Source organism: Chroococcidiopsis sp. CCALA 051 (assembly GCF_003015105.1).
GTDB lineage: Bacteria > Cyanobacteriota > Cyanobacteriia > Cyanobacteriales > Chroococcidiopsidaceae > Chroococcidiopsis > Chroococcidiopsis thermalis.
Window position 1 is genome coordinate 1 of sequence record NZ_PYCI01000017.1, and the last position, 57,671, is coordinate 57,671.

53 protein-coding genes and 1 pseudogene (1 of these 54 running past the window's edge) are annotated in these 57,671 nt (G+C 44.6%); 23 read left to right on the top strand and 31 right to left on the bottom strand.

Annotated elements, in window-relative coordinates; genetic code table 11:
* Positions 1–33: 33 nt before the first annotated feature.
* Positions 34–1,005 carry a GTP-binding protein gene (locus tag C7Y66_RS06045; RefSeq protein WP_106544874.1) on the bottom strand — a complete coding sequence of 324 codons (972 nt, stop codon included), beginning with the start codon at positions 1,003–1,005 and terminating at the stop codon, positions 34–36.
* A gap of 878 nt (positions 1,006–1,883) precedes the next feature.
* Here C7Y66_RS06045 and C7Y66_RS06050 point away from each other — a divergent pair.
* From C7Y66_RS06050 to C7Y66_RS06060, 3 genes are read left to right on the top strand one after another with little or no spacing between them, the layout of a single operon-like run.
* Entirely contained in the window at positions 1,884–3,332 is a 1,449-nt protein-coding gene (locus tag C7Y66_RS06050; RefSeq protein WP_106544875.1) for an ATPase domain-containing protein, read from the top strand.
* Positions 3,325–3,696 carry a response regulator gene (locus C7Y66_RS06055; RefSeq protein WP_106544876.1) on the top strand — a complete coding sequence of 124 codons (372 nt, stop codon included), beginning with the start codon at positions 3,325–3,327 and terminating at the stop codon, positions 3,694–3,696. The genes C7Y66_RS06050 and C7Y66_RS06055 overlap by 8 nt, the downstream gene beginning before the upstream one ends.
* Before the next feature lie 38 nt (positions 3,697–3,734).
* Entirely contained in the window at positions 3,735–5,291 is a 1,557-nt protein-coding gene (locus C7Y66_RS06060; RefSeq protein ID WP_106544877.1) for an ATP-binding protein, read from the top strand.
* Here the strand turns inward: C7Y66_RS06060 and C7Y66_RS06065 are convergent.
* On the bottom strand, positions 5,288–6,202 hold the full coding sequence (locus C7Y66_RS06065) for an alpha/beta fold hydrolase (RefSeq protein WP_106544878.1): 915 nt from the start codon (positions 6,200–6,202) through the stop codon (positions 5,288–5,290). The genes C7Y66_RS06060 and C7Y66_RS06065 overlap by 4 nt on opposite strands.
* Positions 6,203–6,218: 16 nt before the next feature.
* On the opposite strand from C7Y66_RS06065, the gene C7Y66_RS30900 reads away from it, so the two are divergent.
* Complete coding sequence (locus tag C7Y66_RS30900) at positions 6,219–6,386, top strand: hypothetical protein (RefSeq protein ID WP_158265873.1); 168 nt, start codon at positions 6,219–6,221, stop codon at positions 6,384–6,386.
* Between the two features lie 325 nt (positions 6,387–6,711).
* Here C7Y66_RS30900 and C7Y66_RS06075 read toward each other — a convergent pair whose 3' ends face one another.
* From C7Y66_RS06075 to C7Y66_RS33300, 4 genes and pseudogenes are all read right to left on the bottom strand, one after another.
* Complete coding sequence (locus C7Y66_RS06075; protein WP_106544879.1) at positions 6,712–8,124, bottom strand: cation:proton antiporter; 1,413 nt, start codon at positions 8,122–8,124, stop codon at positions 6,712–6,714.
* Positions 8,125–8,252: 128 nt separating this feature from the next.
* Complete coding sequence (locus tag C7Y66_RS06080; protein ID WP_106544880.1) at positions 8,253–8,585, bottom strand: hypothetical protein; 333 nt, start codon at positions 8,583–8,585, stop codon at positions 8,253–8,255.
* A gap of 98 nt (positions 8,586–8,683) precedes the next feature.
* Positions 8,684–9,814: a sodium-dependent bicarbonate transport family permease gene (locus C7Y66_RS06085; RefSeq protein WP_106544881.1), complete on the bottom strand. Its 1,131-nt coding sequence runs from the start codon at positions 9,812–9,814 to the stop codon at positions 8,684–8,686.
* Between the two features lie 138 nt (positions 9,815–9,952).
* Positions 9,953–10,170, bottom strand: a pseudogene (locus C7Y66_RS33300) (SulP family inorganic anion transporter); the annotation flags it as partial.
* A 465-nt stretch (positions 10,171–10,635) separates the two neighbouring features.
* Here C7Y66_RS33300 and C7Y66_RS06095 point away from each other — a divergent pair.
* Positions 10,636–11,031 (top strand): nuclear transport factor 2 family protein, encoded by a 396-nt coding sequence (locus C7Y66_RS06095; protein WP_106544882.1) that lies wholly within the window; start codon positions 10,636–10,638, stop codon positions 11,029–11,031.
* A 436-nt stretch (positions 11,032–11,467) separates the two neighbouring features.
* A complete protein-coding gene (locus C7Y66_RS06100) occupies positions 11,468–12,574 on the top strand; it encodes a hypothetical protein (protein WP_106544883.1) in 1,107 nt (368 codons plus the stop codon).
* A gap of 159 nt (positions 12,575–12,733) precedes the next feature.
* On the opposite strand, the gene C7Y66_RS06105 is transcribed toward C7Y66_RS06100, so the two are convergent.
* Positions 12,734–14,647 carry a transketolase C-terminal domain-containing protein gene (locus C7Y66_RS06105; protein WP_106544884.1) on the bottom strand — a complete coding sequence of 638 codons (1,914 nt, stop codon included), beginning with the start codon at positions 14,645–14,647 and terminating at the stop codon, positions 12,734–12,736.
* A gap of 283 nt (positions 14,648–14,930) precedes the next feature.
* On the opposite strand from C7Y66_RS06105, the gene C7Y66_RS06110 reads away from it, so the two are divergent.
* On the top strand, positions 14,931–15,698 hold the full coding sequence (locus tag C7Y66_RS06110) for a DeoR/GlpR family DNA-binding transcription regulator (RefSeq protein WP_106544885.1): 768 nt from the start codon (positions 14,931–14,933) through the stop codon (positions 15,696–15,698).
* A gap of 206 nt (positions 15,699–15,904) precedes the next feature.
* Here the strand turns inward: C7Y66_RS06110 and tkt are convergent, their stop codons facing one another.
* From tkt to acpP, 3 genes are all read right to left on the bottom strand, one after another.
* Positions 15,905–17,935 carry a transketolase gene (tkt, locus tag C7Y66_RS06115; protein ID WP_106544886.1) on the bottom strand — a complete coding sequence of 677 codons (2,031 nt, stop codon included), beginning with the start codon at positions 17,933–17,935 and terminating at the stop codon, positions 15,905–15,907.
* A 181-nt stretch (positions 17,936–18,116) separates the two neighbouring features.
* Positions 18,117–19,367 (bottom strand): beta-ketoacyl-ACP synthase II, encoded by a 1,251-nt coding sequence (gene fabF / locus C7Y66_RS06120; protein ID WP_015153805.1) that lies wholly within the window; start codon positions 19,365–19,367, stop codon positions 18,117–18,119.
* Positions 19,368–19,532: 165 nt separating this feature from the next.
* On the bottom strand, positions 19,533–19,784 hold the full coding sequence (gene acpP / locus C7Y66_RS06125) for an acyl carrier protein (RefSeq protein ID WP_015153804.1): 252 nt from the start codon (positions 19,782–19,784) through the stop codon (positions 19,533–19,535).
* Positions 19,785–20,157: 373 nt separating this feature from the next.
* Between acpP and C7Y66_RS06130 the strand changes: the two genes are divergently transcribed.
* From C7Y66_RS06130 to glsA, 5 genes are all read left to right on the top strand, one after another.
* Positions 20,158–21,063 carry a CoB--CoM heterodisulfide reductase iron-sulfur subunit B family protein gene (locus C7Y66_RS06130; RefSeq protein WP_106171577.1) on the top strand — a complete coding sequence of 302 codons (906 nt, stop codon included), beginning with the start codon at positions 20,158–20,160 and terminating at the stop codon, positions 21,061–21,063.
* Positions 21,064–21,221: 158 nt separating this feature from the next.
* Positions 21,222–22,067: a diaminopimelate epimerase gene (gene dapF, locus C7Y66_RS06135; RefSeq protein WP_106544887.1), complete on the top strand. Its 846-nt coding sequence runs from the start codon at positions 21,222–21,224 to the stop codon at positions 22,065–22,067.
* A 38-nt stretch (positions 22,068–22,105) separates the two neighbouring features.
* Positions 22,106–22,564, top strand: coding sequence for a cupin domain-containing protein (locus C7Y66_RS06140; protein ID WP_106544888.1), 459 nt, complete (start codon positions 22,106–22,108; stop codon positions 22,562–22,564).
* A gap of 20 nt (positions 22,565–22,584) precedes the next feature.
* A complete protein-coding gene (locus C7Y66_RS06145; RefSeq protein ID WP_106544889.1) occupies positions 22,585–23,139 on the top strand; it encodes an SMI1/KNR4 family protein in 555 nt (184 codons plus the stop codon).
* Positions 23,140–23,159: 20 nt separating this feature from the next.
* Positions 23,160–24,065: a glutaminase A gene (gene glsA, locus C7Y66_RS06150; RefSeq protein WP_233222548.1), complete on the top strand. Its 906-nt coding sequence runs from the start codon at positions 23,160–23,162 to the stop codon at positions 24,063–24,065.
* 76 nt (positions 24,066–24,141) lie between these two features.
* Here glsA and xseB read toward each other — a convergent pair whose 3' ends face one another.
* From xseB to xseA, 3 genes are all read right to left on the bottom strand, one after another.
* Entirely contained in the window at positions 24,142–24,390 is a 249-nt protein-coding gene (gene xseB / locus C7Y66_RS06155; RefSeq protein WP_106544890.1) for an exodeoxyribonuclease VII small subunit, read from the bottom strand.
* A 121-nt stretch (positions 24,391–24,511) separates the two neighbouring features.
* Positions 24,512–26,524 (bottom strand): glycoside hydrolase family 55 protein, encoded by a 2,013-nt coding sequence (locus tag C7Y66_RS06160; RefSeq protein WP_106544891.1) that lies wholly within the window; start codon positions 26,522–26,524, stop codon positions 24,512–24,514.
* A gap of 124 nt (positions 26,525–26,648) precedes the next feature.
* Positions 26,649–27,884, bottom strand: a complete 1,236-nt coding sequence (gene xseA, locus C7Y66_RS06165; protein WP_106544892.1) for an exodeoxyribonuclease VII large subunit — start codon at positions 27,882–27,884, stop codon at positions 26,649–26,651.
* A 220-nt stretch (positions 27,885–28,104) separates the two neighbouring features.
* Here xseA and recA point away from each other — a divergent pair, with 220 nt between their 5' ends.
* Positions 28,105–29,181, top strand: coding sequence for a recombinase RecA (gene recA / locus C7Y66_RS06170; RefSeq protein ID WP_015153795.1), 1,077 nt, complete (start codon positions 28,105–28,107; stop codon positions 29,179–29,181).
* 57 nt (positions 29,182–29,238) lie between these two features.
* On the opposite strand, the gene gshB is transcribed toward recA, so the two are convergent.
* The 8 genes from gshB to grpE all read right to left on the bottom strand — a co-directional run bounded on the left by gshB (position 29,239) and on the right by grpE (position 36,135).
* Positions 29,239–30,210, bottom strand: coding sequence for a glutathione synthase (gene gshB / locus C7Y66_RS06175; protein WP_106544893.1), 972 nt, complete (start codon positions 30,208–30,210; stop codon positions 29,239–29,241).
* 4 nt (positions 30,211–30,214) lie between these two features.
* Complete coding sequence (grxC, locus tag C7Y66_RS06180) at positions 30,215–30,487, bottom strand: glutaredoxin 3 (protein WP_015153793.1); 273 nt, start codon at positions 30,485–30,487, stop codon at positions 30,215–30,217.
* A 45-nt stretch (positions 30,488–30,532) separates the two neighbouring features.
* Positions 30,533–31,648: a small ribosomal subunit biogenesis GTPase RsgA gene (rsgA, locus tag C7Y66_RS06185; RefSeq protein ID WP_106544894.1), complete on the bottom strand. Its 1,116-nt coding sequence runs from the start codon at positions 31,646–31,648 to the stop codon at positions 30,533–30,535.
* An 83-nt stretch (positions 31,649–31,731) separates the two neighbouring features.
* Positions 31,732–31,983: a sulfurtransferase TusA family protein gene (locus C7Y66_RS06190; protein ID WP_106544895.1), complete on the bottom strand. Its 252-nt coding sequence runs from the start codon at positions 31,981–31,983 to the stop codon at positions 31,732–31,734.
* Positions 31,980–33,113, bottom strand: a complete 1,134-nt coding sequence (gene dnaJ, locus C7Y66_RS06195; protein WP_015153790.1) for a molecular chaperone DnaJ — start codon at positions 33,111–33,113, stop codon at positions 31,980–31,982. The genes C7Y66_RS06190 and dnaJ overlap by 4 nt, the downstream gene beginning before the upstream one ends.
* A gap of 216 nt (positions 33,114–33,329) precedes the next feature.
* Complete coding sequence (gene dnaK / locus C7Y66_RS06200) at positions 33,330–35,243, bottom strand: molecular chaperone DnaK (protein WP_106544896.1); 1,914 nt, start codon at positions 35,241–35,243, stop codon at positions 33,330–33,332.
* On the bottom strand, positions 35,221–35,370 hold the full coding sequence (locus C7Y66_RS30905) for a hypothetical protein (RefSeq protein ID WP_158265874.1): 150 nt from the start codon (positions 35,368–35,370) through the stop codon (positions 35,221–35,223). The genes dnaK and C7Y66_RS30905 overlap by 23 nt, the downstream gene beginning before the upstream one ends.
* Positions 35,371–36,135 carry a nucleotide exchange factor GrpE gene (gene grpE / locus C7Y66_RS06205; protein WP_106544897.1) on the bottom strand — a complete coding sequence of 255 codons (765 nt, stop codon included), beginning with the start codon at positions 36,133–36,135 and terminating at the stop codon, positions 35,371–35,373.
* 294 nt (positions 36,136–36,429) lie between these two features.
* On the opposite strand from grpE, the gene C7Y66_RS06210 reads away from it, so the two are divergent.
* The 4 genes from C7Y66_RS06210 to C7Y66_RS06225 all read left to right on the top strand — a co-directional run bounded on the left by C7Y66_RS06210 (position 36,430) and on the right by C7Y66_RS06225 (position 41,678).
* Positions 36,430–38,439, top strand: a complete 2,010-nt coding sequence (locus C7Y66_RS06210; RefSeq protein ID WP_015153787.1) for a GspE/PulE family protein — start codon at positions 36,430–36,432, stop codon at positions 38,437–38,439.
* A gap of 159 nt (positions 38,440–38,598) precedes the next feature.
* Positions 38,599–39,723: a type IV pilus twitching motility protein PilT gene (locus C7Y66_RS06215; protein WP_106544898.1), complete on the top strand. Its 1,125-nt coding sequence runs from the start codon at positions 38,599–38,601 to the stop codon at positions 39,721–39,723.
* An 85-nt stretch (positions 39,724–39,808) separates the two neighbouring features.
* Positions 39,809–41,038 carry a type II secretion system F family protein gene (locus C7Y66_RS06220; RefSeq protein ID WP_106217498.1) on the top strand — a complete coding sequence of 410 codons (1,230 nt, stop codon included), beginning with the start codon at positions 39,809–39,811 and terminating at the stop codon, positions 41,036–41,038.
* A gap of 64 nt (positions 41,039–41,102) precedes the next feature.
* Positions 41,103–41,678, top strand: coding sequence for a hypothetical protein (locus tag C7Y66_RS06225; protein ID WP_106544899.1), 576 nt, complete (start codon positions 41,103–41,105; stop codon positions 41,676–41,678).
* Between the two features lie 87 nt (positions 41,679–41,765).
* Here the strand turns inward: C7Y66_RS06225 and C7Y66_RS06230 are convergent, their stop codons facing one another.
* Entirely contained in the window at positions 41,766–42,374 is a 609-nt protein-coding gene (locus C7Y66_RS06230) for a GNAT family N-acetyltransferase (RefSeq protein ID WP_106168533.1), read from the bottom strand.
* Positions 42,375–42,787: 413 nt separating this feature from the next.
* Here C7Y66_RS06230 and C7Y66_RS06235 point away from each other — a divergent pair, with 413 nt between their 5' ends.
* Positions 42,788–43,534, top strand: a complete 747-nt coding sequence (locus C7Y66_RS06235; protein ID WP_106544921.1) for an isoprenyl transferase — start codon at positions 42,788–42,790, stop codon at positions 43,532–43,534.
* 38 nt (positions 43,535–43,572) lie between these two features.
* Here C7Y66_RS06235 and C7Y66_RS06240 read toward each other — a convergent pair whose 3' ends face one another.
* Positions 43,573–45,702, bottom strand: coding sequence for a TonB-dependent siderophore receptor (locus C7Y66_RS06240; RefSeq protein WP_106544900.1), 2,130 nt, complete (start codon positions 45,700–45,702; stop codon positions 43,573–43,575).
* Positions 45,703–46,138: 436 nt separating this feature from the next.
* Between C7Y66_RS06240 and C7Y66_RS06245 the strand changes: the two genes are divergently transcribed.
* The gene (locus C7Y66_RS06245; protein ID WP_106544901.1) at positions 46,139–46,597 is read left to right on the top strand and encodes a DUF3574 domain-containing protein; all 459 of its coding nucleotides are present in this window, start codon (positions 46,139–46,141) and stop codon (positions 46,595–46,597) included.
* A gap of 44 nt (positions 46,598–46,641) precedes the next feature.
* Here the strand turns inward: C7Y66_RS06245 and C7Y66_RS06250 are convergent, their stop codons facing one another.
* Both C7Y66_RS06250 and C7Y66_RS06255 read right to left on the bottom strand, forming a co-directional pair.
* A complete protein-coding gene (locus tag C7Y66_RS06250; RefSeq protein WP_106544902.1) occupies positions 46,642–47,043 on the bottom strand; it encodes a biopolymer transporter ExbD in 402 nt (133 codons plus the stop codon).
* On the bottom strand, positions 47,027–47,677 hold the full coding sequence (locus tag C7Y66_RS06255; RefSeq protein WP_106544903.1) for a MotA/TolQ/ExbB proton channel family protein: 651 nt from the start codon (positions 47,675–47,677) through the stop codon (positions 47,027–47,029). The genes C7Y66_RS06250 and C7Y66_RS06255 overlap by 17 nt, the downstream gene beginning before the upstream one ends.
* Before the next feature lie 423 nt (positions 47,678–48,100).
* On the opposite strand from C7Y66_RS06255, the gene C7Y66_RS06260 reads away from it, so the two are divergent.
* Positions 48,101–48,445, top strand: a complete 345-nt coding sequence (locus tag C7Y66_RS06260; protein ID WP_106544904.1) for a VOC family protein — start codon at positions 48,101–48,103, stop codon at positions 48,443–48,445.
* On the opposite strand, the gene C7Y66_RS06265 is transcribed toward C7Y66_RS06260, so the two are convergent.
* From C7Y66_RS06265 to C7Y66_RS06290, 6 genes are all read right to left on the bottom strand, one after another.
* A complete protein-coding gene (locus tag C7Y66_RS06265; protein ID WP_015153776.1) occupies positions 48,442–49,218 on the bottom strand; it encodes an ABC transporter ATP-binding protein in 777 nt (258 codons plus the stop codon). The two genes, C7Y66_RS06260 and C7Y66_RS06265, sit on opposite strands and share 4 nt — an antisense overlap.
* 166 nt (positions 49,219–49,384) lie before the next feature.
* Positions 49,385–50,224 carry an ABC transporter permease gene (locus C7Y66_RS06270; RefSeq protein ID WP_106544905.1) on the bottom strand — a complete coding sequence of 280 codons (840 nt, stop codon included), beginning with the start codon at positions 50,222–50,224 and terminating at the stop codon, positions 49,385–49,387.
* A gap of 60 nt (positions 50,225–50,284) precedes the next feature.
* Complete coding sequence (locus C7Y66_RS06275; RefSeq protein ID WP_106544906.1) at positions 50,285–51,358, bottom strand: ABC transporter substrate-binding protein; 1,074 nt, start codon at positions 51,356–51,358, stop codon at positions 50,285–50,287.
* A 253-nt stretch (positions 51,359–51,611) separates the two neighbouring features.
* Positions 51,612–52,313, bottom strand: coding sequence for a hydrogenase nickel incorporation protein HypB (gene hypB, locus C7Y66_RS06280; RefSeq protein WP_106544907.1), 702 nt, complete (start codon positions 52,311–52,313; stop codon positions 51,612–51,614).
* A 118-nt stretch (positions 52,314–52,431) separates the two neighbouring features.
* Complete coding sequence (gene hypA / locus C7Y66_RS06285) at positions 52,432–52,794, bottom strand: hydrogenase maturation nickel metallochaperone HypA (RefSeq protein WP_106544922.1); 363 nt, start codon at positions 52,792–52,794, stop codon at positions 52,432–52,434.
* Between the two features lie 94 nt (positions 52,795–52,888).
* A complete protein-coding gene (locus C7Y66_RS06290) occupies positions 52,889–54,091 on the bottom strand; it encodes an agmatinase family protein (RefSeq protein WP_106544908.1) in 1,203 nt (400 codons plus the stop codon).
* A gap of 628 nt (positions 54,092–54,719) precedes the next feature.
* Between C7Y66_RS06290 and psbP the strand changes: the two genes are divergently transcribed.
* The 3 genes from psbP to C7Y66_RS33235 all read left to right on the top strand — a co-directional run.
* Complete coding sequence (gene psbP, locus C7Y66_RS06295; protein ID WP_106544909.1) at positions 54,720–55,265, top strand: photosystem II reaction center PsbP; 546 nt, start codon at positions 54,720–54,722, stop codon at positions 55,263–55,265.
* A gap of 198 nt (positions 55,266–55,463) precedes the next feature.
* Positions 55,464–57,272 (top strand): aspartate--tRNA ligase, encoded by a 1,809-nt coding sequence (gene aspS / locus C7Y66_RS06300; RefSeq protein ID WP_106544910.1) that lies wholly within the window; start codon positions 55,464–55,466, stop codon positions 57,270–57,272.
* Positions 57,273–57,519: 247 nt separating this feature from the next.
* Positions 57,520–57,671, top strand: the 5' end (the start) of a protein-coding gene (locus C7Y66_RS33235; RefSeq protein WP_106544911.1) for a DnaJ C-terminal domain-containing protein. The gene runs 901 nt beyond the window's last position; the window shows 152 of its 1,053 coding nt (coding positions 1–152); its start codon is at positions 57,520–57,522; the stop codon falls past the right edge of the window.

Genomic DNA, 57,671 nt, shown 5'->3' on the forward strand with positions numbered 1-57,671 from the left:
CAAAAAAACCCGCCCCTACGACTCCCGACTCCCTTAAATCAAACAAGCCCGAAAATCTTCTTTCAGCTTGTCTGCATCTAAATTGCGCCCGATAAAGACTAATTCGTTTTTTCTTTCGTCGTCAGATTTCCAGGGGCGATCGCGCGTGCCGTCAAATAGCATGTGTACCCCTTGAAATACATAGCGGCGATCGTCCCCATCAATGTTGAGAATCCCTTTCATCCGAAAAATATCGGGTCCCTGAGTTTGCAACAAGTAAGATAACCAATCGTTCAACTTTTGCATGTCGAGAGTTCCTGGTTCGACAATGGCAATGGAACCTACCGTTTCATCGTGTTCGTGGGCATCTTCTCCTAAAAAGTTGGGATCGATCTCTAGGGCGCGTTTGAGATCGAAGGCTTGCACGCCTAAGAGTGCATCCATACCCAATTCAGAGTTACGGGTGTGGTAGATTTTGGCGATCGCATTCATGCCACGAATTCGCCGTTCCAATTCTGCTAACTCTGTTTCTGAGACTAAATCGATCTTATTGAGCAATATCACGTCGGCAAAAGCAATCTGTTCTTGGGCTTCATCTGCTTCCCAGTGCTGCCAAATGTGCTTGGCATCTACCACTGTTACGACTGCATCTAAAGATAGCTGGGTTTGCATATCTTCATCGACAAAGAATGTCTGAATCACGGGCGCAGGATCGGCTAACCCAGTGGTTTCAATTACCAAATGGTCAAATTTATCGCGCCGCCGCATTAAATTACCAATAATCCGAATTAAGTCACCGCGCACGGTACAGCAGATGCAACCATTATTCATCTCAAAGATTTCTTCGTCTGCATCAATCACCAATTGGTTATCGATTCCTACTTCCCCAAACTCATTGACAATTACAGCTACTTTCTTACCGTGTTCGTGGGTCAGAATGCGATTGAGTAGGGTTGTCTTACCCGATCCGAGATAGCCCGTCAGTACGGTAACGGGGACTACATTATCTGCTGCTGTAGTTACCATAGCTCAACTTGTTTACCTTACATAATTTAGAATGATAACCATTCTTATACAATTTTACAGCCTGACGCGCACTACAATTTGCGCCGTAATTACTGGAGCGAGTAGCAGCCTGCGCTACAGCGACTTAAAATTAAATTTGGGCAGGCGAGCTAAATCTCTCTAACAGATAGAGACAGGGAGACAATTTCATTGTAGGGTGGGCAATGCCCACGATTAACTCAAATTACTATAGCACTCAGGGCGATAATTGTTTTTCAAAAACAATATAACAAAGATAAGATGAAGAAAGCATTCAATACTGGAAATTAAACAACAAATTTAATTCCACTCCAAGTCGTTCAAACAATTAATTAAGCCAGTCATAAAGTTATATAGCAATCCTATTTGATTCATGAACGTGGAGTGGGCTTCTAGCCTGCCGCAGGCTAGAAGCCCACTTTACAAATCATTGAGAACTGCTATGTATTGCTTAATTTAAAAAAAAATCGAATATTCTTTGCTCAGTATAGATTTATTAGTCGCTGGGCAATGCTTACCCTACTAAAATCTGAAACCGCCTCGGTCAGTAGATGTAAATCTCAGTTGTAGCCATAAATTGAATGACAACAAACTTTAAAAAAAACATACGAGCTGTTGCAAAGTAATAGAATTTTCTACTTTTAATTCTTATTTTAATAAATTTTTCGATTAAATTTTTATTTAAACCTAACACATAACAGTTTTCAAAAAGCCGACGATCTAATATAGATATCTATGAAAAAATCTCATTTAAAAAAAATGACTTTTAAAGTCTAAAGAATTCAATTAAAATTAAAACTGAAAAAAATCGAACCAGAAAATACAGAAAATGGTGGGTACTGATTTAAAGGACTTGAGCAATGAGTGAACGCATGTCCACGGGCATTTCAGGATTAGACGAAGTGCTGCATGGTGGATTAATTCCAGTTCGAGCTTATCTGGTGCGAGGAGGAGCGGGCGCGGGCAAGACAACACTTGGACTCAGTTTTTTGGTTGAAGGCGTTGCTAGCGGTGAAAAGCCGCTGTATATAACTTTAGGGGAATCCGCAGAGCAAATTCGCACAAATGCCGAGCGTATAGGTTTTGATACCCAAGGAATTACCTTCCTCGACCTCAGCCCAACATCAGACTTTTTTAGCCAAGTCCAGACTTACGATATTTTCTCGGCGGCGGAAGTCGAACGAGAACCGATGACGCAACAAATTGTAGAGCAGGTGCGATCGCTGCAACCGCAGCGGGTGTTTTTAGATGCGATGACTCAATTTCGCTATTTATCTAGCAATACATTTCAGTTCCGCAAACAAGTGTTGTCGTTTTTGCGGTTTTTATTAGAGAAAGGCGCAACGGTACTATTTTCTTCTGAAGATGGCGGCTCCGCACCAGATGACGATCTACAGTTTATGAGCGATGGAGCAATCCATCTCCACCAAAACTTGGAGGGACGTAGCATCAGCGTTACGAAATTCCGTGGCTCTGACTTTCGATCTGGTTTACATTTTATGCGCTTGACTGACAGAGGTATGGAAGTCTTTCCTCGCCTCCAGCCCGAAGTCCATAAGCGAGAATTTAAGCTAGAGGTCATTCCTTCAGGAGTACCAGACTTAGACGAGCTAATGCATGGTGGGATAGAGCGGGGAACAGTAACGTTGTTTACGGGTCCAAGTGGAGTTGGCAAGACATCCATCGGACTCCAATTTATGAAAGAAGCCGCAGGACGGGGGGAGCGATCGGTTGTTTATATGTTTGAGGAACCGATTGATGTCATGCTGCATCGTTGCGAAGCCATCAATATTCCAGTTTATGCCATGATGCAGCGACAAACGCTTTCTGTCATCCCGATCGAACCACTCCTCCACAGTCCCGATGAGTTTACCAATATGGTGCAACAGGAAGTAGAGCAGCAAAAGGCTCGGATTGTGATGATTGACAGCGTTTCTGGTTATCGAATTTCCCTGCGCGGTCGGGACGAGGATTTAGTGACTCACTTGCACGCCCTTTGTAAGTATTTGCAAAATATGGGAGTGACGGTGATTTTAGTGAACGAAACTGAAAGCATTACGGGCAACTTTCGGGCGACAGACATAGGTATCAGCTACATGACAGATAATATTGTTTTTCTGCGTTATTTGGAGATTCAAGGCGAGATCCGCAAAGCAATTGGCGTACTAAAGAAACGGTTGTCTAGTTTTGAAAAAACGCTGCGAGAGCTAGAAATTACTCGTTATGGAATCAAGGTTGGTCAACCCTTAACTCATTTGCGCAGCATCCTTAGTGGTACTCCCGAATGGATCGATAAAAACGGTGAGTGATGAAAAGCCAATTATACTGAGTGTAGATCGCAACCGTCGTAACTCAGAGCTGCTAGTTCAGTTTTTAGCGAAACAGGGATATCAAGTTCTTAGCGCGGCAAGTCAAACAGAAATCGAGTCCGTGTTAGAAAATACCAATAAGATCGAGTTAGTGTTGTTAGATATTTCTGGGTTCGATCGCCAAATTTGGTCTTTATGCCAACGGTTACAAGAGAAAGCCATTCCCTTCGTCGCGATCGCAGCACCTCATCAAGCGGGAATGCAGCAGGCGTGTCTGGCTCGCGGTGCACTCGGCTTGCTAGTTAAACCATTGACTGCTCAAAACCTATTACAGTTAATTCGCAATCTGCTACAGCGAGCGTGATGATTTTACGATTAACTATTAATGATTAACTATTAACTATGGGTCGAATTCTACTGCTGCTCGAACATCAAGAAAATCGTCGTCTGTTATCGGAGTGGCTAGCACCTCGTTATTCGGTCATTCTACCGGAAGTGGCAGCACAGGTAACGGAGCCAGCAGATTTAGATTCGCAACCCTTTGACCTATGTATTCTCGATGCTAGAGCATTAGATCGTTTTTGGGAATGGGTGCAAGCGAAAAGAACTGCCGAAAAACCAGTCTTTTTACCCTTTTTGCTAGTAACTGCGCGTCAGGATGTAGGATACGCGACTCGGCATTTATGGCAAAGTATCGACGACTTAATTACCAAACCGATTGAAAAAATAGAGTTACAGGCACGGGTAGAAATTTTACTGCGATCGCGCCAATTTTCACTTCAACTTCAGACCACAAATCAGCAACTTCAGCAACAAATAGTCGCCCGTCACCAAGCCGAGGCGGGAGAAGAACGAGCGATCGCCGCCCAGCACCAAAGTGAAATCCAGTTTCAGCGCTTAATTAACTCTAATTTAATTGGGGCGATCGCTGCCGATATAGAGGGGAACATTACAGATGCCAATGATGCCTTTTTAAGAATGGTCGGTTATACCCGCGAAGACTTAAAGCAGGGAAAGATCCGTTGGAATGATATGACTCCACCAGAGTATCGCGATCGCGATCGCGATTCGATCGAGGAGTTAAGAAATACGGGTGTTTGTAATGCGTTTGAGAAAGAGTATATTCGAGCTGATGGCAGTCGGGTTCCGGTGCTAATTGGAGTTACTGTGGTAGAACGCTCTCCCCGTTTAAATTGTGTTGCTTTTGTCCTCGACATTACCCAACGCAAGCAAGCAGAAGCAGAAATGCGTAATGCTTTAGAAAAAGAACGCGAATTGAACGAATTGAAATCTCGGTTTGTTTCAATGGTTTCTCATGAGTTTCGCAACCCACTGAATTTGATTTCTGGTACAGCTCAACTGTTGGTTCGCAGCAATAACAAACTATCCGAGCCGAAAAAACAAGAATTGCTCCAACGTCAGCAAGCCGCAGTCAATCGGTTGATCGAACTGTTAGATGATGTACTTACGCTCGGTCGCGCCGAGGTTGGCAAATTAGAGTTTAATCCAATTGAGCTAGAATTAGAAGCATTTTGCCGTCAGTTGGTAGCAGAAATGCAGCTGACAGCTAAAGAAGCACACGCGATCGCACTTGTATCTCCAGGCAAACGTTTCACCGCCAAAGTGGATAAAAAGCTTTTACAGCAGATATTGACCAATTTACTCTCAAATGCAATTAAATATTCACCCCAAGGTGGAGACATCACGCTTGATCTTACTTGTCAAGAAAACGAGGCGATTTTCCGTGTCAAAGACGAAGGGATTGGAATTCCTCCCAAGGATCTACAAAGGCTGTTTGAATCGTTTCATCGCGCCAGTAATGTCGGTGGTATTCCTGGAACTGGATTAGGGCTAGCAGTCGTCAAGCAAGCGGTAGAATTGCATCAAGGCGCGATCGCGGTTGAGAGTGAAGAGGGAGTTGGTACTACATTTACAGTTACGCTACCGATGGATCGCTAGAGTAGAAAAGGCAAAACGATCTCTGCTAGTTCGGCGGCATACTCTTCATACAAACCCAATGAACCTGGTAGCGTCTTAGTTTGCACTCCTGGTAAAGTTGCCAAAGCTTCCATTTCTGCCCGTGACTTAGGCGGAGACTGTTCTCCAATTACAACCAACACGGGTATGGAGAGAGATTGAAACCAATTGAGAAAATCTTGACGCTGTTGCACCGGATCTAAATTCCCAGTCACGAAAGCAGCTGGAGCAAATCGCGCCCCTGGTTGCTGAGTAATTTCCCATTTTTGTTGAATGAACTCGTCTGTCAGCTTTGTCTTGTCTGCATAGACGTGACTGCCGTACATGTAGCGCAAAAAGCCAGGTGTGGTATTCATCTTATACAAAGCCTGACCGAGAACGGGCGATCGCACGGCTTGCCTCACCGTCCCAGCAACTTGTTTATTGACACCCATTACTGTTAAAGGACCCCGCCAAGTAGGTGCGACGAGGACAATTTTTGAAAAAGCTTGCGGTTGAGTGGCTGCCAGTTGCATTGCATAACCAGCAGCATGACCAGCAGCGATAACGATAATTGGAGTTTGAAACGTGCTATTAACAAAGTCTTTTAACAACTGCTGATATAACTCAGGGCGATAGTCGAGTGGAAGGCGAGACGATACGCCAAAGCCAATCCAATCGAGCGCTACAGCTTGAAAATGCGGAGATAATAACTTTGCCAGTTGCGCCATTTCTCCTCTAGTAGAAACGGTGCTAAAGGCAGGTAAGAGTAGAACGGGCGTTCCTTGTCCCAGAGTTTCGTAGACTAGCTTGAGGGATTGTCCTTGCCAAGACCAGGGAAATTCGCGCACTTCCCCACCCATAACGCTAGCTGGTTGAGTAGAGGCTAGATCGGTCGATTGGGTAACAGTCATAAGACAAATACTAAAAATGATTCTCAACACCTCTATTTTAGAAGAGAGTCGTAGGGGCGGATTTTTACAAAATATTTATGAAACAACCCAGAATTGGGCGAATAAACCCGCCCGTACAGGAGTCGGGAATGAGAGGCGATCGCATTTTTACATTTCAGCTAATTTTGAACGCCAGAACTTGTAGAAGCGGGTTCACTTAAAACACTATTTATACAGAAAAATTCCGTTTAAGATTCGCGATCGGATGTTGTTGTAGCTGGTATTAAATGTTACTAGCTGGGAACACTAAATCCATCACCAGCCACAACAACGATTGAGTATTGGTGAGGACGTAACCGACAGATAGGCTGTCGGTGTCTAGAGTCAAATGAACGCGAGGTCATCGGCATTTACCCAACTACCGTTGATTGGTGTAACTTGGTGCTAGAAACTCTGCAATTTCTCGATCGTTCACCCAACCTCGCACCACAATCATCTATTGAGTAAACAGCCGTAATCTCGTAAAACCGTTACTCACTTGCTGTTTCTACAGCCGTGGTAGATTCTGGGATGGGATTCGTGGATGAACCAAAAGCAACCCGTAAAAAAGGTGGAGCCAGAAAAGTTGTCAAAATTACCATGATAATAATCGACACCTCCAACGGCTTATCCAAAATGCCGCTAGCTGAGCCGATGCCAGCAAACACTAGACCCACCTCACCTCGAGGGATCATCCCAACCCCGATCGCGAAGCGATTGATTCCGGGTAGTCCAAACACTGCCCAGCCCGTCACCAGTTTGCCAACGATCGCCACCCCTACCAAAAAGACAGCAATCAATAGTCCTGCTCGATTCTCCGGGACTGCCGGGTTCAAAACACCGAGGTCGGCACGCGCTCCCACCGTCACAAAGAAGATTGGTACTAGTAAATCGGCGATTGGTTTGATTAATTCATCTAACTCGTTCCGGGCATCGGTTTCATCGAGCACTAAACCCGCTGCAAAGGCACCCAAAATCGCTTCGAGATGAATGGCGTTACCTAAAAATGCCATAAAGAAAGCGAAGATGAATGCCGGAATAACAATATTTCCACGGGTTTTGAGCCGATCTACGATCGCCACAAAACTTTTGTTAAAGACACCCCCCAACAAAATTGCTCCAATCAAGAATGCTGTAGCACTGACAATCAAGTAAATGACATTGGCGACATCAATCTCACCGGTTTTGGCTAAGCTGGCGACTACAGCCAAGACAATAATGCCAAGGACATCATCAATCACCGCCGCGCCAACAATGATTTGCCCTTCTTTGGATTTGAGTTGACCTAACTCTGCCAACACTTTAGAGGTAATGCCGATACTCGTTGCCGTTAACGCAGCTCCCGCAAAAATCGCTGGAATTGCGGCTACATGAAAGAGCATCATTAACCCTGCCGTACCCGCCGTAAAAGGTGCTGCGACTCCGACACAGGCGACAACCGTGGCTTGAATGCCCACTTCCTTCAGTTGCCGCAGATCGGATTCCAGTCCAATTTCAAACAGCAGAATAATCACGCCGATTTCAGCCAGAACCGAAATCACTTCACTTTGCGATTCAAAGATTCGGGTCAGCGCCTCCGGTGCCAATTGATTTAACCCTTGCAACGCCGTCATAATTACCGAGTCAGAGGCAGACAGCCCCCCTTCGGGAAAGATCACCAGGTGCAACGCCGAAACGCCGACAATCACACCAGCGACCAGTTCCCCCAGGACGGGTGGAAAATCCAATCGCCTGGCGACCTCTGCGCCAAACTTGCTGGCCAGATAAATTACTACCAGCGTCAGCAATACGCCAGACAGAATAATAGGTGAATCCTCAGCAACAACGGTCGCCAGGAATGGTAGCGGAGTCATGAGAGCGGCTATCCCCGCACTGAAAGGAGGCAGAATGTTGGACAAAATCATGAGTTTAAAGCGATGAAGGTTAAGGGTTTGAGGGAGTCATAAAACTGCGGGGGGTACTAACGTTTGGAGTAACGGCTACCAAAAAGCCGGGGTCATGACCCGGCTTTTTGTGTCTAAGTCGTCTCGATTCAACAGCCGTCTGGTCCACAGAAACTGTGCCCGTACAGGACCTCCGCGTCACAGATATAGATAATGCCCGCATAATCGAGGAAAAACTTCACTCCAACCTGATCCGCAATATTCTCGGCCATATCCCGATCTGGGGTAAGTATCTCGAACTTTATATTCGCTGTGGTGTCAGAAACGCTGGGTTGTCCCGACGATCGCACGTTGCGACTGCCTTTACCGCCAGTCTCCACCACCGTATAACCAGTCGCCCCAGCTTCATCGATAATATTGGCGATCTTTTTCAGCAGAATCTTTTCCGTAACGATGACAAGCTTTTTAGCTGGCTTAGCCATGTTAATTACCTCCTTACCTCTGTATCTCGATCTTAATATGTTGCTCTACTTGGTCTGCCGGGACAAGGGAGCGCCGACAGACCGCGACCCGTCTGGGACTAGCCGCCGCCGATTGCCTGGGCAAGCCCGAGGAAAAACGGTATACACAAGCCGATCGCAACGGGCGTACCGATGGCTGTGGAGGCACCGATGTAGGCGGAGGGATTGGCTGACGGAATACCAGCTCGCAATGTGGGCGGGCCTGAGATATCTGAACTGGAGGCGGCGATGACGGCTAGAATCACGACACCGCCAAGGCTGAATCCTGTGGCGTAGTGGGCAATCAGGCCGAGACCGAAGGCGATTAGCCCATGCACAAACGGTGCCACCAGGCTATACACGACATACCACTGGGCTACCTTGCGTAGTTCGCCAATCCTTGACCAAGCTTCCATACCCATAACCAGCATCAAGACCGAAAGCAAGCCGCGGAAGAGGGGGTCGTAAAAGCTTTCATAGACACTTTCCGGTCGGGTGAGGATGCCAAGAGCAATGCCGAGCAACATTGCCGATAGGGCAGGTCCCTGGAGGCTTTCCTGTACGATCGGCCAGATCTTGACTCGATTATCCGCAGAATCCTTCTGCTTGCGATACTCTTGTCGGTTGCCGGGATAATCTTGCCGATCGGGATAATCGCCTGCCGCAACGGGCTGCTTGCTGAAAGATTCCTGCTTGCTGAGATACTCGTCTGCTGTCCTACGCTTCTTCCGGTTGAGATAAATGTTGGCAACCACAATTGCAGCGACGAGTGCTGGGATATCCATGAAGGGATAGAGTGCGGCAGCCCATGCCTCATAAGACATTTTTTGTTCTTCCAAAAGCGTTAGGGAGGCAGCCATCGTAGAGCCACTCACGGCACCAAACAACCCCCCAGTCGCGATCGCATCCACGGTTTTGACCTTTGGCAGCTTGGCCAATGTATAGCGCGCGATGAATACAATGAGAATCCCGACTGCTACCGAAAACGCTGCGGGTAAAATCATCTCCGTCAAGTTGGAATTGCGGATCGCAATACCACCGGTCAGACCGATTTTGGTGAGCAGCATGAAGACGATGATCTTAACAATCGACTCTGGAATTTGCAGTTGGCTGCCGAGAGAGGCAATGACCATACCACCAATTAAAAAGCCGAGTGTCGGGGACTGCAACTGCTTAACGAAGTCCATTAAAAAATAGGACAAAAAATCCACGAGTACCTCCTTATACCTCCTCTGACGAGAAGTATTGCAATGAATGAACTAAATGAACTTTAGCGAGTTAAAGAGAGTAAGAGTGAGGCGCTTCACCCCTACAACACAGGTGTTGCACGAGAACCTGTAGACAGGGCTTATGGCTATTGACCCGGTCGGTTCAGACGACGTTGGGGTACCGCCAAACAGAGCGGCAAAAAAGCCGCCACAAACTGCCCCATAGAGTCCACCGCGGGGACCCACCCCAAAGGCAACGCCGAATGCACAGCCGGGGGTAATGAGACAACGGCAGCCGTGACACCGCCGAAGATATCGCCCCGGAGGTTATTAAACTGGATGAGATTGGTGATTGCCATAATTGAGGTAAACGAACGGTAGATCGAACTAACTAGAAGCGACCCATTTCATAGCAAGGATCGGCTATAGGTAAAAATCGGCTGGAGAATGGAACTTGGCATCTGCGATCGCGCTTAAAGAAGTCTCAACAGCAGACTGCCGAGAATGATTGTCGAACGACTTCAAGTTCTGAAAAACTAAATCGTAATAGTTAAATCATTTGTATATTTTTAACTTTACGCCACTCTGAGTAAGCTTACTTATTAATCAATCAAAAAAAAAGCTTTTGTTTGCATAGAAATTTATCTATGGTTTTTAGATCGCTAGCACCGCGAAGCCAGCAGTCGGGGACAGCAGCCCAACAAGTCGTTGCAGCGGCGGAATAAAGGTTATTGTCAGGAATCATAAGTCACTAGCCGCCGCTGATTTGAGCCGTTGTGTCGCTTTCTTGTTTTGACAAAGTTCGTGATGTATATTCAAGAACTATGAGTTCAAATCAACAACAATTTCTACAAAATCTTTACAATGCTTTCAACAAGCGCGAAATTGAAACAATCATTTCGTTTATGCAACCGGACGTAAAATGGGCGAACGGAATGGAAGGCGGTTTCGTTTACGGGCGCGACGCAGTGCGCGAGTATTGGACGAATCAATTCAAGATTATTCAACCGCAACTCGAACCATTAAATTACGAAACGGATGATAACAATAGAGGTGTCGTAACAGTTCATCAAATCATTAGAGATTTGCAAGGCAATTTGCTCGCGGATATGACTGTTCGGCAAATCTTCACAATCGAGAACAATTTGATAAGTCTTTATGAACTCGGCGAGAGCGAAACAATACAAGCGACAATTCAGAAGGCTGGAACATCCAATTAGCGACGAAATCTTTAGCTGTTAATTCTTCTAACAATTGCACTTCATAAGATATTTGCTTTTGAAAATAACAGTGCGGCACAACAAATCAATGGACGTGAGGGCGAAACAGCGACTTTGTTATTTACGTCTTGCATAAAATTTTGCGTTGACACTGGCGATTTCACCCCAAGTCATCTCAACCGTTAAACCGCGCCAACCACTGTGAGTGTATGAGTTTTGAGCGAACTTGAGCGATCGCTATGACAAAAAAGTGAATTCTGTATAGTAAAGCAGATCGGCCAGTTAATCGATAGTTAACGCAATCTAAACTCTCTACGATTTGGCAGGGCGATCGCTTACAATTGCTGTGTCAATCGGCACATCATCGATCGCATTTCAAACTCTGCTTAGTCTATTGATTTTGTCTCCTCAATCTAGTTCTAGAGGAACTAAAACTATGAAAAGACTACTTGCCCTGCTGCTGTCTAGTTCGGTACTCGCTTCAGTGCCGCTAGCAATCTCACCTCGTGTCCTAGCTCAATCGTCCACCTCCACTCCAACGACTCTTGAAGCCGTCCATCCTAACGGCACGAGCTTACAAATTACAGACGCAAGATTTACCAAAACCAACATCTCGCTGAATCTTACTGCGGTCAATCGTAGCTCCCGTAAAATTCAACTCAATAGCACCAAAGGGATGGTTTTAATCGATAATTTGGGCAATCGATACTTTATGGAACCCCCAGAAACAAATCGATATTTAGCGATGAATCCTGGTAAAACCTCGCAAGGTTGGCTGACCTTTCGGGGTGGACTTGCACCTCAAGCAACCTCCCTCATGTTAGTCACAAATAGTCGCAGGGGGTTAAAGACCGATCCTGAAACTCAGTATCCGCTCCTGACCCTGCAAATTCCCATCGGACAGACCGTTACTCGTGGGCAAACTGCGCCATCTCAACCGAGACGTTCTGCGAATGCCGGATGGGTGACTCCGCCGTCTTACACCATTCACGGACGCAAAATTCAGCATCCTACGGGTAATTTTGACATTCGATTACAAAATGGGGCGCGGCTGCACGTCAGGTCGCCTAACGTTAGCTCCTCTAACACCAATTCAATTCGGACGAATCGAATTAGCACTGCATCAGCGACTGCTCCGGTGAGAACAGAACGGGCGGCTCTGTCCTACTCGGAGCAGGGCTTAAAAGTTCAACATCCCAATGGAACAGTATTACAAGTGATGGGAGTTCGCTTTGCAGCCGATCGCATCATCGTGAATGTAGCTGTCGTCAATCGATCGCCTAAAACAATTAAACTTAACACGAATCCTCAAAATTTGATTCTGATTGACAATTTGGGCAATCAATACGATATTATTACCGCGATCGACAATCCTAGAGTAGAAGTGGCTTCCTACAGTACATTTAACGGTGACTTGACCTTCGCCACTCGCTTAGATTCAAACGCGACTTCACTCACCCTAATTACGAATCAACAATTTCATGGTCTACAAAGAGATACAACTTCACCTCGATTTGTCGTCGCGTTGCCACTCAATCGATGAGAAGATTCAGGCTATTATCTGCCGCCCCTCACTTTCGCAATTATGCTATTAAACGACACAATTGAAGAAATTTTGATTCATGCCACCTAATAAGTAATATTAGGTGGCATAGCCATGAATCAAGCAATACAATATGAGTTATTTCGGCAATATCAAGTATTACCCAATTAACTCTTTGACCTTATTCATAATTCCTGCTGGGTCAATTCCCTGATGTGGGTATTGTTCCCACAAACCGCCACAACCTTCATGATAAGTACCGAGGTGAGCGTATTTAGGAGTATAGCCGCGCTCTAATAACCAAGAACCGAAACGACTACCCAAGCCAGTGCGACGGTTAAAGGCTTCCGCAACCACTACAAAGGAAGTTTTGCCGATTTTTGCCATCGTCTCCTCATCGACAACATTCAGCGTGGCTTTATTAATTAAACCCACATCGATTCCTTCTTGCTTCAGACGCTCTACAGCATCGAGGGAGCGGTACAAGGCATCACCAAAGCTGACGATGTAACCCGCAGTTCCTTCCCGCACGACTTCATCTTTACCAGGGACGAATTTGTAGTTGCTGCCAAATAAGTCGTTACCGTTACCGTCGAGAATGTTTGGTACTTTGGAACGTGTAGAGAAGATGAAACGCAAACCAGGAGCGCTAAATACAGCATTCACGCAAGCTTTCATCTGATTGGCATCGGCGGGGAAATACAGCCGTGTTTCGTGACCGTCATCCAAGCCATTATCGGCAAACATATTGTTGATGCCAAAATGACAAGTATTATCTGCCATGTCATCAACACCTGCATGGGAAAAATGACAAAGGACATTGGAATAGTTCAACCGCGCCATCGTAATTTCAGAAATGCACATTTCTAGGAAGGCGCTGAATGTGGCAAAAACTCCTTGCTTGCCTTTTTCCATGCCAAATCCAGCCGCAGCCGAAAAGTTACCGCGCTCCATAATCCCAGAAGGAATGAAGATTTCGGGGTAAGCATCGTGAATCTTCTTCAGACCGCAGGAACCTTCTAGGTCGCTATCGATGACCATGACTTTTTCCTTGCGTTCCGTCTCGCTCATCCGACCGAGAACTTCTACCATTGCTTCGCCAAATACGTTGCGGTTAGCGCCTAATTTGTCGCCAGAACCGAGGAAAGTGTAACTATCTTTGGGTTTTTGGATGCTCTTGATATGTTCGACAGCCGCCGCTTGTCCGCGAGATTCGAGATATTTCAGCGCCAAGTCTACCGAAATCACGTCATGACCGTGGGTAGAGCCTTCTAAGCCTTCAATTCCGGGACACATGGGACGCTTGTTAATCACCGCGATCGCGCCTGGTGTAGTTACAGCTTCGCATAGGCGACGATACAAATCATCAATATCTTCACCATCTCCCTCAAGTACTTTCAACCCATGACCTTGCAGGGTTTTGGCAACGCTGAAACCAGGCAAATATTTAGAAGGATGTCCGGCGATCGTTACATCATTATCGTCGATAATTAGCTTCACGTTGAGGTGTTGGGCGATCGCTAACCGTGCTGCTTCCGCGTCATTGCCTTCTTGCTGCGAACCGTCCGAACCCAAGCAAAATACTGCTTTGCCAGGATTTGCCATTGCCACACCGTTAACATAGGGCCACATATGTCCCAGCCGTCCGGAACTAAACTGCACGCCAGGAGTTAATCCTAGTTCGGGGTGTCCTGGTAGTTTAGAATTTGCTTCGCGATATTTCAGCAGTTGTTCGGCTGGTAATTCACCGCGTAAAGCTGCCATTAAATATTGAGTGCCGACTCGGTGTCCCGCTTCATCAAAGAAAATTGGCACGAATTTATCCGGCGCTCCCCGAAAGAAGGCATCGAGAATCATGACTTCTGGTACGGTGTCGTAGGGTCCACCTGTATGTCCGCCAACTCCTTTCGCAGCTCCAGTTGCCGTAAATAAAACGATCGCATCGCGACAAAGTTGAATATTTGCTTTTAAAGTTTCTCGCTGTTCGTTTGTGAGGACGGGGTTGCTTGGATCGAGTTTCAGAGGTTTGTATGCACCGAGATCGATAGGGAATTTAGTAGCGGTGATAGTCATGGCTAATGTTTTAGTTACGAACTAATAGTGGACGGGTCAACTATGCGGAAAAGCTGTATTAGTCGCTTCTACCAGCAAAGCAGTCTGCGGGAATCGAGTCAATCGGTTGTTTCTACAAAAGCGCAGTCACGAGCGATACACTCAAACGTGCACAAGTATGCTTGAATTATGCTTGAATTCAGTTATAAGCACTGACTAACATGCAAAAACCTGCATGTTTATGAGTTTATACTTATAAGGGTGCAATTTCAAGATTGAAAACGCAATTTCAGGCAGAGCGACTATGCTAACCGCAGAGAGACGGCAATACATCTTAGATATTCTGCGCCGCGATAAAAAGGTGCTGTCATCGGAACTCAGTACGGCGCTGAATGTTTCTGAGGATACGATTCGTCGAGATTTGCGTGAATTGGCAGAGTCGGGTTTGTTGCAACGGGTGCATGGTGGGGCGCTTTTGGCTTCACCTGCGATCGCGAGTTACGCCGATCGCCAAAAACAAGCACCGAAAGAAAAAGAGGCGATCGCCCGTGCTGCGGCAAAATTAGTTTGTGCGGGGCAGGTGGTAATTTTGGACGGGGGTACGACGACGCTTCAGGTAGCTTGTCATTTACCGCTAGATTTACAAGCAACTGTCGTCACAAATAGCCCGCCAATCGCCGTTGCGTTGGCAGATCATCCCTATATTGAAGTCGTGATGTTGGGCGGACAGCTTTATAAAAAAGCCATAGTTAATGTTGGTGCGGCTACTGTTGAGGCGTTACGGATGATTCGTGCCGATTTGTGCATGTTGGGGGTATGTAGTTTGCATCCAGAAATTGGGATTAGCGTGACGAATTTAAATGAGGCGTACGTCAAACGAGCGATGATTGCAAGGGCGGCGGAGGTGGTAGGATTGGCGACAGCTGCGAAATTAGATACGGCTGCATCTTATGTAGTTGAATCGATTCACGCTTTGACTTATCTGGTGACTGCGTCGACTGTATCGGATCGGGTGTTGGCTGCTTATAAAGATTTGGGGTTGGCGATCGTGCGTGAGGAGGATGGGGACTGATTTGTGTCACGCAAAGACGCACCAGCCGCAGGCGAAGCGAAGCGTTAGGCGCGAAGAAGATCGCTAAAGAGATCTTTGGTTGCGATCGCCATTTCTTCTACGTGCGTTCATCTGCGTTTAATTGCAGAAAAAAGGGGTTTTCGCGAAAACCCCAGACCATAAGTAAACAGTAGGGGCGCACAGACGTGCGCCCTTCTAATAGGTATTTAGCCCAACAAAGATTTAGCTTTTGCCAATACGTTATCGACGGTGAAGCCAAACTTCTCCATGCAAACATTGCCAGGAGCGGAAGAACCGTATTGGTCGATGCCGATCGCGATTCCTTCGGAACCAACATAACGACACCAGCCAAAAGTCACGGCTGCTTCTACGGAAACCCGCTTTTTCACTGCTTTGGGTAGCACGGATTCTTTGTATTCTGGAGTCTGTTCTTCAAAAATTTCCCAGCAAGGCATGGAAACGACTCGTACTTTTTTGCCTTCACCGCGCAATTGCTCGGCTGCTTTGACGCAAAGTTGAGTTTCGCTACCCGTGCCGATTAAGATGATGTCGGGTGTACCTTCGCTGTCGGATATGATATAAGCGCCTTTGGTTACGCCTTCAATCGAGCTACCAGCTAGGTTGGGTAAGGCTTGGCGAGTTAAGGCGAGTACGGAAGGACGTACTTTGTTGCCCGAGCGCTTGCCTTTAGCTGCTTCGATCGCGACTTTGTAAGCTCCCGAAGTTTCGTTACCGTCAGCCGGGCGAAGCACGTACAGCTCGGGTATGACTCGCAAAGCTGCCATGTGTTCCACTGGTTGGTGGGTGGGACCATCTTCACCTAGCGCGATCGAGTCGTGAGTCATGACGTAGATTACGCCTGCTTCCGACAGTGCCGAAAGCCGAATCGCCGCCCGCATGTAGTCTGTGAAAACTAGAAATGTAGCGCAGTAGGGAATTAGCCCCGATCCATCTAGGGCAAGACCGTTACAAATAGAACCCATACCGTGTTCGCGCACGCCAAAGCGGATGTAGCGATTTTGGTATTGTCCTTTTTGGAAGTCGCCCGAATTCTTGAGCAGGGTATTGTTAGAAGGAGCCAGGTCAGCAGAACCACCAATCAATTCTGGCAGCACTTCCGCGATCGCATTCAAGCAATTACCGGAGTGAACGCGGGTAGCGATCGCTTTATCTTCTGGCTTGTAGGTGGGCAGAACTGAATCCCAGTTTGGGGGCAGTTCGGCTTCGTGCATCCGTTCTAGGGTGCGAGCTTCGTCAGCATATTGCTGTTTGTAGCGATCGAACATTTGGTTCCACTCTTGTTCGAGTTTTGCACCGCGATCGATCGCTTTACGCCAGTGGTTGAGTGCATCTTCTGGTACTTCAAACGGCGGGTGATTCCAACCTAAATGTTCGCGGGTGGCTTTAACTTCATCTTCGCCTAAAGCTTCGCCGTGAGCGTGGCGAGTATCGGCTTTCTTGGGCGATCCGTAACCAATGGTTGTCCGCACTTTAATCAGAGAAGGCTTGTCGGTGACGGCTTTTGCTGCTTCTATGGCTTTTTGAATGCCATCTAGATCTGTGTTACCGTCTTCTACTACCTGGACGTGCCAATTATAAGCCTCAAACCGTTTACCAACATCTTCTGTAAACGCTAGGTCGGTGGAACCGTCAATCGAAATGTGGTTGTCGTCATATAGAGCAATTAGCTTACCCAGTCCCAAGTGTCCGGCTAAAGAACAAGCTTCGCCAGAAACACCTTCCATGTTGCAACCGTCGCCTAAGATGACGTAGGTGTAGTGGTCGATGATGGGGAAATCGGGTTTGTTGAATGTGGCTGCTAGGTGAGCCTCAGCCATCGCAATTCCCACACCATTCGCGATTCCCTGTCCCAATGGACCAGTGGTAATTTCTACCCCTGGATTCATAAAGTTTTCTGGATGACCTGGGGTTTTTGATTCCCATTGACGGAACTGCTTGAGGTCATCTAAAGTTAAATCTTCATATCCAGTTAAATAGAGCAGGGCATACAGCAACATACTGCCATGTCCCGCCGACAGCAAAAAGCGATCGCGATTCAACCAAGCCGGATTTTTAGGATTAAACCGCATGAAGCGATCCCAAAGCACGAATGCCATCGGAGCAGCACCCATCGGCAGCCCAGGATGACCCGACTTTGCCTTTTCTACGGCATCAATTGCCAGAAAGCGGATTGAGTTAATACAAAGTTCTTCAAGGGATTGGGTTGCAACAGCCATAATTTCTAGTTTGTTAACGACAGTTCAGCTCGCAGTTGCGGCTCAATACATAAGATGCTAAATGCTTGGCATCGCCCTCGGCACGCATAAGCGATCGTCCCATACTTCGAGATCGCCATGCAAGCCTTTTTTTGAGGGAGCAGTGTAGAGACGTTGCATGTAACGTCTCTACACTGCTCCCTTAGACATATTTTTTAAATGCCAGGGTAACGTTGTGTCCGCCGAAGCCGAAGGAGTTGGATAGGGCAACGTTGACGGTGTGGGCGCGACTTTGATTTGGGATGTAATCTAAATCGCATTCTGGATCGGGGTTTTCCAAATTGATTGTAGGCGGAACCCGATCGTGGGCGATCGCCATGACTGTCGCAACTGCTTCAATTCCTCCCGAACCGCCGAGTAAATGACCCGTCATTGACTTGGTGGAACTGATGGCAACTTGATAAGCTGCTTCACCCAAGGCTGTTTTAATTGCCGCTGTTTCGCTCGGATCGTTGACTGGGGTACTCGTACCGTGAGCGTTGATGTAGTTTACTTGCTCTGGCTTAATTCCACCATCTTTGAGACACAGAGCGATCGCCCTGGCTGCGCCTTCTCCTTGAGGGGCAATTCCCGTCATGTGGTAAGCGTCGCAAGTCATGCCATAGCCGACAATTTCCGCATAAATTTTGGCTTTCCGACTCAGGGCGTGTCCTAATTCTTCCAGCAATAAAATTCCTGACCCTTCTCCCATCACAAAACCATCGCGATCGCGATCGAACGGACGACTGGCGTGGGTTGGATCGTCGTTGCGGAAAGATAGCGCCCGCATCGAGGCAAATCCCGCTACCGATAGGGGTGTAACAGCGGCTTCCGTACCACCACAAATCATCGCTTGGGCGTATCCGTGCTGGATCAGTCGAAATGCCTCGCCAATTGCGTTAGAACCCGCAGCACAAGCTGTTACAGGACAGGAGTTCGGTCCTTTTGCACCGACGTGAATTGCCGTTAACCCCGCCGCCATATTCGCGATCATCATCGGAACCATGAAAGGGCTACAGCGATCGGGTCCGCGATTGAGATAAATGGTTTGCTGTTCTTCTAAAACTTTAATCCCACCAATCCCCGTACCGAGCATGACACCGACTTGTTCGGCATTTAACTCGTTAATCGTAAACTGGGCATCGGCGATCGCCTGTAAACTTGCAGCAACGCCAAATTGTGCAAAACGATCCATCCGTTTCGCATCTTTGCCATCCATGTATTGCTGCGGGTCGAAACCTTTCACCTCTCCGGCAATCCGGCATCTATGCTGTGATGGATCGAATAATGTAATCGAACCAATACCATTGCGACCGCTTTGCAATCCTTCCCAGAATTCAACTGGATTATTGCCAATTGGCGTAATCGCGCCAACACCAGTCACCACAACCCGTTTTTTTTCCAAATCTGTCATAGCTCAATTCTCAGCCAGCTTCTTCACCCGTGAACTATTTGTCATATCCTTCGGGAAGGGCTATTCTTCGAGAAGCCCCCCTTCGGGTGTCTACGCCCTACGTCATTCGTCATTTGTCATTGCTGGCGAACAAAGGACAAATGACAAAGGACAAGTGACTAACACTTACGCGGATGTAGCAACTTTATTGTTGATGTAGTCCACAGCTTCTTGTACCGTGGTGATCTGTTCAGCTGCTTCATCAGGAATTTCAATATCAAATTCTTCTTCTAGAGCCATTACCAGCTCTACTGTGTCCAGAGAATCGGCATTGAGATCGTTAGCAAAATGAGCCGAGGGCGTGACCTTACTGGCTTCAACGCTTAGTTGCTCGGTGACGATTTTCTTTACTTTTTCAAAAATTTCCGTTTCGCTCATACGATGACTGTCCTTAACCAGTTGCTAGACCTTGAACTTAGGTAAAATGCTTTTGAGCATATTCATCTTATCGAAAAGCGCGATCGTATATCTCTCCACATGGTCTATTTTCTTTTTGTCACCAAATGAGAGGTGAGAGAGAAGGGTAGCCAGGATATCCTTCTCAGGCTCGATCTATCAGCGAGTTCTGGAAGAATTACGACTTCAATCTGTTTCTGTGATGACAAAGACTGTACGGGTTAACGTAGAAACCTAGTGGAAATACTAGCGATCGCCCAGGGCTATCAAACAATCACCTGCGACTATCAAAGCGTTAGCTTAGAGTTATATTCTTCTTACCCCTGACTCCTAAACCCTATTGACTATATTTACCATGTCATCTACAGCTTTAAAATACGCATATTACCCTGGTTGTGTCGCTCAAGGTGCTTGTCGGGAATTGCACCTATCAACTCAAGCGCTAACTCAAGCTTTAGGAATTGAACTAATAGAGCTAAAAAAAGCCGCTTGCTGCGGTTCTGGTACGTTTAAAGAAGATTCGCAATTGCTAGAAGATACTGTTAATGCCAGGAATATTGCTTTAGCAGAAGAATTAAACTTACCTCTTTTAACTCATTGCAGCACTTGTCAGGGTGTCATCGCTCACGTTGACGATCGCCTTAAAGAATCTCAACAAAGCGATCCAGCTTATCTAGATAAAGTTAACGGTTTTCTCCAAAAAGAAGGCTGTTCCCCCTATCGTGGCAGTACGGAAGTCAAGCATTTACTTTACGCGCTGGTGACGGATTATGGTTACAAGGCAATTCAGCAAAAAGTTACCAAGTCTTTGAGCGGTTTAAAGTGTGCGGCTTTCTATGGTTGTTACCTACTGCGCGCTCGTAAAACTATGCCCTACGACGATCCATTTAATCCTCAAGCAATGGAAAATATGTTTGAAGCAGTGGGAGCAACACCAGTCTATTATCGCGGACGCACGCAATGTTGCGGTTGGCCTCTTTCCAGTTATGCCACCGAACAATCATTTAAAATGGCAGGAATGCACATTCAAGATGCGATCGCCTCTGGTGCAGATTGTATGGTGACACCTTGTCCTTTGTGTCATTTAAATCTCGATTCTCGTCAACCAGAAGTTGAGAAAGTTATCGGGAGAAAACTTGGTTTACCAGTCTTACATTTTCCCCAATTAATTGCTTTGGCGTTAGGAGTTGCACCGAAACAATTAGGATTAGAACGACATATTGTTTCTACCCGTCCGGTGTTGGAAAAATTGGGATTGTGATTTTTGGATAAAAGAGGGCGGGTTTGTGAAGATCCTGACGTGAAAGAGGGCGGGTTTGTGAAGCTCTTCATTTTTATCAAAGCTCGTCAATAAACCCGCCCCTACAGCATTACGGACAAAATTATGTATTTTGACTTTTAAATTTTAACTTTTTACAAATGGTAACTGATTTTTATAAATATCATGCTTTAGGTAACGATTATATTGTTATCGATCCAAACATATCTAATTTAAACCTCAATGAGATAGCGATTAAACTAATTTGCGATCGTAATTTTGGTATCGGTTCCGATGGTATCTTATATGGACCTATCCTTGTAGGGGAAAAGATAGAACTGAGAATTTTTAATCCCGATGGTAGCGAAGCTGAAAAAAGTGGTAATGGGATTCGGATTTTTTCAAAATATTTAGTTGACGCTCAGTATGTCAAGACACAAAAATTTTATTTAACAACTTTAGGTGGTGAAGTTGCTGTAGAAATTTTGAACCCAGAAGCAACACTGATAAAAGTTGACATGGGAACTGTGACTTTTCAAAGCGACTTAATTCCTGTAACTGGTTTGCCCCGCCAAATGGTTGATACTGAATTGCAATTAGAGGGCTTATCTTTAAAAGTAACTTGTCTATCTATTGGTAATCCTCACTGCATCATTCCTATAGCACAAGTGTCGCGAGAACTTGCTGTTACTTTGGGTAGTAAAATTGAAAATCACCCAATTTTTCCTAACCGCATAAACGTACAGTTTTTACAAGTTCTCGATCGCCAAAATATTAAAATTGAAATTTGGGAGCGGGGGGCTGGTTATACTTTAGCTTCTGGTAGTAGTAGTTGTGCGGCTGCAAGTGCTGCTTATAAATTAGGCTTGGTGGATGATACAGTTAAAGTACATATGCCAGGAGGAGAAATTGAAGTTGAAATAGAAGGCGATCGCGTTTTTATGACTGGTAGTGTATCGGCTGTAGCTAAAGGTGAATTTGCCGAGGATTTTCTGAGATCTTTTTAGTGGACTTTTGTTTAAGTTTCTCAGATATAGATAAAGAAATGTTGATTAATCCTGAAAATATCCCGGAAAAATCGGGAACTAATTATCCTGAAGAGTTTAAATCATTTGTAGCAGGACGTTATCGAAAGCGATTGGGTAATGCAGCAGGGCTGAAAAACTTTGGCGTAAATTTAACTCGATTGATGCCTGGAAGTTATTCTGCTTTAAGGCATTGGCACACAAAACAAGATGAATTTATTTATGTCGTGTCAGGAGAATTAATTTTAGTTACTGATGAAGGCGAACAAATTTTAACCGCAGGTATGTCAGCAGGTTTTCCGGCTGGGGTTGCGAACGGACATCATTTAATCAATCGTTCAAATGCAGATGCAGTATATTTAGAGATTGGCGATCGCACTCCTAATGATGAAGCTGATTATCCTGATGTCGATCTAATTGCTAAATTGAATTCTGAAGGTTGGGTTTTCACTCGCAAAGATGGAAGTTTGTATAGTTAAGGTAATAAATAAAGTTTTTTATGAAAGAAATTTGGCAGCGCATAGACTTATGGCTTCAAGTCAATGCACCACAAATTTTTGAGACATTGCAATCTGGTGCTTCTGAGGCTCAAATTGCCGAGCTTGAAACAATACTCTCCATCAAGCTATCTGAAGATGTAAAAGCATCCTACCGCATTCACAACGGTCAGTCTATCTATAAAGAAGGATTATTTGAGGGACGAGAGTTTTTATCGCTCAACCGGATTCGAGATGAATGGGAAGTTTGGAAAGATCTTCTCGATTCTGGAAAATTTGAAGGCTATGAAAGCGACCCTGATAGAGGAATTCGCAACAATTGGTGGAATGAGAAATGGATTCCAATTACCTACGATGGAGCTGGTAATCATGACTGTTTAGATTTAGATCCAGCAGATGGCGGAACTGTAGGGCAAATCATGACAATGTATCATGATTCGAGCGATAGAAAGATTGTATCTTCAAGCTTGCGTGAGTGGCTTCAGAAATATGCTGATGAGTTGGAGTCGGGTCGGTTTATACTGCAAGAAAATTATGGAATACAACCCGTTGAATAACCTTGTATAACAGACAAACATTGAAATCTCTGAGCCAGACGCAACTAGAAACTTGGGTAATGCAAGCACGCAGGCATACTCAAGAAGGAAAACTACCTAAATACATTCCTCTATTAGCCCAAGCTAATCCAAATTGGTTAGCAGTGCAAATTCAAACTGTGACAGAACAAAGCTATAACGCAGGCGATACTCATTGTACTTTCCCGTTAATGAGTGTTGTCAAGCCCTTGGTTTTGCTATTTTTGTTACAGCAACTAGGTGCAGAAGTAGTCTTCTCTCATGTAGGAATGAAACCATCCGATCTGCCTTTTAATTCTCTGACTCAACTGATAGCAGATGAAGGTTTTCCTCGCAATACAATGATCAATAGTGGCGCGATCATACTTTGTTCTATTCTCCCAGGTATCAATGCATTTTCTCGCTGTGAGAATCTACGTTTGTGGCTGAATCAAACCGTAGGTTGTCAGCTAACTTTAGATAACCAAATGCTTGATTCTGTGCGTTCTTTACCTAACGATCGCAACCTTGCGATAACTCGACTATTAACTAAAGCTGGCAATATTCACTCGCCAGAAACTACTCTAGATGCATACAATCATGTTTGCTGTTTAGCTGGTACGGTAGCTGACTTAGCACGGATAGGAATGTTACTCGTACAAGCTCATGACGCGATCGCGCCCCAAAACCGTCGTATAGTAAATGCAACTATGACGACTTGTGGTTTATACCAAGCTTCAGCACGTTTTGCCTCAGAAGTAGGCTTACCGACAAAATCGGGGGTTAGTGGGGCAATTTTGTCAATTGTACCGACTCAAGGTGCGATCGCGTGTTACAGTCCTGGTTTAGACGAAACAGGTAATTCCAAAGCTGGTATATTCTTAATACAGCAACTCGCTCAAAATTTGAATTTAAGTATATTTGGCTAACCTTTATTTTTTGACGATAAGTTTTGCCCAAAACACTCCACCAGTTTTTGACTTCTCACTTTTGACTTTTGACTTTTTAAGATTCATTATTCAAAGTTTCAATCAGCAAATCAACTTGCTGCTGTCTTTGTTGCAAAAAAGTTTCGCACTGTTTTAACTGCTCTACAGCTTGAGTAAATTGCTCAAACACCTCTTCTAATTCTAACTCGCCTGCTTCAATTCGAGAGATAATTGACTCAACTTCTGCTACAGCTACTTCATATTTCCAAGCATCGGGTAAAGGTGAAGTGTTTGATTTAGTTTTGGAATTGGAATTACGAGACATATCAAAAGAATTTGCGAATAAGAGAGTTTGCTAAACGAACTTTTATTTTACATATTAGTAAGCTTACTTCAATAATAGTATAGGTGGTTAATGCCCACCCTACTACTTTTGAATTTTTTTGCTATTTATAGCCCACAAACAAAGGCATTCTACCAGGAAAATCCTTACTCAGTAGTTGGCGCTTCACGCCGTTCCGAGTCTCTTCTACTTGAATATCATAGTTTTTGTGTTCACCGTAAGCACTGACAGAATAAATCAATGACTGACTAGAGTTATTGCTAATAAATGCAGCTTCCTGCTTTTCTTGAGCAGTGAAGTCATGTACCGGATAAATTAAAGTCCCCAAAACTTCTGTTTTACCACCTTTAGTCGTATTAATTACAGAACCCTTCCCCTCAGTTTTTAATCCCAAAATCCAGAGCGTTCCACCTTTATTTTCAATTTTAGTACGTGCTGCATCTAAAGTTTCAACATTTAACTGCCTCGCCCAAACTTGATGGGGATAGTTAATTCGCAAACTAATTCCTACATCTTCTAAAAAGAGTTTGCCAGATTTGGGAAAGTCTTTGTATTCGTAACTGCCATGTTTAATTACAACAGTGCGTGGCGAAGCGTGTTCTACTGCTACTCCATACCCGAATTGTTCGATAATTAATGGCTTATCGCTATTTTGTTCGACTCGAAATACAATTCCACCACCATTGAGAATAGAAGAAAAGCCGACAATACGCTGCACTGAAGCCGGAACATTGAAAACTTTTTTATCGTGAGAAAAATATGTACCAAATGGAAAGTAAATAGTCGATTTACCTGAATCTAGTGCATCTTTTAAAGAATCAGTTTCTCCGTACCATTGAGGAGAAAAAGCCATCCAATTAGCTAAATTCTTATCCTCGAAAACTGGTGTTTCTTCAATTGGTAAATTGAGCGATTGCATTGGACTATCAAACAGATTATATATTTTGTCAGAGACGTATTCACTTACGCTTGTACCAGGAACTATAGTTTCTTTGTGATGAATTGCCGATTGATAACCGCTGGTATTTATATTTCTCGCATATAAATAACCGTTGTTTTCAATAGCACTGGCTTTTGCCGCACCACCTTGAAAATTGCCATCTACAACAATTATCATGCCCGCTGGTGCTTGATTTTGAATGACTGGTACAGAATTTTTACTCTGAAGTTTACGAATTGCTAATGTATTACCATCATTTAAAATACCTGCAACTTTTTGCTGTTGAAGTGTAATTTCCTCGAACGTAGGACCATATTCTAAGTTTTTAGTGACAATGCCGTAGTCAAATCCATTAATTTGTACGTTCTTAATTAAACAAGGTCCTGCCCATTGTCTCGACATATCTAAACCAACTTTTCCTTGTCCGTCACCAGAGCGAATTGAAACATTCCACAGAGAACCAAAATTATTAGAAATATAGTCAATCCCGATCGCGCCTGGATTATTTTTTCCCGTATCTACGGTTAAATCTGTAATATTTTGACGAAATGACATATTACCATCTATAGTCTGTATGACTGGTTTAGGAGCATTGCGATCGCCGAAACTTTTCGTCTTGTCTTTGAGTTTAATAATACTAATTTCCGCCCCTTGTCCCTGCCAACTCATACAGCAACCCTTCCAAGTTAAAGTATTGCTGATTAAATAAGTTCCAGCCGGAAAATACAGAGCTTTTGGCTTGCCAAAATAATCTTGTTCTTCGTCGCGTTCCTCATCTAGAGCTTTTTGAATTGCTGCCGTATCATCTGTAACGCCATCACCTTTTGCGCCATATTGAGTTTTAACATTAGCTGAGATAAAATCGCTTGGAAAAGCTTTTTGTATTGGATTGCGTTCGATTGTTTTATTAGTAAACGTAGTTGGCGTAATGGCATTACCAGATACTAAAGTTGGAGGTTTACTCGAACTGGAATTTTCTGTGGGTGATGGAGAAATAGGCTTTTTTGAAGGATTGGCGTTAGTTATATTAGAGCTAGCTATATCTACCACGTGTAAAGGTGTGGATCGTGAAAACTTTAGAGCTAATTGCGGTACTAGAAAAATTGCTGCTAAAGCTACCCATACAAATAAAATTAACAACCAAATAAATCTACGTAATTTCGCGGAAATTCTCATACAATACTTCTTCCTAAGCGAACGAAATTCGTGACGACAATAACTCAATTTATCTACACGAACTCAACATACTGTAGAAAGTTTTAACCTGTGACAGTGGCTTTTGTCTGTAGGGCTAAGAATTTTAGATTTCAGATTGAGAATTCTCGATAACTTTAACTTTGATTTTTCCTTGACTGAGCTGAATTAATAACTCTTGTCCTGGCGCTAACTGAGCAGCCGAACGAGCGATCGCACCGTTTTCTTGCCGAACTACAGCGTAACCCCGTTTCAACACTGCATGAGGATCGAGGCTAGCAAGTTTCTGTGCTAATAAATGACAGTGTTGCCGTGCTTTTTGCGATCGCTGTTGAGTTACCTGAATTAACTGCTGCTTTTTCCAATTTAAAAACTCAATCTCGCGCTGAATTTCTCGATCTAAGCGCAAACGCCCCAACCGACTGCTGAGAGAATAGTAGCGATCGCCTGCTATATCTAATTGTTGCTGTACAACTGCCTGTAGCGTCTCTATCCTCTGCCGATGCTCGGCATACACAACCGCTAAATCTGGTACAACAAGTTCCGCTGCTGCTGTAGGGGTATGGGCGCACACGTCAGCCACCAAGTCTGTTAAAGTCTCGTCCCGCTGATGCCCGATTCCCGTAATCACGGGCATAGAACACTCAGCTACTGCCCGCACGACTCTCTCATCGTTAAAACAAGCCAACTCCTCCACTGCGCCCCCACCACGGGTAAGAACCAACACCTCCGCCCTTCCGTCTCGTTCCACGCGCTCGATCGCTTTGACAATAGATGCTGGTGCTGGCTCTCCTTGCACGGTAGCAGGCGAAAACAGGACGGATAATCCAGGATAGCGACGTTTGAGAGTTTTTTGAATATCGCCCCAAGCCGCTGCTGTTGGTGAAGTGACAACAGCGATCGCCTGGGGATGAGCTGGCAGAGTTCTCTTCCGTTCTAGATCGAATAAACCTTCTGCCTCCAGGCGATCGCGCAACTGCCGCAGTCTCAACGCCAGCAATCCCTCCCCCACTGGTAAAGCCTGCCACACAGTCAGTTGATATTGTCCCCGCTGAGGATACAAACGAATACTACCCAAAACTACGATCTGCTCCCCTTGTACTGGTAGTTGAGCCAAGCGCGACAACTGGCTATTCCACACCACACACTTAATCTCAGCCTTTGTCTCTGGGTCTTGCAGCGTCAAAAACACACCTTTAGAGTGACGGCTAAGACTCGAAACCTCCCCCACAACCCACACTTGCCGCAACACCTCATCATGTTCCAGCAATAATTGAATATACGATGTTAGACCAGCCACCGAGATGACTGCCTCTTCTAGCTGAGACTCTATATAGGACATGAGGACAAGGGGGACAAGGCAGATAAATAGAGATAAATGCTAAAAAATGTAGAAAAAAGCCGAAATGTGCTTTTTAAACCTGAATTCCGAATTCCGAATTCCGAATTCCGAATTCTTACATATGCTATGCTGTGCTGGATAAATCTACTAAAATAGTATATCTGCACTAGTTAAAACTAGTTAAGTAAAAGTTTTTACACCTCCTATCCTAGAGGCGCGAATGGCTATTAACAATGATGTTGCTGGCAAGCAAAAAGCCCTGAATCTAGTCCTGAATCAAATCGAACGCAATTTCGGCAAAGGGGCGATCGTGCGCTTGGGAGATGCGACCCGAATGCGCGTGGAAACTATCTCTAGCGGTTCGTTGACGCTCGACTTAGCTCTAGGCGGCGGTTTACCCAAAGGGCGGGTAATTGAAATCTACGGTCCAGAGAGTTCTGGTAAAACGACAGTAGCACTCCACGCGATCGCGGAAGTCCAAAAAGCAGGTGGAATTGCTGCCTTTGTGGACGCAGAACACGCCCTCGATCCAACTTATGCAGCGGCTTTGGGTGTAGATATTGAGAATCTCCTCGTCTCCCAGCCAGACACGGGCGAAGCTGGTCTAGAGATTGTCGATCAGTTAGTGCGATCGGCGGCGGTGGATATTGTGATTGTTGACTCTGTAGCCGCGCTAGTTCCCCGCGCTGAAATCGAAGGTGAAATGGGAGATACCCACGTCGGCTTGCAAGCACGTTTGATGAGCCAAGCTTTAAGAAAAATCACGGGTAACATCGGTAAATCTGGTTGTACCGTAATTTTCCTCAACCAGCTACGACAAAAGATTGGCGTGACCTATGGCAACCCAGAAACGACAACTGGAGGTAATGCCCTTAAGTTCTATGCCTCTGTACGTTTGGATATTCGCCGGATTCAAACCTTGAAAAAAGGCACGGAAGAATTCGGCAACCGCGTTAAAGTCAAAGTTGCTAAAAACAAAGTTGCGCCGCCATTCCGAATCGCCGAGTTTGATATTATCTTTGGCAAAGGCATTTCTACATTAGGTTGTATGGTAGACATTGCCGAGGAAACAGGCGTAATTGTACGCAAAGGTGCGTGGTACAGCTACAAAGGCGAAAACATTGCCCAAGGTCGCGACAATACGATTAAGTATTTGGAAGAAAATACTGAGGTTGCTCAAGAAATTCAGAAACTCGTCCGAGAAAAACTCGACATGGGTGCTGTAGTCTCAGCTAACTCTGTGAAAGCTCACGAAGAAGATGAAGACGAAGATACGGATATGTCTGATGACGAGTAGCTTTTTTGTTTGAATCGGAGTAGAGACGTTACATGTAACGTCTCTACATTTCCTAGATCAAACCTTTGCCTTTTCCAACCATTGCATCACCGTTTCTCCCAGACGAATTCCATTGAGCCTATCGATTTCTCTGATCCCTGTAGGGCTGGTGACGTTCACTTCAGTTAGATAGCCACCGATAACATCAATTCCAACAAAATATAAGCCGTTTTGTTGTAGGCTGACAGCTAAATCCTTACAGATCTGATGTTCTCGGTCTGTAATTTCAGTTTTGGCTACCGTACCGCCAGCTGCCATGTTATTACGAAAGTCATCGCTGGTGGAAATTCGATTCACAGCTCCAATGGGTTCGCCGTTGAGTAGAATAATCCGCTTGTCTCCTTCTTTCGCAGCAGGGATAAATTCTTGCACCATCACGGGCATTTTGGCTTGGTAAGTGCTAATTTCTACAATTGAGTTGAAATTGCGATCGCCTTCTTCAAGATAAATAATTCCTTCACCTGCTTTGAGTCCCAATGGTTTGAGAATTGCTGAGCCTTTTGCTGCTAAAAATTGGCGAATTACTTTTTTATCCGCACTCACAATCGTCTCTGGCATCAAATGGGTAAATTGCAGGGCAAACATTTTTTCATTGGCTGCCCTCAACCCTTGGGGATTATTTACAACTAAAGTTTTGCTCCGGTCAATGAAGTCGAGAATGTAAGTAGCGTAGAGGTAGGGAATATCTACAGGCGGATCTGTCCGCATGAAGACAGCATCAAAATTTTCTAAAGGCATCCAGGTGCGATCGCTCAAATCGTACCAAACCAGTTCCGCCACCCAGCGCCCATCCACCAACTGCACTGGTTTAAGTTGTAACCGTTCTAAAACAGCCCATGCCTTACCTTCAGCTACCCCCAAGCGGCTAGCTTGAGTTATCCACACTTCATGTCCCAAGGCTTGCGCTGCTTCCATCAAAGCAACGCTCGTATCGTGACCTGGATCGAGTTTGTGGATCGGGTCGATAATAAAAGCTAGTTTTAAACTCAATGGCTTACGCTCCTTGAGCCGAGGTTAGCAGAGGATCGAGTTTGCCTTGGAAATCCAGATCGTAAATGTCATCGCATCCCCCAATGTGGCGGTCGTCGATAAAGATTTGGGGTACAGAACGGCGACCGTTTGCTCTGTGTGCCATCTGTTTGCGAGCGGCTTCATCACCATCAATACTGTACTCGATAAAATCAACGCCTTTTTTGGCAAGCAGTTGTTTGGCACGAATGCAAAACGGGCAGGATCTCCAGGTGTAGATTTCGACTTTAGGAGCCATAAAAATCTCCAATTTTTTAAGTTAATATTTTTTAAATTTTAGACCCTATTCCTCTGCTTCTCGATATAACTCTTGGAGAGATTGCTGTTGCGTCCGGCGAGACTGGCGGCGATATTTTTTCGTTTCTAGTTTGGGTTCGTACTGACTTTTACCCCGTTTGGTTTTCAGCTTTAAATTCGATTCAGGATTGGCTTGACGAGCTAGCTGTTCTCGATCGGCGATCGCCTCCTCCAACAAGTCCAAATAGTGCTGGTAACGTTCCCAGTCGCCCCGCACGACACAATTCGGTTCGTCGCGGTGCAAGCAATCGCTAAACTGACAACTAGCAACGGCTAAGCGTTGTTTTGCTTCTGGAAAATAGCTTGCTAACTCTTCTGGAGTACAGTCAAGATCGGGTTGATTAAAGCCAGGAGTATCGGCTAGCAATCCCCCTGTAGGTAATTCAAACAGTTCGACGTGCCGCGTCGTGTGGCGACCCCGCAACAGTTTCCCCGATACTTCTCCGACTCGCAATCCTGCTTCTGGGATTAGCATGTTGATTAAACTCGATTTCCCCACTCCAGAGGGTCCAGCAATGACGGTTATTTTCTCTTGCAGGCGCTGGCTCACTCGATCGACTCCAAATCCTTGATGGACACTGATAAATGAAGGTTGGTAGCCCCAGCGATTTAGGCGATCGCGCCAACTATTAATCTGCTGGGCTGAGAGCAAATCGCTTTTATTCAAGCACAGACAAATTTCTAACCCCGTAGACTCTGCTTTGACTAAAAACTTACTCAATTGATACGGGTCGAGGTCTGGTTCTGCCAAGGCAAATACCAGCAAAATTTGCTGCGCGTTAGCGATCGCCGGACGATCGAGCTGACTTTGACGGGGTAAGACTTCCCCAATTGCCCCTCGACCACCAGCCCAATCCGGTTCTTCTATGACAACGCGATCGCCAACCATGACTTGCTGTCCTAGCTTTTTCAACCGCGCCCGCCGCGTACACAAGAGAGCTGAGGGAGCTGAGGGAGCTGAGGGAGTTGAGGGAGTAGTTAATTCTGAACCTGGAGCATCTAACCTTACCCAGTAGTAGTTTGCTTGTACTGCTACTACCGTACCCACTAGAGGTGAAGTGTCCTCTATGAGTTGAATTTCAGAATTGTGCAAATCATTCATGCATGACTAACAAACTCTCAAGCTTAGAAAATTAGCAAATAGCCAAGATCGTTGAAAATAATTCCGAATTCCGAATTCCGAATTCACTTAACAGGATGCCTCACCTGAAGCACGAAGAATCCCTGACGTTCTTCAATTTGCTCGATCTGATATCCAGCCATTGTCAAACTATCCGGCACTTGCTCGATTGGTTCGCCTGGGTCTAGCCAGACTTCCAGCAAGCTGCCTGGAGTCATTTTTTCCAATCGTAGCTTAGTGCGAACAAAGTTAATCGGGCAGGGAGTCCCGCGTAGATCGAGTTGAGCATCGGCAGATGACAAAAATGATTGATTCATTTGTGGAACAGATTTCCCAAAAATCCTTCTATACCACCTTTTCCAGTGCGATCGCCCCGAATTTTAGCTAGCTTTTCCAGCAATTCTCGTTCTTCGGGAGTAATGCGGGTGGGAATATCGATTGAGATTGTGATGAGGTGATCGCCTCGACTGACGGGATTACCCAAGCGCGGCACGCCGTGATTTTCTAAAGTCATCACGGTGTTTGGTTGAGTACCAGCAGGCACGATCAATTCAGTCGGACCATCTACCGTATTAACTTCTATGCGGCTGCCTAGAATTGCTTGCAAGTAGCTGAGTTTAATTTCTGATAGAACGTTAATCCCGTCGCGGCGAAATTCTGCGTCTTCGTTGACAAAGATGTAAACGTATAAATCTCCTGGCGGACCATTGCGATCGCCTGCATCACCTTCTCCAGAAATGCGCAAGCGCGTACCGTTGTCAACTCCGGCGGGAATGGTGATTTTTAACTTCTTCGTTACCTGCCTCGCACCTTTCCCGTCGCAAGCCTCGCACTTGTCTTCAATCATCTGCCCCGTACCGTTACACGTGGGACAAGTAGACACCTGCGTAAAACTCCCAAAGGGAGTGCGGGTAACGCGCCTTACCTGACCCGAGCCACTACAAGTCGTACAAGTACGCGGTCGAGTTCCAGGCTTTGCACCAGAACCGCTACAAACTTCACAAGTTTCTAGGTGAGAAATGCGAATTTCTTTCTCTCCGCCAAAGACCGCTTCTCTAAAATCTAACTTCAAATCTAACCGTAGGTCGTCACCACGGACTGGTCCGCTCCGCCGCCGCGTCCCACCTTGAGCGCCCGCACCACCAAAACCGCTAAAGAAGCTTTCAAATATGTCAGCAAAACCGCCAATATCGCCAAAGTCTTGAAAACCTGCTGCCCCAGCACCAGCTGCGACACCAGCTTCGCCAAAGCGATCGTAACGCGCCCGCATTTCCGGTTCCGATAACACTTCGTAAGCTCGGTTGATTTCTTTGAACCGCTCCTCAGCTCCAGTTTCCTTATTCACATCGGGGTGATATTTCCGAGCGAGGCGACGATAGGCGTGTTTGATTTCTTCTTTATCCGCACTGCGGGAAACACCCAGAATTTCGTAATAGTCACGAGCCATAGAGCGCTGCTGGTTTAGTGGTTAGAAGAGGGATGAATCTGTTGCTGTCCTGCGGCGATCGCGTTTCAGCATTAGTTACTAAAGTTCCATAATCACTGTAGACAAATCACCGTACTTTCAACAAGGTGGCAAAACCGATCCTTTAGAGTTAGGGAGCAGGGAGCAATGTAGAGACGTTACATGTAACGTCTCTACGAAATAACCATTCACTACTCACTATTCTTCAATTGCTTCGTAGTCTACTGCATACGTACTATCGTCTCCAAAGGAAGAAGTGAAGGTGTCGTCCATACCTGATGAAGTAAAAGAGCTACTGCGATTGGCTTGTTCGTAAACGCTGGCTCCTAGAGCAAATAAGTTTTGCTGGAAGTCTTGCAGTCTTTGTTCGATTGCTTCAACAGTGGAAGCAGGATCGGCAAAGGCTGCTTTGAGTACGGCGACTTTTTCATCTGCCTGAGCTTTAAACTCTTCAGTAATTAGGTCTTTATTATCTCTCAAGGTGACAAAATAACTTTGTAACAAGTGTTCTGCTTGGTTTTTCAGTTCGATCAGTTCCAAGCGTTTTCGATCTTGCTCAGCAAACATTTCTGCTTCTTGGCGCATCCGTTCTACTTCACTTGCACTCAACCCACCCGTATTCGTGATCCGCAAGGATTGTTCTCTGCCAGTGCCTTTGTCTGATGCTGCTACTTTTAAGATGCCGTTGACATCGATCTCAAAGGCAACTTCAATTTGGGGCGTGCCTCTAGGAGCAGGAGGAATTCCTGTGAGTACAAAACTTCCCAAAGTTTTGTTGTCTCGCGCCATCGCTCTTTCTCCCTGAAGAACTTTGATTTCCACAGAGGTTTGTCCGTCGGTAGCAGTCGAGAAAATTTGCGCTTTACTGGTGGGAATTGTGGTATTGCGTTCAATAATTTTTGTAAAGACTTCCCCTAAAGTCTCAATTCCCAGAGAGAGCGGAGTTACGTCCAGTAGCAAGACATCTTCGACTTCGCCCCCCAACACTCCACCCTGGATTGCCGCGCCTAGTGCAACAGCCTCATCGGGATTGACCGATCGCTCGGCTGTTCTGCCACCAAAAAAGTTTTGCACGGCATTTTGCACGGCTGGAATGCGGGTGGAACCACCCACAAGAACAATTTTATCGATATCTGGGGGGCGTAAACCGCAGTCTTTGAGGGCTTGCACCATCGGTTCGATCGTGGCTTGGATCAGAGGTAAGACCAACTCTTCAAACTTGGCGCGGCTTAGCTCTTGTTCTAAGTGTTTTGGTCCCGTAGCATCAGCCGTGATGAAAGGTAAATTAATTGTCGTGCTGCCAAGAGTAGACAGTTCGATTTTGGCTTTTTCTGCTGCTTCTCGTAGTCTCTGGAGTGCCATGCGGTCGGCAGTTAAGTCTACACCTTCACTGTCTTGAAAGCAAGAAATCATCCAGCGCACGATACAGTTATCGAAATCGTCACCGCCAAGTTGATTGTTGCCAGAGGTGGCTTTAACTTCAAAAACCCCGTCTCCTAGTTGCAGGATAGAAACGTCAAACGTACCGCCGCCTAAGTCGAAGACGAGAATTGTTTGGTCTCGATCTTGCTTATCCAAGCCGTAAGCTAAAGCGGCGGCTGTCGGTTCGTTGATAATACGTAAAACTTCCAGTCCCGCGATCGTGCCTGCATCTTTGGTTGCCTGCCGCTGGGCATCGGTAAAGTAGGCTGGTACGGTAATTACTGCTTGGTCTACGCTTTCTCCCAAAAAATTTTCTGCGTCCTGCTTGAGTTTTTGCAGGATCATGGCAGAAATTTCTTGAGGAGTGTAGGTGCGATCGCGAATTTGGACATCTACAGTGTCGTCGCGTCCTCTAACGGATTTGTAGGGGACGCGCTGGCGTTCTGCTTGAGTTTCGTTCCAACGCCGTCCGATAAACCGCTTGATACTGTAAACAGTGTTTTCGGCATTCGTGACGGCTTGACGCTTTGCCAACTGACCGATCAAGCGATCGCTGGCTTTACCAAAGCCAACCACGCTGGGAGTTGTTCGTCCACCTTCTGAATTGGGGATCACCAGTGGTTGACCGCCCTCTAAAATGGCAACACAACTGTTCGTTGTCCCTAAGTCAATCCCAATAACTTTTCCCATATTCAGCAGTAAGGTGGCTTTTATTGATGTAGCGTCGTCCCAGATCGCGATCGACGCAGTAAATTGGCTCTACGATATATTTCCCAGAATTTGTCTCAATGCATTCACTCCCAAGATATTTTTTCACTCAACTTTCTGTAACTTCGGGTGGGGGTTCTGCTACTACTGTTTCTGACGGTGTTTCTTCTGGGGCAGTAGCTACTTTTACCAAAGCATGACGCAACACGCGATCGCCTAAGTAGTAACCCCTGACCAATTCTTCAATCACCGTGCCTTCAGGGTACTCGCTTGTTGGTTCTCTCATGACCGCTTCATGTAGGTTCGGGTCAAACTCCTTGCCTTCAGGTCGCATTGCCGAAACACCTAGCCGCTTGAGGCAATCTACCAGTTGCTTGTATACTCCCTGATAACTTTTGTGAAGATTCATTTCAGCATCGGTTTGCGGTTTGAGCTGCGCTCTTGCCCGCTCGAAATTATCTACCACAGGCAGAATTTCTTGTAGAGTATTCTGTTTAATCTTTTGCTCTAAGTCTTCTTTGTCTTTGAGCGTGCGTTTGCGAAAATTTTCAAAATCCGCGCCCATGCGCATGTATTGACTGGTACGCTCCTCCAAGCTAGCTTTGAGTGACTCGATCTCCCGCTCCTTTTCTAACAAAGCAGCTCGATTATCGGCTTCAGGCGCGGTGGAGGAGGTATCAGGCTTTTCTACTTCGACTGGATTCTCGTTCGATGCAACGTTAGCATCTCCCTCTGGAGCGTTTGCCTGTGTTTCAAATTCTCCGAATGCATTTGAGTCCATTGTTTTGGTTGTGACCTCGTTCGTTGTTTGCTGTGTTTGCTGTTGTGGTTCTTGGTTAGTTGCGTATTCCGTTTGCTTTTCTTCGTCAATCATTATGTCCCAATCCTAAATCCTAACAACTGTGTAGCTGTGGAAGGGGCTAGAGATATGAGGTTTACTCCAGCCACTAACCTTCAGCCTGTGCGCAAACTTACCTCTTCTAGGATGCAATAATTGCAGGCGCAGTTGCACGGGGAATACAGTCATCAGTGACTAGTGGCTAGTGGCTAGTGGTTAAATGCTTCTGAACTCCGACTTCTTCTGCTTCTCGCCTCTGTAATATTTCTCTTGAGATTTGGGAACACTCTATTTGGGAATACTTGATTATGCAAAATCTTAGTAGCGATTATGTCTTACTCCTCTTCAATGCAGCGGCGTGCCTTAATTGTCAAAAATGACTTGTCTCCTTTTGGCAACAAAGTAGTTGAGACTGGGTATGTCAGTAAAGAGCAGATGAAGCAGGCTTTAAGCGAAAGTCGCTCGACTGGGCGATCGCTACCGGAGATTTTAGAAGCTATAACTGGACGACAACTGCCACCAGACTTAATTAGACAATATAAAAAACAACAGCTATTCGAGCTAAAAATTCTCTACGGTGTAGAGTTTCTCGATCCAGAAATCAATCAGATTGGCACAAGTCAAGTCGGCGAGTTGATCGATTCTTTAATCCCGATTGATATTTGTCGTCGCTATCGGCTGCTACCTATATCAAAAAGTGATGAGCCTCCGTCTATTTTGATCGCAATGGTCGATCCAGATAATTTGGATGCCCAAGATAATTTAAACCGTATTCTTCGCCCCCGCGATATTGGATTGCAAAGGACGGTCATTACACTAGAAGACTTCCAAGAACTTCTTTCTAAATATTTAGATGAAAATGTAGAAAAACAAAAACAACAGGCAGACAATCAAAGAAATAATGCTAATGCCGTCGATTTCACTGTAGAGTTAGATGGACTTGATTTACAAGATGCACCAGAGGAGGGTGACGCAGATTTAGGTGCATCTCTCAAAGATGCGGATGCTGCTCCTGTAATTGCCCTAGTGAATAAAATTCTGATCAAAGCGTTACAAGAAAAAGTTTCAGATATTCACATTGAACCCCAAGAAGAGTACTTGCGCGTCCGATTTCGTAGAGATGGAGTATTGCGGCAGGCTTTTGACCCCCTACCCAAACAAATTGTTCCTGCTGTGACAGCTCGATTTAAAATTATTGCTGAATTAGATATTGCCGAACGACGTGCACCCCAAGATGGTCGTATTCGCCGCGTATTTGAAGGACGAAAAGTTGATTTTCGCGTCAACACCTTACCCAGTCGTTACGGGGAAAAAGTTGTTTTGCGGATTTTGGATAACTCATCTACCCAACTTGGGTTAGACAAATTAATCAGCGATGTAGAGAGCCTGCAAATTGTGAGGGACTTGGCAAGTCGTCCGTTCGGACTGCTGTTGGTTACGGGTCCGACGGGAAGCGGTAAATCTACTACCCTATACTCAATTTTGGCAGAACGCAACGATCCAGGGGTAAATATCAGCACCGCTGAAGACCCCATTGAGTATTCTCTACCAGGAATTACGCAAGTCCAGGTGATTCGAGAAAAAGGAATGGATTTTGCGTCAATTTTGCGGGCTTTTCTACGACAAGACCCAGACGTAATTCTAGTTGGTGAGACACGGGATAAGGAAACGGCAAAAACCGCTATTGAGGCAGCACTGACGGGACACTTAGTATTGACAACTCTGCACACTAATGATGCTGCTGGGGCAATTTCTCGTTTAGACGAAATGGGTGTAGAACCATTCATGGTGTCCGGCGCGCTGCTAGGGGTTGTGGCTCAACGTTTGATGCGGCGCGTCTGTTCTGATTGTCGCATTCCTTATACTCCTAGTGCCGATGAGTTAGCTCGGTTTGGACTGGCGAGTTCTAAAGATGTCGAACTCACGCTTTACAAAGCTAAATCTTTGGAGTTAGAAGAAATTCAAGCCGCTAAGGCTAAAAATCAACTTTGCTCTAAATGCGCTGGCGTTGGATATAAAGGGCGTTGTGGCGTATATGAAGTTATGCGCGTTACAGAACGACTACAAAATTTAATTACTGAAGGAGCGCCGAGCGAACGGATTAAAGAAGCAGCCGTAGAAGAGGGAATGAAAACGTTGTTAGCTTATAGTCTGGAGCTAGTGATGCAAGGTAACACGACTTTGGAAGAAGTAGAGCGCGTCACTTTCACTGATTCTGGTTTGGAAGCGGAACTGAAAGCAAAACGTAAAAGTTCATTAGAGTGTAAAACTTGTCATGCAGAGCTACAACCAGAGTGGTTTGAGTGTCCTTATTGTATGACTCCACGATTTAGTGACTAGACAATCGGTAATGGCAAGTCAAAAGTTAAAAGTTAAAAGTTAAAAGTCAAAACGAACAACCACCAATTACCAATCACCAATTACCAATTACCAATTACCAATTGCCAATTACCAATTACCAACTACCAATTACCAACATAACTTTCAAGGAGATTCACTATGGAATTAATGATTGAAGACTTAATGGAAGAAGTTATTAACTCGGGTGGTTCGGACTTACACATTTCAGCAGGTTTACCGCCATATATCCGTATCAGTGGAAAGTTGACTCCAACGGAACACGAACCACTAACAGCAGAACAGTGTCAAAGACTAATTTTTAGTATGTTAAATAATACCCAGCGCAAAACTCTAGAACAAAACTGGGAACTTGACTGTTCTTACGGGATTAAGGGACTAGCTCGCTTCCGCGTCAACGTCTATAAAGACCGAGGCACGTATGCCACCTGTTTGCGAGCGCTAGCCTCCAAAATTCCCAGCATGGAAACCTTAAATTTACCCAGTATTGTGCGGGAAATCTCGGAAAAACCACGAGGATTAGTCTTGGTAACGGGACCAACTGGATCGGGTAAGTCTACTACCCTAGCGTCCATGATTAATAATATTAATACAACGCGGGCGGAACACATTATCACAGTCGAAGATCCGATTGAGTTTGTCTACGAACCAATCAAGAGTGTGATCCATCAGCGTCAAGTTGGCGAAGATACAAAGAGTTTTGCTAATGCTCTTAGAGCAGCTTTACGGGAAGATCCAGATGTAATTCTGGTAGGCGAAATGCGTGACCTAGAAACAATTCAGTTAGCGATTTCAGCAGCGGAAACAGGACACTTAGTATTTGGTACACTACACACGAGTTCTGCGGCTCAAACTGTTGACCGGATGGTAGATGTATTTCCTCCAGAACAACAGCAACAAATTCGCGTCCAGTTATCTAACTCACTTGTGGCAGTATTCAGTCAAACTCTCGTATCTAAAAAGAACCCTAAACCAGGCGAATACGGTCGGGTTATGGCTCAGGAAATTATGATTGTTACCCCTGCTATCTCTAACTTAATTCGTGAAGGAAAAACAGCTCAAATTTATTCGGCAATTCAAACTGGAGGAAATTTGAGTATGCAAACATTGGAAAAAGTTTTAGCAGATCAGTATAAATCTGGATTAATTTCGTTTGAAGCAGCCATGTCTAAGACATCTAAACCCGATGAATTACAGCGGTTGATTGGTAATACTCCAGGAGTCGGTACAAAACCTGGTATGAGAGCAGGTGCTGCTATGCGTTAAATAATTCTTAGAAAATCATCTGTAGAGGCATACAGATTGTGTCTCTACAAAGTCTGTATTCTCTATCTCATAAAAGATCCAAAACATGCCTACATTTGTTGCTCGCGTTCGTGATGCGAAAGGAAACGCTAAAAAAGAAAAAGTTGTTGCTGACACAATAGCAGCAGCACGTTCTAGTTTAAGATCGAAAGGTCTTTTTATTCAAGAACTAAAACAAGCAGAAGAATTTAAGTTGAGTGGTAATCTCAGCTTAGCACCACTCCAAGCAGCTTTAGCAAAGGTATCTGTTAAAGATAAAGCTGTTTTTTCTCGTCAGTTTGCTGCCCTGATTAACGCAGGTGTAGCCATTGTCAGAAGCCTGGGTGTAATGGCGGAACAGTGTACTAACCCAAAACTGAAAGGAGCTTTAATTGACATTAGTTCTGATGTACAGCAGGGAATGAATTTGTCTGAAGCAATGCGGAAACACCCAGGTTGTTTCGATTACATGTATGTCAGTATGGTACAAGCTGGAGAGGTCGGTGGTGTTCTTGATGAAGTCATGAACCGATTATCTAAGTTGTTGGAAGATCGCGCTCGACTACAAAACCAGATTAAATCTGCTTTAACCTATCCGGTAGCAGTGTGTCTTTTTGCTGTTGCTATTTTCATTGCTATGACCGTGTTTCTCATTCCAATTTTTGCAAATATTTTCGACCAATTGGGAGTAGAGTTACCGGCTCTAACAAAGTTTATGTTATGGATCAGTGCTACGCTAAGAAGCTGGAAAGTTTTAATTCCTATAACTGCTTTTATCGTAGGAGGATTCGCCTATAAACAGTATTATAAAACTCGGCTTGGTCGGGAAACAATCGATCGCATTTCTCTCAAGATCCCTTTATTTGGTGACTTAATTCAAAAATCAGCAGTAGCTTTATTTAGTAGAACTTTTGGAGCTTTAACTCGTTCTGGAGTACCAATTTTATCTGCTCTAGAAATTGTTCGTGATACCGCAGGCAATCAAATTATTGCTAATGCTGTAGATGCAGCTCGTAAAGAAATTCAGCAAGGAGGAATGATTAGTTTAGCACTACAAAAAGAACGAGTTTTTCCAGTGATGGCAATTCAGATGATTAGTATTGGTGAGGAAACGGGTGAACTCGATAGTATGCTAATGAAAGTTGCTGATTTCTATGAAGATGAAGTCGAGCAAGCTGTTAAAGCTCTCACCAGTATTATTGAACCAATTATGATTATCGTTTTAGGTGGTATGGTTGGTACAATTCTCATTTCAATGTATTTGCCCATGTTCAAAATATTTGAAAAATTGGGTTAAGCGAATCGTTAGTAGTTAGCGACCTCTCTTGACCATTAACTACTAACTATCTATCGAATAAATTATGAATGTTAAAAAAGCTTGTTATGAAGAGTGCTTGGCAGAGTATAGCGATCGCCTAGCAGCGATCGCCTTACTGAAGCAGCATCGTCCCTATTTAGAAATGCTTCCAAGTTTGCGCCGTCCTTATGAAAGTGTCATTCCGATTCCTCTACCTATAATTCGGCTGCGAAACTCTACATCAACTAGTAAAGAACGTCAAGCAATCAAAGTTACAGAAACGACTCTGTTACCCTGTGATATCGCTTTTCTCATGTGCGATCCAGAGTGGAAAATTAAAACTGGAGTAGAAATTTTTCTATTTATTTATCGTCCCAATGAAGATTTCTCCGATTTCTTAGGACGCTGGCGACAAACCCAAGTGTTATTAGATAAAGAATACGAGTGGATTATGCCTCTTCCTTATCAACACATTTTTAGTGAAGGAGCGAATAGCATTTATCCGCTATTTATCATTTTTCCTGAAACTCCAGAACGGATTAAACGGGGTTTACAAGGAGCTAGTTTACCTTTTATCGATCGCATTCCAACTTCAGTAGAAGATCTAGAAGAGGCATTTCCTGAAAATCCGGCTAGATGAAAGGAGACAGCAATGAAACCAGAACAGATAAAAGTAGGGGCGCACAGCTGTGCGCCCCTACAAATATATTGTAATCAAATGCGATCGCTATCGAGGTAAAAACCATTGCATCATCTTTGCGATCGCGACTAATACAATTAAACCAACTAAACATGATTGCACGATTTGCCAACAAGTCTCTGCTTGTCGAGAAGGCAATTGCTGTTGGCTAATTGTTGCCACTAATTGCTTTTGCATATCAACACAAGGAACCCACTCTCTACGAGCAACCATCATTTGAGTGGGATGTAGAATTTGATAGCCGCAAGCTTGATAAAAAGGTACAGCCGTAATAGAAGCTTTCACAAATAACCATTGCCATCGCCGAAATATAGCTTCTCGTTCAATCGTCTGTAACAAACGTCTACCAATACCTTGTCGAGTCCATTTTGGATGGACGTACATTGCACTTACCGTACCCTGCATCAAAGCCGAAAACCCTACAATTTCTTCGCCATACTCTGCTACTAAGACAACATCACCCCACGATTTTGTTCCATACACTTTTTTATCTTCTAGCAGAGCTTGAATTTGTGCAGGGTTATAATCAGCCGTACAAAGTTGCTGAATTGACTGACTATGCAACTGGATGATTCGATCGCGATCGCTAGTACGAGCCTGACGAATAGATATTTCTACTGGGGATGTTTCTTGCATTGAGATTCATGCATTCAAATTTGTGCGTTTAAAAGTGTGGTAGGTGCATTAGCCTTAATAATCTTATTTTTCCCGTCTACTGCGTGGCGATCGCAATTATGTCCTTAGTCGCTTAACTGTGCATTTGAGTTCCGACTTTTCCGACTTCCCCGACTTAGGTTTACCGACTGTAACCGACTGACAACTATTTTTTTTACTCCTAAACTATGAGAAACAGAGCCGGGATATTCTCCTTGATTCTCAAGCTCGTATCAGTAGGTGTATCTACATTTCCTAGATTGAAACAATCTCACTTCTCAGGAATCACACAGTAGATTATGTAAATTAATGCAGGACTCAACAACCTGAAATAAAGCTTGGCAGAAACTGACAATTTTCTTTGCGCCTCTGCGTCTTTGCGCGACATTATATCTATGAACTCTATACAATCTGAATTACCTACCGCTCTCGATCCGCAAAAATTACCCAAACACATTGCTGTAATTATGGATGGTAACGGACGCTGGGCTACCAAAAAAGGATTACCGCGTGTTGCTGGGCATCGTCAAGGAGCAAAAGTTTTAAAAGAACTACTTCGCTGCTGTAAAGATTGGGGAATTGAAGCACTAACAGCTTATGCTTTGTCGACCGAGAATTGGCGACGACCTATACAAGAAGTCGATTTTCTCATGTTACTGTTTGAGCGACTATTACAACGCGAATTAACTCAAATGCAAAAAGAAGGAGTACGAATTTCTTTTATTGGAGATTTGTCAGTATTACCTCAGTCTTTGCAAAGAGAAATAGAACGAGCGATCGCTTACACAATTCATAACACAGCTATTCACTTTACTGTAGCTGTGAATTACGGTAGCCGCAAAGAAATCGCTCAAGTTTGTCGGCAAATTGCTTTGCAAATTCAACAACAAGAGATAGAAATAGATGATATTAATGAAAACTCGATTGAGAAATATCTTTACACTGCTGGAACCTCTCATCCAGATTTATTAATTCGTACTAGTGGAGAAATGCGATTGAGTAATTTTTTATTGTGGCAAATGGCATATACAGAAATTTATTTTACAGATATTTTGTGGCCTGACTTCGATCGCAGTGCCTTTCATCAAGCTTTACTCGCTTATCAAAGCCGCGATCGTCGTTTTGGTCAGATTGCTTCCTAATTTTTGAGTGGTGGGCAATGCTCACTACTCTACAACGACTAGAAATTAGAAGAAATGCCAATTCGGTAAGTTAAGCCTGGTTCGTAGATTCGATTGGATTTTTCGTAGGCGCGATCGGCTAAGTTTTCTAGATAAACTGTTAATCCTAAGTTGCTTGTAATTGGAATTCTCGCCCCTAAATCTAAACTTAACCAAGAGGGAGAAAAATCTGTATTACTATCGCCTGGATTATTAAAAAAAGCTCGTCGCGCTCCACTATAATAGCTGGCAAATAAATTTACTTCCCATCCTCCTGATTGATAACCTAAACCGATTTGTCCTACGGAATAGGGAACTAAACCAAGTTGTAATCCTTCTTCAATTCCTGACCTAATTTTTGCATCGGTATAAGTATAGTTGAGAAAAGTTGACCACTGCGGATTAATTTGCCATTTCAATGCGGCTTCTAAACCATTAGTATTAACTAATCCAATGTTCGTCCAGCGACCTGCTTGAATGCCCAAGCGATCTGTTAAGCTACTACCGAAATAAGTAAACTGTCCAGTTAAATTTTCGGCAAATTTGACATCAATTCCTGCTGTCCATGAAGAACCTACTTCTGGTTCTAGATCTGGGTTGGGCAACCAATTATGTACCGTGTCGTAAACGTATAATTGATCGATGCCAGGATCGCGCTGTACAGATGCCCAACTTCCCCGTAAAGCTACCCCCGGACTCATTGCCCATCGTAGCCCAACACTAGGATTTAAATAACTCCCAAACTCACTCGTAAAATTCTGCCTCAACCCTAGATCGGCTTGAAAATTATTGGTAATTTTCCAGGTATTTAAAGCAAATAATGCAGTTTGAAATCTTTCTCTTTCTTCTTCTTCATTTAAGTTGACTCTATTCGGAGCCGTACTTAAAACATCACCATTTAAAAAGTCATTTCTAACATCTATACCCCAACGCAAATTATTACTAGTGTTAATTTTCCAATCGTGTTCTAATCTTGCAGTTACAGCTTGAGAATTGAGCGTTCCCGTACGATAAAAAATATTTTGTGTAGGACCGTAGGTGTTGAAATAATCTTGATTGTAGGCGACTGTAGCTCTAAGAACGGAGTCTTTTCCATTGCCTAGCAAAGTTTTCCAAGATAAACCAATATTAAAAACATCGTGGTCTAAACGATCTCTTTGTAGGGGAAAACCAAAGTATAATAACCCGCGACGACTGCTGATTTTGTAAGCATCTAAACTGAGAGTATTGCGAGAATTGAGATCGAGACTGAGGCTACCAAAGTAGTTACTAGTCGCAGTATCACCGTTAAATAAACGTCCATCTGAGTCTCGATTTGCTGCTCCTTCAGGAACGCGATAATTGTTCTCAGCATCGTATTGTTCAAAACCAAGGCTATATTTTAAATTACCACCACTGCCACCATAACTAATGCGATAGTTGTCTTGGTCGTAAGAACCGTATTCTACTAAACCGTTGAGCTGGGGAATCTCAGAGCCTTGCTTAGTAACAATATTGACAACTCCGCCAAACGCTTGCGAACCATATAAAGTAGAACTCGTACCACTCGATAATTCTACTCGTTCGATAGATTCTACAGGAATACTATTTAGATCGGTAGCGCCGTGGTAAGTGTTAACATTAGACCCGATCGGTCTACCATTGAGTAAGAAAACTGACTGGTTGATCGAGCTTCCTCGATAATATGTTCCCGTATGAATATCTGCGCCAAAGCCTGCATCATTAATTGCAAATCCTGGTAGATTGCGTAAAATTTCTGCAACACTATTCGGACGTTGTTTCTCAATTTCTTCTTTAGGAATGATGTATACGGGACTTGATGTTTCAGGAATTGTCTCTCTTTTTCCTTCAACCTCGATATAAAGTTCATCAGTGTCTTCAATAGCAGGTTCTTCTACTTCAGAAGATATTGATTGTGCCACATCTATTGTTGGTGACGCTCGTTGCGTTAACCATATAGCATCTGTAGAAAACTTTTCTCTTTGCCTCAAACGAGATAATTTTGATTCTGAATTTCTGCTCACTTGATGCAATTTCAATTTTAAAGCGATCGCATTTTTTTTTCTATCTTCTAGTTCATTTGCTAGTGCAGCAGAGCCTACGGTTAAACTCAACAATACTGTAGGCAATAACAAAATTTTCAGTCTCATCTTTTATCAGTTATCAGTGATCGGCGATCGAAGACACGCAAACATACACGCAGGCTTGATATTTAGCCGCGTGGTTGAAACATTCCTCTAATTTGCTTGTTGTTTTTACGGACAAAGTGCGTTTGCACTTATACCAATCATGGCGATCGCAGTGGAGTTTAGTCAAAAGACAAGCTGTCAAACTTTGTCAGTTATCAGAGACGTTACATGTAACGTCTGTACAAAGTTATCAGTGAATACCTGCTGTATTGGTTTTTAAAAATTCAAATAGTCAATTTGTAAATTTTAGCGATAGAGAAAAAAGAAAGGCTAACTTTTGTAATACGTTATTACAAAAAATTTATATATATCTAAAACTAAAGGTGTACGTCTGAAGTAATAGTTAGCAGCCATCCTAAACAGACCATCGTATTAAGTCAACAAATTGAGGATAGAAATGAATATTACCTTACTCACCAGACGCAAAATTCTAGGTGCTTTTTTTCTGTCTGGCTTGTTATTAACAGGTTCAGTTAGTTACATACATCAAGTTAGCGCTCAAACCCCAGCAGCAGAAACTACTGCTAACAGCGAAGCATACGTCAGAGATGAATTGTATTTTGGGCGATCGCAAGCAGGAGGAGGAGAAGTCACGGAAGAACAATGGCAAAAGTTTGTAGATACTGAAGTGACACCTCGTTTTCCCGATGGATTAACAGTAGTAGATGCCTACGGTCAGTTTCTTAACAGTGCTGGAATTCTAGCTAGAGAAGATTCTAAAGTTCTAATCTTGCTCTATGTCAGTACTCCAGAACGAGAAAGATCCATTCAGGAAATTATCGACGCTTATAAGTCAAAATTTCAACAAGAATCGGTCTTGCGCGTTACCGATGTACCCGCAAGAGTTAGTTTTTAATCGGCGATCGGTGTAGAGACGTTACATGTAACGTCTCTACACTGTTATTCTCTCTGCGTGGCGATCGCCAGTCTTGCGTTTGGTAATTGCCTCACCACATCCATCACAGATACTACTTGTCCGTGGTTGACTGATTTATCGGCATTAACTATCACCAGTGCCTCTTGGTTTGGCTGTGCTAGCTGTCGTAATTCTCCATTGAGTGCTTGGAGTTGAGTCGGCTTGCGATTGACAGCGAGTTGACCTTTGGCATCAATTGTGACTGTAATAGGCGCTTTTGGTTGCGTTTGAGCTGATTTTGACTGGGGTAAGTTGACTGATAACCCCTCAGAACGAGTGAGAAATAAGGTTGACATGATAAAAAATGTCAAAATCGCGAAGATCACGTCAATCATCGGCACGATGTTAATCTGTGCTTGAATTTCTGGCTCATCTTGCAGACGCATAGGTTTCTCCCCGTTCGTAAAGACGACGATAGAGCAATTCTAGCTGACCACCATACTCTTGAATTGATGCCATTTGCCGCACGTACAATCCTCGAAATGTATTGGCAAATAGCAGCGTAAAGATAGCGACTACCAAGCCGGAAGCCGTTGAAACCAATGCTTCGCTGATCCCACCCGTGACTCCAGCCGTTTGGCTAGCGCCAACGTTGGCAATGTTGAGAGAAGCAAAGGAGGTAATCAAACCCAAAACCGTACCGAGTAGACCTAATAAGGGTGCAATGCTAATAATTGTCTCAAAGATAGTGTTGAATCGCTTCAAGACGGGAATCTCTGCTTGTGCTTCGCTTTCTAGAGCAAGGCGAAACTCTTCAGGTGTGGGGCGTTCGAGTTCTAAAGCAGCGAGAAATATGCGTGCCATAGGCAAGTCAGCATTTTGCTTCAGCCTTTCGATCGCGGTGACGACATTCTCCAATCGGTAGAGGTTTAATACCTCACGGATGACGCGACGCTGGCGCTTATTTATCCGTACCCAAAAAATTACTCGCTCGATAATGAGGGCGATCGCTAGTATGGAAAATCCGAGCAGGGGCCACATAACCACGCCGCCTGCGGTGAACAGTCTGTTGAATAGCATGTATTGTCTCTGCAATTATCAGTAAATTTGTTGCTAAAGATTCCTATCTACTGCAAGTCATGACAGTATTTTATCGGGTAGAGTCGCAAAAATAGATCGAGTCGAGCAGAGGAAAAGTAAATCTTTATTTTTCATCCCAGATCTGACATCATCTAGACTTGTCGGATATCCATCTCACAAGGTTGTGATGCCAAAACCTTGCAGAACCTGACGAGCAATCTTAACAAGGATTAATAGGATTTCTCAGTTATCAGTTGTCAATTGTCAGTGTAGAGACGTTACATGTAACGTCTCTACAAAGTTGTCGGTTATCAGTCAACCATCAGCCGTCATCACGGAATGTAGCGCGTTTACTGTCAACCGACTCCTAAAGGTATAAATGTTGCAAGATCGATAAGGAACTAACTTTATCGAGGGAATTTCATGACAGCACAGTTTAAGCACGTCATGCTGATGGTGACGGACGTTCTAGCAACGGTGAAGTTTTATCAAGAAGGATTGGGGCTAAAAGTAAAAATGTCAAGTCCTGGTTGGGCAGAATTGGATGCTGATGGCACGACGATCGCGCTACATGCTGCGGAGAGTCAAGCGCAAACGAGTAATTCTCCGATTTTGAGCTTTCATGTAGACGATGTTTATGGGGCGATCGCCAATTTAGAAAGTATGGGCGCTAAACTTGAAGGGCGCGTCCGAGAACCTTCTTTTGGAAAAGTCGCCGCCATGCGGACTCCTGACGGACACTTGCTCAGTTTACTTCAACCCGCTTAAGAAGCCACTGCCAAAGCTTCCTGTGAGTGTCCCCGGAGCAAATCCATCAATTCGTCGCAGTAGTCGTGGAATATAGAATGACGCTTGACGGTGTGGGTGCGTTCGGGGAGTTTAATTGAAATCTCTTTTCTCACCGTACCAGGACGAGCGCCAAGAGCGTAGATCCGATTCGAGAGGAAGACAGCTTCTTCCACATCGTGAGTAATCGTAAAAATGGTGATGTTGGTACGCTGCCACAGATCTAGCATGAATTCATGCATAGACTCTTTGGTATGAATATCTAAAGCACCGAAAGGTTCGTCCATCAATAATACTTTAGGTTCCGAGGCGAGAGCGCGGGCGATCGCTACCCGTTGTTTCATTCCACCAGATAACTCCTTGGGTAGAGATTTGGCAAACTTAGTCAGTCCAACTACGCTGAGATAATAGCTAGCTCGTTCTCGCCGTTCCCGTTTTGACCAGCCTTGAAGCTTGAGTCCAAATTCAGCATTTTCCTGTACGTTCATCCAAGGGTAAAGCGTGTAGTGCTGAAACACCATGCCCCGATCTGGTCCTGGTCCTTGAACGCGCACGCCATCAATTTTCACTTCTCCCGCTGTTGGCAAATCGAGTCCGGCAATCTGGCGTAGTAGAGTAGACTTACCCGAACCCGATGCACCTACAGCACAGATAAATTCACCCCGCTCGATTGACATATTAATGTCTTTGAGGACTGCTAACGTTCCCGATTTTGTCTCGAAATTTTTATGGAGTTTGGTGATTTGTAGATACATGGTAATGGGTAATGGGTAATGGTTGATGGTTGTTGGTTGTTAGTCATTGATAACTGATAACTGATATAGCAGTTTTCAGTCACATGAGGTACACAGATCTGTAGGGGCGCACAGCTGTGCGCCCCTACAAATGTTACGCACGCAATCGAGAATTGCTATAACTGATTTATCTCTTCTGGTTTGCCCACTTACAGGAAACTCGCAGGAGCCATTGGAATAAGAGGTCAAAAGTGAGTCCGATGATTCCAATGACAATTAAGCCGACAAAAATTTCATCAGTTCTGAGGAATCGACCCGCAACGCTGATTCTGCGTCCCAAACCTTCGGTTGCAGCAATTAGTTCTGAAACAATGACTAATTGCCATGCAGCTGCAAGGTTAATTCGACAAGCATCAATGATTCCTGGCAAAACGTGGGGAAAAATAACTTGAGTTAGTGTCTGCCAGCGATCGCCACCCAGAGTATAGGCGGCTTCGATTAAATCTTTTGATACAAACTTGACCGTATCCATCACCATTAAGGAGTTGAAGAAAAACACGCCGATAAAAATTAAAGTGATTTTCGGTTCTTCTCCAATTCCTAAATAGAGAATGAGCAAAGGAATGAAAGCAGGCGCGGGCATGTAGCGCATCAAACCAAATAATGGTTCTAATAAGGCACGAATACTCGCAAAACTGCCCATCAACACCCCAACTGGAATCGACAACACGACTGCTAGCAAAAACCCTACACCTACTCGCCAGAGACTTGCTACAGTATCCTTCAGCAGTTCGCGAGTCCTCCACAATCGCCCAAATGCTTCAAGTACCTTAGCAGGCGAGGGTAGAAACTTGGGGTCTACGCTACCAAATGTTGTCACCAGCCACCAAATCAGCAACGGTAATCCGATAGAAGTCGCAACTAGTAAGGTGTTTAATGGTCTGGGAATATCTTCAGCCAACCGCCAAAAAACCGTCGGGCTAAGCGTTTTTGGATTAGATGGGGGACGCATCGATCCTGTGTTCATAACGAAGGGTAAGGGGTAAGAGGTAAGGAGTAAGGGGACAAGTCATAAGTCGGAAATTAACTATTCCCTACTCCCTGCTCCCTGCTCCCTGCTCCCTGCTTTCTTGGCGTATGCTTTTACAAAGCGATCGTCGAAGAGTTTAGTCAGGTCTGGTTTTTGTTTGGCTAAGCCAACTTCTTCGAGAAATTTGGTCATTTCTTCGGCTGCATACATCAGCGAAGTCATGTTGTTACCAGGTTGAAAGGCTTTGAGGTTTTCTTCCAGGGTGAATATCTTGGTTCCTTTGGCGTATTCTTCATATTCTGCAACGCTAACCCCGGCACGTTTTGCCATAATTTCTGTTGCTTTGGCTGGTTCTTTTTGCATGTAATCAAGGGTGGCAAACCAGGAATCGACCATTGCTTGCACTTTTACGGGACTTTCTGCTAAAAACTGACGGCTGACGACTAGATGATCCGGAATTGCTCCAGGAAATTCTTTGGAACTAAAGAGTTCTTTACTACCAGGACGCTTTAAGGCTTGAGTGGTAAATGGTGCAAATACTGCAACTGCATCTACTTGTCCACCGACGAAAGCGGCTGCGGCTTGTCCTGTTTCTAAGGGGACAAATTGAATGTCTTCTGGCTTCATGCCTGCTTTTTTCATTCCTAATAACAATAGGAAATGATCTACAGCGCCTTCTTCTGCGGCAACTTTTTTGCCTCTCAAATCAGCAATTGTATTGATACCTTCGCGAACGATGACCTTATCGTTACCTGTAGAGTTGTCGTTGACGAGTACGACGACTTTATCTGCACCACCGGAAACGGCACTGATTGTATCGTTGAGCGTCTGGCTGTTGGCATTAATTTGTTCGGTTGTTAGAGCATTAATAGATTCTAAATAGCCGTCAAACCATTTCAAATTGACTGAAGCTTGGTTTGCTTCAAAGAGTTTTTGCTCTTGGGTAACTTGCCAAGGAAGCCAACCAGGCCACGCACTGAATCCCAAGCTAGCAGCGTTAGGAGCAGCATCACCAGAAGCAGCAACATCGGTGGTAGTGGTAATATAAACTGCGGGGTTAGTGCAACCTGCTGCGATCGCCAGACCGATGACAAAAAGCAAAATTGATTGAATTATCGATCGCAGTTTCATTGCTTTTTCTACTAAAAAGTGTATTTACTGACGCGATCTTTCAGCTAAAAATCTTACAATCTAATACGCTTTAGACTAACGGAGTAAGTTCTTTTTTATCCGTTACTTTTGCTACACTTTTTAGAGAATTTGAAGCTTTTAGTTATTTAATGTTTTTCTAAAAAAAAATGGACGGTTACAGCAGAAATTTCGGCATACTTAATATATGCCAAAATTTCTATTTTTAGATTTAAAAACTAATGTTTTCTCTTTTCTAATCTCTGATTCTACTGACCTCTAGCTCTTTTTTGGCAATTTGCGATCGCACCCAGTCAAACCATACTGCTAAACCCTCTCCCGTCTTCGCCGATACGGGAATAATCTTCACGGTTGGGTTAATTTGACGTACATTTGCCACTATTGTGTCAATGTTCATATCTAAATGGATTGCTAAATCGATCTTGGTAATCAGCAAGCAATCAGCTTCGCGAAACATGACTGGATATTTCAGTGGTTTATCTTCTCCTTCCGTAACACTTAGTAGAGCAACTTTGGCGTGTTCGCCTACTTCAAATTCAGCCGGACAAACCAAATTACCAACGTTTTCTACTAGGACTAAATCGAAATCAGCGGGATTGTGTTGATGTTCTAATTGATGAATGCCACCCGCCACCATTTTTGAGTCTAAATGGCAAGAACGTCCAGTATTAATTGCGATTACAGGTACGTTATATTGTCGCAGGCGATCGGCATCTAATTCGGTGGTCATATCACCTTCAATGACAGCAATTTTGAGATCGTCTTTTAAGGCTGCCAGTGTTTTTTCGAGTAATACTGTTTTACCAGCGCCAGGGCTACTCATAACATTGAAACAGGTAATTCCCCACTCATCAAAATGGGTGCGGTTGTGGTCAGCTCCTTCCTGATTGGCATGGAGTAAATTAATCCCGAGGGCAGCGTCAAATGTTTGGTGCATAACTAGGGGTGAGGAGTGTGGGATGAGCAGTTATCAGTGACCAGTGACCAGTGACCAGTGACCAGTTAGTTTTGACTTTTGACTTTTACCTTTTGACTTACCAATTAACAATTACCAATTACCTCTCATCCTTATTTGAATATTCGATGCGATCGATTTTTAGTTCCCGTCCAGAGCGAATGTCTTCCATAGGAGATTTACACTGCGGACAAGCATATTGCAGTCCAATTTCAGGACGATATTCTTGTTGGCAATGATGGCAAAAGGCAATTAAGGGTGTTTCTTGAATTGCTAGTGTTGCCCCTGCAAGAAAGGTATTGCGCGTTTGAACTTCAAAGGCAAATTCCAAACTGGTAGGCTCCACGCAGGTAAACCGACCCACAATTAGGTGAATTCGGGAGATTTGGGGTTTTTCTGGCTGTGCTTCCCACCAGTCGCGCACGGTAAGAATCAGCGCTTTGGTCATGTCGGTTTCGTGCATAGAGAGGGAGTAGGGAGTAGGGAGTAGGGAGTAGGGAAAAGCACCATTCTGACTTTTAACTTCTCCTATCTCCCAACGAATGACAAATGACAAACTAAGTCCAAGCGACGAGTTCGGGTTGGGATTCGGGATGAATGTAAGCTGGTTTCTCTTTGCGGGGGAGTTGTCCCGATAGGACAAGATGCGCCATTGTATCGCAAATTACGCGGGTTGCCATTAGAGAGGTGATATCGCTGATGTCGTAAGGGGGCGATACTTCCACAACTTCTAGACCGCAGATGGGGACTTTTTGCACGATTTTACCCAGTAGTGACAGGGCTTCGCGGGGTAACAAACCGCCTGGTTCGGGCCAGCCAGTACCGGGGACAAATCCTGCATCTATACAGTCGATATCAAAACTGATGTAAACGCAGTCTGTACCGTCTGTTGCTCTTTGAATCGCAAATTCTGCGGCTGCGTCTAAGCCCATTTCGACGATATCTGTAACTGTGAGAATATTGGTAGCACGATCGCGACAGACTTTCACCCCGTTTCTTGGGACTTGCCAACCACCAATGCCCAGTTGGACTAAATTCTTAGCTGGCGCATTTTTCATATTAGTGGCGTGAAACCACGGGCAAGTATGCATCCGTTCGTCTAAATCGGTTTCTTGGGTGTCTACGTGGCGATCGAAGTGAATGATACCAACTTTTTTATCTCCTAAATGGCGACATACACCCCTTACCGTGGGGAAACCAATCGAGTGATCGCCACCCAGAATAATTGGAAATGCCCCCGAACTGAAAACATGGGCAACGCCTTTAGAAATTTGATCGAAGGATTTTTCGTTGTTGGCGGGAATGGTGAAGATATCTCCCACATCGCAAATTGTAATTTGTTCGCGTAAATCGATACCCAACTCAAAGTTATAAGGCGTGTACAAAGCAGAAATGCGGCGAATACCTTGAGGTCCAAATCTGGTTCCAGGGCGATAGGTCGTACCGGAGTCATGGGGAACGCCAACGATCGCCACATCGTAATTTCCTACCTGACGCACATCTTCTAAGTATGGGGCTTTGAGGAAAGTATTAATTCCGGCGTAGTGGGGTAACTCACCACGAGAAAAGGTAGGAATCGTGCGATCGCGGATACTCTGTGCTGCTTCTAACCCGTATTCCAGTCCTTTCGATACCTCTTGCTGCCAACCTGTCATCGGCAGTCGCGTTTCTAATTCTAAAGCGCGTTGGGCTTCAGTGGGTGGTTGGTGATTATTATTGTCTGGACTCTGAAATAAAGGATTTTCAGAATTTTGAGTCATGCGATCGCCCTCACTTAATTTTTCAAAATTTTTCAAACTAGATTAGGTCGCTAATTATGCAAAAAGCCCAGGAGTATAACATCAGTCGTCACAACTGATATTCCTCCCAGGCTTTTCTCCTTCCGTGTCACTCGCTACTCAACTAAAAACTCAGAAAATTTTTAGCATAGCCAGTTTGCTTCTCTTGGACCTGCATTTGCTAAGCGAGCTAACAGCGTAAGCTGAGACGCTACAAACCGGAACCCTAGAAGCTTGGTATTATATACTTGTCTTTTAGCGGTATTCCATACTTAATTGAAAGCAAACTCTGTTTACTTTTGAGTTTACTTTTCTGTAGTATTTGAATGCTGTATACAACCTGCTAATAGCGACATTATCAACCGTCGTATCAGACAACTGTATTAAATGTTACTAAATTTAGTAAATATCTAAATTTCATCACATAACTGTCTGCTATCTTTCTGGAGTCGTGAAGGTTACTGGGATGGGACAATACAAATCAGTTGTCAGTGGCTAGTGGCTGGCGGCTAGTGGCTAGTATCTAGAGACAATCTGGTGGCTAGCTATTCACAAATGACAAATGACAAATGACAAATGACAAATGACCACTCACCACTCACTATTAAAAATGTTGAAACGGATTGCATCGATTTTACTTGTAGTACTGATGGCGCTGAGTCTATCGGGTTGCGTACTATCAACTGCTGGACTTAAAAGCTTTGTCGATAGCGTTGATGGATATGAGTTTTTGTACCCTAATGGCTGGCTTCCAATTAAAGTGACAGATGGTCCCGATATCGTATTGCATGATTTGATTGAAACCACAGAAAATGTTTCTGTCGTTATCGGTTCCATAGCAGATGGCAAAACCCTAGCCGATTTGGGAACTCCTGGCGATGTGGGTTATAAACTCGGAAAAAGCGCGATCGCACCGCCTGATTCAGGACGAGAAGCAGAATTAGTCAATGCTGGGCAGCAAGACTATAACGGGAAAACTTACTACATTCTAGAATATGCTGTAAAGTTACCCAATCAGCAACAACGGCACAATCTTGCTAGTGTTGCCGTTAGTCGTGGCAAACTCTTTACTTTCAACGCCTCTACCACGGAACAGCGTTGGCAAAAAGCCGCACCAAAGCTACAGCAAATGGTTAAGTCTTTTACAGTGTATTAACAGCGCCCGTGTCCATATGCCAGTACGCCTACGCCCGAATTTATGCGTGGGCTATTCTGACTTCTGGTTTCTGGCTCCTGACTTGTGTGAAAAATGACCAATAATAAATGACCAATGACCGATCGGAATGCTAGATAATAGGAAGGCTTTGTCAATTTTGAGCATTGTCATTACTAACCTGAGTTTGAATCCATAGCTATGCGAACCCATTATTGCGGCGACCTCCGCACAGAAGATATTGGAGCAACAGTTACCCTATATGGTTGGGTAGACCGTCGCCGCGATCACGGAGGAGTGATTTTCTTGGATTTGCGCGATCGCACGGGACTTGTCCAAATTGTCAGCGATCCTCAACGCACTCCCGATTCATACCATCAAGCGGAAGCACTGCGGAACGAATATGTAGTCTGCATTACGGGTAGAGTTACCCAGCGTCCTCCAGAATCTCTCAACCCCAAGCTACCGACAGGGGAAGTCGAAATCTACGCCGATAAAATTGAGTTGCTTAACGCTGTCAGCAAACAGCTACCCTTTCAAGTCAGTACGGCTGAAACCGAGTCGGTACGGGAAGAATTGCGCCTCAAGTATCGATATTTAGATTTGCGTCGCGATCGCATGAATCGCAACCTGCAACTCCGCCACCAAGTTATCAAAGCCATGCGCCGTTTTCTAGAAGACGCACAAGGCTTCATTGAAATCGAAACCCCCATTCTTACCCGTTCTACCCCTGAAGGCGCGAGAGATTACTTGGTTCCCAGTCGCGCCAACCCGGGTGAGTGGTTTGCTTTACCACAATCGCCGCAATTATTCAAGCAATTACTGATGGTGTCGGGGTTTGACCGCTACTATCAAATTGCCCGTTGCTTTCGCGATGAAGATTTACGGGCAGATCGTCAGCCAGAATTTACCCAACTAGACATGGAAATGAGTTTCATGTCTCAAGAAGAAATTTTGGAGCTTAACGAAAGTTTAGTTTGTCATATTTTCCAGACAGTTAAAGGGATCGATCTACCCCGTCCTTTCCCTCGCCTCACTTACGCCGAAGCAATGGCACGCTACGGTAGCGATAAACCCGACACCCGCTTTGACCTGGAATTAGTCGATGTCTCCGATCTCGTCAAAGACTCCGGCTTCAAAGTGTTTTCCAGTGCGGTAAAGTCTGGTGGGATTGTCAAAATTCTGCCTATTCCCAACGGTAATGAAGCCATTTCCAACGTGCGGATCAAACCAGGCGGTGACTTATTTAAGGAAGCCGAAAGCGCAGGTGCAAAAGGACTTGCTTATATTCGCGTTCGCGAAGATGGAGAAATCGACACAATTGGTGCAATTAAAGACAACCTCAGCCCCGAACAAAAACAAGAACTCTTGAGTCGCACTGGGGCAGAACCAGGACACTTATTACTATTTGGTGCTGGAGTTACAGATGTAGTTAACAAAACCCTAGACCGCTTGCGACAAGTTATTGGCTACGAATTGGGGCAGATCGACCCCAGCAAAATCAATTTGTTGTGGGTGACAGATTTCCCCATGTTTGAATGGAATGCCGACGAAAAGCGTCTAGAAGCGTTACACCATCCCTTTACAGCCCCCCATCCCGACGACCTACACGACCTCAAAACAGCCCGCGCCCAAGCTTATGACTTAATATTCAACGGCTTTGAAGTCGGTGGCGGAAGCTTGCGGATTTATCAACGGGAAGTCCAAGAACAGGTCTTTGCCGCAATTGGTTTGTCGATAGAAGAAGCTTATAACAAGTTTGGCTTTCTCCTAGAAGCATTTGAATACGGCACTCCTCCCCACGGTGGGATTGCCTACGGATTAGACCGTTTGGTGATGTTACTAGCAGGGGAAGAATCAATTCGAGATGCGATCGCCTTTCCAAAAACACAACAAGCCCGTTGTCTATTAACTGACGCACCCTCTGGAGTGGACGCAAAACAGTTGAAAGAATTACACGTTGCTTCGACTTATCAACCAAAAGCGGGAGTCGGGAGTCGGGAATTGTAGAGACGTTACATGTAACTCTCTACAATTCCCCTTTGTCTTCTCCCTAACCCCTAGTAGGGCAATTGCGATCGCGACTTGAGCAAGAACCGAACTCGATTCAATGTAACCGTTTGCTAAGTTTAGGGCAGAATGTATATACCCGAAACTATCCCTACTAGGTGCTGATTTGTCGCCTACACAGTGCCTTAGTGGGCTTATCCCTACACATAAAATTAGGTTGAATCGCACTCAGGAGGCTGATAGCTAGATGGCTGCTACTGATTTTAAGGACTATTACAGTATTTTGGGAGTCAACAAGACTGCCAGTAATGATGAAATTAAACAGGCTTTTCGCAGGCTAGCCCGTAAATTTCACCCGGATGTTAACCCAGGTAACAAGCAAGCCGAGGCGCGATTCAA

What these genes read in the sequence shown, in the direction of transcription:
- C7Y66_RS06045 (WP_106544874.1), bottom strand. Translation starts at nt 1,005, where the DNA reads ATGGTAACTACAGCAGCAGATAATGTAGTCCCCGTTACCGTACTGACG.
- C7Y66_RS06050 (WP_106544875.1), top strand. Translation starts at nt 1,884, where the DNA reads ATGAGTGAACGCATGTCCACGGGCATTTCAGGATTAGACGAAGTGCTG.
- C7Y66_RS06060 (WP_106544877.1), top strand. Translation starts at nt 3,735, where the DNA reads ATGGGTCGAATTCTACTGCTGCTCGAACATCAAGAAAATCGTCGTCTG.
- C7Y66_RS06065 (WP_106544878.1), bottom strand. Translation starts at nt 6,202, where the DNA reads ATGACTGTTACCCAATCGACCGATCTAGCCTCTACTCAACCAGCTAGC.
- C7Y66_RS30900 (WP_158265873.1), top strand. Translation starts at nt 6,219, where the DNA reads ATGATTCTCAACACCTCTATTTTAGAAGAGAGTCGTAGGGGCGGATTT.
- C7Y66_RS06075 (WP_106544879.1), bottom strand. Translation starts at nt 8,124, where the DNA reads ATGATTTTGTCCAACATTCTGCCTCCTTTCAGTGCGGGGATAGCCGCT.
- C7Y66_RS06080 (WP_106544880.1), bottom strand. Translation starts at nt 8,585, where the DNA reads ATGGCTAAGCCAGCTAAAAAGCTTGTCATCGTTACGGAAAAGATTCTG.
- C7Y66_RS06095 (WP_106544882.1), top strand. Translation starts at nt 10,636, where the DNA reads ATGAGTTCAAATCAACAACAATTTCTACAAAATCTTTACAATGCTTTC.
- C7Y66_RS06100 (WP_106544883.1), top strand. Translation starts at nt 11,468, where the DNA reads ATGAAAAGACTACTTGCCCTGCTGCTGTCTAGTTCGGTACTCGCTTCA.
- C7Y66_RS06105 (WP_106544884.1), bottom strand. Translation starts at nt 14,647, where the DNA reads ATGACTATCACCGCTACTAAATTCCCTATCGATCTCGGTGCATACAAA.
- C7Y66_RS06110 (WP_106544885.1), top strand. Translation starts at nt 14,931, where the DNA reads ATGCTAACCGCAGAGAGACGGCAATACATCTTAGATATTCTGCGCCGC.
- tkt (WP_106544886.1), bottom strand. Translation starts at nt 17,935, where the DNA reads ATGGCTGTTGCAACCCAATCCCTTGAAGAACTTTGTATTAACTCAATC.
- fabF (WP_015153805.1), bottom strand. Translation starts at nt 19,367, where the DNA reads ATGACAGATTTGGAAAAAAAACGGGTTGTGGTGACTGGTGTTGGCGCG.
- acpP (WP_015153804.1), bottom strand. Translation starts at nt 19,784, where the DNA reads ATGAGCGAAACGGAAATTTTTGAAAAAGTAAAGAAAATCGTCACCGAG.
- C7Y66_RS06130 (WP_106171577.1), top strand. Translation starts at nt 20,158, where the DNA reads ATGTCATCTACAGCTTTAAAATACGCATATTACCCTGGTTGTGTCGCT.
- dapF (WP_106544887.1), top strand. Translation starts at nt 21,222, where the DNA reads ATGGTAACTGATTTTTATAAATATCATGCTTTAGGTAACGATTATATT.
- C7Y66_RS06140 (WP_106544888.1), top strand. Translation starts at nt 22,106, where the DNA reads ATGTTGATTAATCCTGAAAATATCCCGGAAAAATCGGGAACTAATTAT.
- C7Y66_RS06145 (WP_106544889.1), top strand. Translation starts at nt 22,585, where the DNA reads ATGAAAGAAATTTGGCAGCGCATAGACTTATGGCTTCAAGTCAATGCA.
- xseB (WP_106544890.1), bottom strand. Translation starts at nt 24,390, where the DNA reads ATGTCTCGTAATTCCAATTCCAAAACTAAATCAAACACTTCACCTTTA.
- C7Y66_RS06160 (WP_106544891.1), bottom strand. Translation starts at nt 26,524, where the DNA reads ATGAGAATTTCCGCGAAATTACGTAGATTTATTTGGTTGTTAATTTTA.
- xseA (WP_106544892.1), bottom strand. Translation starts at nt 27,884, where the DNA reads ATGTCCTATATAGAGTCTCAGCTAGAAGAGGCAGTCATCTCGGTGGCT.
- recA (WP_015153795.1), top strand. Translation starts at nt 28,105, where the DNA reads ATGGCTATTAACAATGATGTTGCTGGCAAGCAAAAAGCCCTGAATCTA.
- grxC (WP_015153793.1), bottom strand. Translation starts at nt 30,487, where the DNA reads ATGGCTCCTAAAGTCGAAATCTACACCTGGAGATCCTGCCCGTTTTGC.
- rsgA (WP_106544894.1), bottom strand. Translation starts at nt 31,648, where the DNA reads ATGAATGATTTGCACAATTCTGAAATTCAACTCATAGAGGACACTTCA.
- C7Y66_RS06190 (WP_106544895.1), bottom strand. Translation starts at nt 31,983, where the DNA reads ATGAATCAATCATTTTTGTCATCTGCCGATGCTCAACTCGATCTACGC.
- dnaJ (WP_015153790.1), bottom strand. Translation starts at nt 33,113, where the DNA reads ATGGCTCGTGACTATTACGAAATTCTGGGTGTTTCCCGCAGTGCGGAT.
- dnaK (WP_106544896.1), bottom strand. Translation starts at nt 35,243, where the DNA reads ATGGGAAAAGTTATTGGGATTGACTTAGGGACAACGAACAGTTGTGTT.
- grpE (WP_106544897.1), bottom strand. Translation starts at nt 36,135, where the DNA reads ATGATTGACGAAGAAAAGCAAACGGAATACGCAACTAACCAAGAACCA.
- C7Y66_RS06210 (WP_015153787.1), top strand. Translation starts at nt 36,430, where the DNA reads ATGTCTTACTCCTCTTCAATGCAGCGGCGTGCCTTAATTGTCAAAAAT.
- C7Y66_RS06215 (WP_106544898.1), top strand. Translation starts at nt 38,599, where the DNA reads ATGGAATTAATGATTGAAGACTTAATGGAAGAAGTTATTAACTCGGGT.
- C7Y66_RS06220 (WP_106217498.1), top strand. Translation starts at nt 39,809, where the DNA reads ATGCCTACATTTGTTGCTCGCGTTCGTGATGCGAAAGGAAACGCTAAA.
- C7Y66_RS06225 (WP_106544899.1), top strand. Translation starts at nt 41,103, where the DNA reads ATGAATGTTAAAAAAGCTTGTTATGAAGAGTGCTTGGCAGAGTATAGC.
- C7Y66_RS06230 (WP_106168533.1), bottom strand. Translation starts at nt 42,374, where the DNA reads ATGCAAGAAACATCCCCAGTAGAAATATCTATTCGTCAGGCTCGTACT.
- C7Y66_RS06235 (WP_106544921.1), top strand. Translation starts at nt 42,788, where the DNA reads ATGAACTCTATACAATCTGAATTACCTACCGCTCTCGATCCGCAAAAA.
- C7Y66_RS06240 (WP_106544900.1), bottom strand. Translation starts at nt 45,702, where the DNA reads ATGAGACTGAAAATTTTGTTATTGCCTACAGTATTGTTGAGTTTAACC.
- C7Y66_RS06245 (WP_106544901.1), top strand. Translation starts at nt 46,139, where the DNA reads ATGAATATTACCTTACTCACCAGACGCAAAATTCTAGGTGCTTTTTTT.
- C7Y66_RS06250 (WP_106544902.1), bottom strand. Translation starts at nt 47,043, where the DNA reads ATGCGTCTGCAAGATGAGCCAGAAATTCAAGCACAGATTAACATCGTG.
- C7Y66_RS06255 (WP_106544903.1), bottom strand. Translation starts at nt 47,677, where the DNA reads ATGCTATTCAACAGACTGTTCACCGCAGGCGGCGTGGTTATGTGGCCC.
- C7Y66_RS06260 (WP_106544904.1), top strand. Translation starts at nt 48,101, where the DNA reads ATGACAGCACAGTTTAAGCACGTCATGCTGATGGTGACGGACGTTCTA.
- C7Y66_RS06265 (WP_015153776.1), bottom strand. Translation starts at nt 49,218, where the DNA reads ATGTATCTACAAATCACCAAACTCCATAAAAATTTCGAGACAAAATCG.
- C7Y66_RS06270 (WP_106544905.1), bottom strand. Translation starts at nt 50,224, where the DNA reads ATGAACACAGGATCGATGCGTCCCCCATCTAATCCAAAAACGCTTAGC.
- C7Y66_RS06275 (WP_106544906.1), bottom strand. Translation starts at nt 51,358, where the DNA reads ATGAAACTGCGATCGATAATTCAATCAATTTTGCTTTTTGTCATCGGT.
- hypB (WP_106544907.1), bottom strand. Translation starts at nt 52,313, where the DNA reads ATGCACCAAACATTTGACGCTGCCCTCGGGATTAATTTACTCCATGCC.
- hypA (WP_106544922.1), bottom strand. Translation starts at nt 52,794, where the DNA reads ATGCACGAAACCGACATGACCAAAGCGCTGATTCTTACCGTGCGCGAC.
- C7Y66_RS06290 (WP_106544908.1), bottom strand. Translation starts at nt 54,091, where the DNA reads ATGACTCAAAATTCTGAAAATCCTTTATTTCAGAGTCCAGACAATAAT.
- psbP (WP_106544909.1), top strand. Translation starts at nt 54,720, where the DNA reads ATGTTGAAACGGATTGCATCGATTTTACTTGTAGTACTGATGGCGCTG.
- aspS (WP_106544910.1), top strand. Translation starts at nt 55,464, where the DNA reads ATGCGAACCCATTATTGCGGCGACCTCCGCACAGAAGATATTGGAGCA.